We start from the raw sequence: 56,273 nt of genomic DNA, 5'->3' as shown, positions 1-56,273 counted from the left end.
GCCTGCCCTGGTGCGCAGGATCAAGCCTTTTGCCCCACCGCCTGCCAGGCCCGCCGCACAAGAGTCGGCGAGCGAATTGCTGGCGCAGATTGCGCAACTGGCCAATGCCGGTAGCAGCGCCCAGGCCCAGGCTGCCTGCGCACGTTATTTGCAGCAGTACCCGCCCAATGCCCAGGTGTTCTACTGGCTGGGCTTGCTCAGTGACACCGCCGGCGACAGCAGCGATGCGTTGAGCCATTACCGCAAGGCGTTGTACCTCGACCCCCAGCATCCGGAGGCACTGGTGCACCTGGCCGCGTTGCTGGCTTCTCAAGGTGATGTCGCAGGCGCCCGGCGCCTGCAGGAACGGGCCGCACGGCGCGCCGACCGGGAGTCTGAACAATGATGGGTGACAACGACGTGCAACTGGTCGCCAGTGACGCCGCCAGCATCGACGACTGCTGGAACCGTATCGGGGTCCATGGCGACAAGCGCTGCCCGCTGCTCGAGGCGCATATCCATTGCCGAAACTGCGAGGTGTATGCGGCCGCAGCCACGCGCCTGCTGGACCGTTACTCGCTGTCCCAGCAAGCCCACGAGCAAAGCGCGGCCCTCGAGCAAGCCAGCAGTGGCCGCTCGTTGTTGCTGTTTCGCCTGGGCGAGGAGTGGCTGGCGCTGGCCACCCGTTGCCTGGTCGAAGTCGCACCGTTGCAGCAGGTGCATTCCCTGCCGCACCAGCGCTCGCGGGTGCTGCATGGGGTGGCCAATGTACGTGGTGCGTTGGTGCCGTGCCTGTCGCTGAGCGATCTGCTCGGCCTTGAACCCCAGGCCGCGGCGGCGACCTCGGCGCGGGTCATGCCGCGCATGCTGATCATTGCCGCTGCGGGTGGTTCGGTGGTGGTCCAGGTCGATGAAGTGGATGGTATCCATGGCCTGGACCCCGACCGCCTGGCTGTGGAGCAGGGTGAAACACGTTTTACCGCAGCGGTGCTGCAATGGCGCGGGCGCAGTGTCCGCGTGCTGGATGAAGAACAAGTGCTGTCTGCCGTGAACCGGAGCCTGTCATGACCCCAGAGCAAATGCGCGATGCCTCGTTGCTCGAGCTGTTCAGCCTGGAGGCCGAAGCCCAGACCCAGGTGCTCAGCGTCGGGTTGCTGGCGCTGGAGCGCAACCCGACCCAGGCCGATCAGCTTGAAGCCTGCATGCGCGCGGCCCACTCGCTCAAGGGGGCGGCGCGGATTGTTGGCGTCGACGCCGGGGTGAGCGTCGCCCATGTGATGGAAGACTGCCTGGTCGGCGCCCAGGAAGGCCGCGTGCTGCTGCGCCCGGAACATATCGATGCCTTGCTGCAAGGCACTGACCTGTTGATGCGTATCGCCACCCCCGGTGACGTCAGCATCGATGCCGCGGTGCAAGCCTTTCTGGTGCAGATGGCCGCGTTGCTCGACCCGGGCGCGGCACCGCCGCCGGCTATGGCGCCGCCAGCCGTTGCCTTGCCGGAACCCGAACCCCTGCTGGTCGAGCCGGCCATGCTGGAACCCGAGCCGGAGGTCGAAGCAGCGCCTGTGCGCAGCGGCAAGCGCACGAGTGAGGGCGGCGAGCGGGTCTTGCGCGTCACTGCCGAGCGCCTGAACAGTCTGCTCGACCTGTCGAGCAAATCGCTGGTCGAAACCCAGCGTTTGAAACCCTATCTGGCCACCCTGCAGCGCCTCAAGCGCATGCACGGGCAAAGCATCCGCGCCCTGGACGGCCTCAAGCAGCAACTGGAAAGCAGCGGCCAGAGCCCGGAAGTCCAGGATGCCCTGGCCCAGGCTCAACGTTTGCTCGGGGAAACCCAGCAGATTCTGTTGCAGCAGGCCTCGGACCTCGACGAGTTCGGCTGGCAAGCCAGCCAACGCGCGCAACTGCTGTATGACACCGCGCTGGCCTGTCGTATGCGCCCGTTTGCCGATGTGCTGACCGGTCAAAGCCGCATGGTCCGTGACCTTGGCCGCTCGCTGGGCAAGCAGGTGCGCCTGGAAATCGAAGGCGAGAAGACCCAGGTCGACCGCGACGTACTGGAAAAACTCGAAGCGCCCTTGACCCATCTGCTGCGCAATGCCGTCGATCACGGCATCGAGTCGCCCGAACGGCGCCTGGTGGCCGGCAAGCCGCTGGAAGGGCTGATCCGCCTGCGTGCTTCGCACCAGGCCGGGCTGCTGGTGCTGGAGATCAGCGACGATGGTGGCGGCGTCGATCTGGCGCATTTGCGCCAGAGCATCGTTGAACGCCAGTTGTCGCCTGCCGAGACCGTGGCGCAGATGAGCGAGGCCGAGCTGCTGACCTTCCTGTTCCTGCCAGGTTTCAGCCTGCGTGACCGGGTGACTGAAGTCTCCGGGCGCGGTGTCGGCCTGGATGCCGTGCAGCACATGGTTCGCCAGCTGCGCGGCTCGATCGAGCTGACCCAGGCCTGCGGCCAGGGCAGTTGCTTTCACCTTGAAGTACCGCTGACCCTGTCGGTGGTGCGCAGCCTGGTGGTGGAGGTCGGCGCCGAGGCCTATGCCTTCCCGCTGGCGCACATCGAACGCACGCTGGAGCTACCGGCCGAGGCCATCGTGCAGATCGAAGGCCGTCAGCATTTCTGGCATGAGGGCCGGCATATCGGCCTGGTTTCGGCCAGCCAGCTGCTCAATCGCCCGCCGAGCCAGGGCGAAGGGCAGAGCATCAAAGTGGTGGTGATTCGCGAGCGCGAGATGCTCTATGGCGTGGCGGTCGAACGCCTGATCGGCGAGCGGGTGCTGGTGGTGATGCCGCTGGATGCGCGCCTGGGCAAGGTCCAGGACATTTCCGCCGGGGCCTTGCTCGACGATGGCGCGGTGGTACTGATCATCGACGTCGAAGACCTGCTGCGCTCGGTGGAAAAGCTCCTCAGCACCGGTCGCCTGGAACGTATCGAACGCGGCCAGCGCAGCGTGCGCGAGGCGGCGCGCAAGCGCGTGCTGGTGGTCGACGATTCGCTGACCGTGCGCGAATTGCAGCGCAAGTTGCTCAGCAACAAAGGCTATGAAGTGGCCGTTGCAGTAGACGGCATGGACGGTTGGAACGCCTTGCGCAGCGAGGACTTCGACCTGCTGATCACCGACATCGACATGCCGCGCATGGACGGTATCGAACTGGTCACCTTGCTGCGCCGTGACAGCCGCCTGCAATCGCTGCCGGTGATGGTGGTTTCGTACAAGGACCGCGAAGAAGATCGTCGCCGTGGACTGGACGCCGGGGCCGACTACTATTTGGCAAAGGCCAGTTTTCACGATGATGCCTTGCTCGACGCCGTCGTCGAGTTGATCGGGGGAGCGCAGGGATGAAAATCGCCATCGTCAACGACATGCCCATGGCCGTGGAGGCCTTGCGCCGGGCGTTGGCCTTCGAACCGGCCCATGAGGTGATCTGGGTCGCCAGCAATGGCGCCGAGGCGGTCAAGCTGTGTGCCGAGCAACTGCCGGACCTGATCCTCATGGACCTGATCATGCCGGTCATGGACGGTGTCGAGGCAACCCGGCGGATCATGGCTGAAACCCCTTGCGCCATCGTTATCGTTACCGTCGACCGCCAGCAGAATGTCCACCGGGTGTTCGAGGCCATGGGCCATGGCGCTCTCGACGTGGTCGACACCCCGGCCCTGGGGGCTGGCGACCCGCGCGAGGCCGCCGCGCCGCTGCTGCGCAAGATCCTCAACATCGGCTGGCTGATCGGCCAGCAGCGCAGCAGCCCGACCCGGGCCATGGCCGCGCCGGTCCGTGAGGCTGCCCAGCGCCAGGGCCTGGTTGCCATCGGCTCCTCGGCCGGTGGCCCGGCCGCCCTGGAAGTGCTGCTCAAAGCCTTGCCCAAGAGCTTTCCCGCAGCGATCGTGCTGGTTCAGCACGTTGATCAGGTGTTCGCCGCCGGCATGGCCGAGTGGCTCAGCAGTGCGTCGGGCCTGGCGGTGCGCCTGGCCAGCGAAGGCGAGCCGCCACAGCCGGGGCAGGTGTTGCTGGCCGGGACCAACCACCACATCCGCCTGCTCAAGAACGGCAACCTGGCCTATACCGCGGAGCCGGTGAACGAGATCTACCGGCCCTCCATCGATGTATTTTTCGAAAGCGTGGCCCGCTACTGGCGCGGCGACGCGGTCGGCGTATTGCTCACCGGCATGGGCCGCGATGGCGCCCAGGGCTTGAAGCTGATGCGCCAACAGGGCTTTTTGACCATTGCCCAGGATCAGCACAGCAGCGCGGTGTACGGCATGCCCAAGGCAGCCGCCGCGATAGACGCCGCCGTGGAGATTCGCCCGCTGGAGCGAATCGCCTCGCGATTGATGGAAGTTTTTCCAAAATGACGATATGTATTGAGCCATGCCGGCTGGCCGGCAGTGACCAGGTGACAGCGCATGAATGATTTACCGCTCGACGGTTTTCCGACCATGAATGAAAATTCGGCGATGGTCCTCTTGGTCGACGATCAGGCAATGATCGGCGAAGCGGTGCGGCGTGGCCTGGCTCACGAAGAGAACATCGACTTCCACTTCTGCGCCGACCCGCACCAAGCGGTGGCCCAGGCGGTGCGGATCAAGCCCACGGTGATCCTCCAGGACCTGATCATGCCCGGCCTGGACGGCCTGACCCTGGTGCGCGAATACCGCAACAACCCGGCCACCCAGGACATCCCGATCATCGTCCTGTCGACCAAGGAAGACCCGCTGGTCAAGAGCGCGGCCTTTGCCGCCGGGGCCAACGACTACCTGGTGAAGCTGCCGGACAACATCGAACTGGTGGCGCGCATCCGCTACCACTCGCGCTCCTACCTGACCCTGCTGCAACGCGACGAGGCCTACCGGGCCCTGCGCGTCAGCCAGCAGCAGTTGCTCGACACCAACCTGGTGCTGCAACGGCTGATGAACTCCGATGGCCTCACGGGGCTTTCCAACCGCCGCCATTTCGACGAGTACCTGGAGCTGGAGTGGCGCCGGGCCATGCGTGAACAGGCGCAGCTGTCGTTGCTGATGGTCGATGTCGATTACTTCAAGTTGTTCAACGACACCTTCGGCCACCTGGCCGGGGATGAAGCACTGCGCAAGGTGGCTGAAGCCATTCGCGCCTCCTGCGCGCGCCCCAGCGACCTGCCGGCCCGTTACGGCGGCGAGGAATTCGCCCTGGTGCTGCCCAACACCTCGCCGGGCGGGGCACGCCTGGTCGCGGAGAAACTGCGCCAGACCGTAGAGGCCATGAACATCGCCCATACCATGCCCAACCCCGATTCGGTCCTGACCGTGAGCATCGGCCTGGCGACCCTGACCCCAGGCATCGGCAGCCATTGCCGGCAGTTGATCTCGGCGGCGGACAAGGGCCTGTACCTGGCCAAGAACAATGGGCGCAACCAGGTTGGGGTGGATTGACAGCAGCCACAAGCGGCAAGCTTCAAGCGGCAAGAAAAACCGCGGCGCCCGGCATTTCTCCGGCCTCTTGTCGCTTGTAGCTTGCCGCTTGAAGCTGTAACTCAGCTATACTCTCCGGCTTTTCTACAGAATACGCACGAGAGCTGCCCGCCCATGGAAATCCAACCGATCCTGAACACCATCAAGGACCTGACCGAGCGCTCCGAGTCCATTCGGGGGTATCTTTGACTACGATCACAAGCATGACCGCCTGATCGAAGTTAACCGCGAGCTCGAAGACCCGAACGTCTGGAACAAGCCCGAGTACGCCCAGGAACTGGGCCGCGAACGCGCCATGCTGGCGCAGATCGTCGAGACCCTGGATGAACTGTCCGGTGGCCTGGTCGACTCCCGCGAGCTGCTCGACATGGCCGTCGAAGAGAACGACGAAGCCGCCGTCAACGACGTCGTCGAAGTGCTCCAGGGCCTGGAAGAATCCCTGGCCAAGCTCGAATTCCGACGCATGTTCAGCGGCGAGATGGACATGAACAACGCCTACCTGGACATCCAGGCCGGTTCCGGCGGTACCGAAGCCCAGGACTGGGCCAACATCCTGCTGCGCATGTACCTGCGCTGGGCCGCCAAGCGTGGCTTCGACGCCACCATCATGGAACTGTCCGAGGGTGAAGTCGCCGGCATCAAGGGCGCCACCGTGCACATCAAGGGCGAGTACGCCTTTGGCTGGCTGCGTACCGAGATCGGTGTGCACCGCCTGGTGCGCAAGAGCCCGTTCGACTCCGGCGCCCGTCGCCACACCTCGTTCTCGGCGGTGTTCGTGTCGCCAGAGATCGACGACAAGGTCGAGATCGAGATCAACCCGGCAGACCTGCGCATCGACACCTACCGCTCCTCGGGCGCTGGTGGTCAGCACGTAAACACCACCGACTCGGCCGTGCGTATCACCCACGTACCGACCAACACCGTGGTCAGCTGCCAGAACGAACGTTCCCAGCACGCCAACAAGGACACCGCCATGAAAATGCTGCGGGCCAAGTTGTACGAGCAGGAAATGCAGAAGCGCAACGCCGCTTCCCAGGCCCTGGAAGACAGCAAGTCGGACATCGGCTGGGGTCACCAGATCCGTTCGTACGTGCTCGATGCCTCGCGGATCAAGGACCTGCGCACCAACATCGAGCGCAGCGACTGCGACAAGGTGCTCGATGGCGATATCGACGAATACCTGGAAGCCAGCCTCAAGCAAGGGCTGTAACCGCGCGGCCCCGGCCCGCTCCCTGTCGGGGCGGGCTTGCCCCGCGATCCCTTGCCCAAGGCGAGGGACAATGAACCCGTGATGGAAAATGTGACGACATGAGCGACTTACAACTCGACCCGCAAGACCTGCAACAGGAAGAAAACAACCTGATCGCGCTGCGCAAGGAAAAACTTGCTGCCGAGCGTGCCAAGGGTAATGCCTTCCCCAACGACTTCCGCCGTGACAGCTACTGCAACGACCTGCAGAAACAGTATGTCGACAAGACCAAGGAAGAGCTGGAAGCTGCAGCGATTCCGGTCAAGGTTGCCGGGCGCATCATGCTCAACCGTGGCTCGTTCATGGTGATCCAGGACATGACCGGTCGTATCCAGGTCTATGTCAACCGCAAGACCCTGTCGGAAGAAACCCTGGCCGCAGTCAAAACCTGGGACCTGGGCGACATCATTGCCGCCGAAGGTACCCTGGCGCGTTCCGGCAAGGGCGACCTGTACGTCGAAATGACCAGCGTGCGCCTGCTGACCAAGTCGCTGCGCCCGCTGCCGGACAAGCACCATGGCCTGACCGACACCGAACAGCGCTACCGCCAGCGCTACGTCGACCTGATGGTCAACGAAGAGACCCGTCACACCTTCCGCGTCCGCTCGCAGGTCATTGCGCACATCCGCAATTTCCTGATGGCCCGCGACTTCCTCGAAGTCGAGACGCCGATGCTGCAAACCATCCCCGGTGGTGCCGCCGCCAAGCCGTTCGAAACCCACCACAACGCGCTGGACATGCAGATGTTCCTGCGTATCGCCCCGGAGCTGTACCTCAAGCGTCTGGTGGTGGGCGGTTTCGAGAAAGTCTTCGAAATCAACCGCAACTTCCGTAACGAAGGCGTATCGACCCGGCACAACCCCGAGTTCACCATGCTCGAGTTCTACCAGGCCCACGCCGACTACGAAGACAACATGGACCTGACCGAGGAACTGTTCCGCGAGCTGGCCCAGCTGGTCCTGGGGACTACCGACGTGCCGTACGGCGACAAGGTGTTCCACTTCGGCGAGCCGTTCGTGCGCCTGTCGGTGTTCGATTCGATCCTCAAGTACAACCCTGAGATCAGCGCGGCCGACCTGCAGGACATCGACAAGGCCCGTGCAATCGCCAAGAACGCCGGTGCCAAGGTCCTCGGCTTCGAAGGCCTGGGCAAGCTGCAGGTGATGATTTTCGAAGAGCTGGTCGAGCACAAGCTGGAGCAGCCGCACTTCATTACCCAGTACCCGTTCGAAGTCTCGCCGCTGGCCCGCCGCAACGACGAGAACCCGAACGTCACCGACCGCTTCGAGCTGTTCATCGGTGGCCGCGAAATCGCCAACGCCTACTCCGAGCTCAACGATGCCGAAGACCAGGCCGAGCGCTTCATGGCCCAGGTGGCCGAGAAGGACGCCGGTGACGACGAAGCCATGCACTACGATGCCGACTTCGTCCGTGCCCTGGAATACGGCATGCCGCCAACCGCCGGTGAAGGCATCGGCATCGACCGTCTGGTGATGCTGCTGACCAACTCGCCATCGATTCGCGACGTCATCCTGTTCCCGCACATGCGCCCTCAGGCCTGAGCGAACTGAACAAGCCGCCTTCCGGGGCGGCTTTTTCATGCCTGCAATAAATTCTTCGATCGGATCCAACGTTTGGGGTAGACCAGCAGTGACTCCTGCAATGACTCAACAAGGCGCCGCCGGCGTGGCTACAGCGGTGGCCGAAAGCGTGCAGTACCAGGGCCGCAAGGCCAGCCGCGAAGGTAGCGAACTTCGCCGCCAGCAAATCCTTGATGCGGCCATGCGCATCGTCGTGCGTGATGGCGTGCGTGGCGTACGTCACCGTGCGGTGGCCGCCGAGGCCGGGGTGCCGCTGTCGGCGACCACCTATTACTTCAAGGACATCGAAGACCTGCTCACCGACACCTTCGCCCAATATGTCGAACGCAGCGCGGCCTACCTGGCCAAACTCTGGGAAAACACCGAGGTGGTGCTGCGCCAGTTGTTGTCCCAGGGCGATGGCAGCCCGCAGTCGCGGGCGCGCCTGGCCGACGAAGTGGCGAAGATGACCACCGACTACGTGCAGCGCCAGTTGCACAACCGCCGTGACTTTCTCATGGCCGAGCAGGCCTTCCGCCAGGAGGCGCTGTTGTGCCCGCGGCTGGCCGAACTGGTCAAGTCGCACGAGCAGATCCTCCTGCGCGGCGCCGTGCAGATGCTGCAAGTGGTAGGCTCGCATCAGCCGCAACAGGATGCCCTGGTGTTGACGGCGATTATCGAGCAGATGGAATATCAGGGCCTGCTCGACGGCGAACACGCCCAGGCTGAAGCGCCGATGCTCGCTATTCTTACCCGGTACCTGCATCTGGTATTGGCGTCGGTGTAAGGCGCGAACCTAATTCAAGGAGAGGTTGATGAAAGCCAGAACCCTGCTGTTGGCATTGTCGTTCTTGCTGCTTGGCGGTTGTCTGGTCACCTTCAACGAGCCGATCCCGGCCAATAAGCCCGCGCCCAAGGCCCTGTTGGGCACATGGACGAGCAAGGACGCCTGGGGTGAATCATTGACCCTGCAGATCAGCCGCAGCGGTGGCAACGCCTACAAGGCGGTGGCCATCGGCAAGGACAAGAAGCGCGACGAGTACGCCTTCACTGTGTCCCAGCACGGCAATCGCTGGTACCTCTCGGCCGGCGTGCCCAAACGCCTGGGCGGCAATTTCCTGATCGGCGGCTTCGAAGTGCTCGATAACAAGGAACTGGTGGTCTACAACCTCGATGTCGAGCAGGTCAACCAGGCCGTACGCAAGAAAGAACTCAGTGGCCGCACCATCGAGGTGCCGGAAGACAACGGCGAAGGCATCCTGATCGACAGTCCGGCCGAGCGTGTCCTGGCCTATCTGGACGACCCGGCCAACTCCGACCTGTTCATCGAAGTGGCGCGCTTCACGCGGGCCGGCAAGTGATAGTTGCAACTCAAGGAGTGTAGGGTGGACGAGTACCAGCAGACGATACGCGCCCTGTCTGATCGCATTGTCCTGGCGCAAACGCCCATTCGCGTGCTCGATGCGGTGAAGTGGGACGACAGCATTCGCCAGGGTTTCCTCATGTCCAAAGGCAAGGAGCCGCCAGCGGTAGACCGCGCCTATTACCAGGGCCGGCCCTTGTCGTTCGATTCGGCGGCGGTCAAGCTCGAGTTCCAGAACATCGAGCGCGACATCACTCGCCAGCTCGGCCAGTTCAACCCGGTCGGGCAGATCATGCGGCGCATGTGCAAGGAATACCGCATGGTGGTGCGCATGCTCGAAGCGCGTGGCACCGAGGATTTCGGCCTGATCTCCCAAGAGCTGTATGGCGCCGCCTCCGACGCCTTCCATGCCGGTGACCCGACCCTGGCCGACTTGGGCCTGATGCTCTCGGATTACCTGAACAACATCGACGGCCGCGGCGACCTCAAGGACGAGCCGAAGAACCTCACCGCCAAGCAGGCCGTGGAGATGCTCCAGGGCCGCCTGAACAAAGTGTTCAATGAGGCTGAAGACACCATCCGCGTGTTCGAGTCCGACGGTATCGTCGCCGACGCCGCCGCCGGTGCCGACTACATCAAGATCCGCGCCGACGCCATGTTCAACAGCCGCGACGTACGGGCGCTGGAGGTGCATGAAGGCCTGGTGCACGTCGGCACTACCCTGAACGGCCTCAACCAGCCGATTTGCACCTTCCTGGCCAAGGGCCCGCCCTCATCGACCGTGACCCAGGAGGGCCTGGCGATCCTCATGGAGGTGATCGCCTTTGCCTCCTACCCCAGCCGCCTGCGCAAGCTGACCAACCGTACCCGGGCCATCCATATGGTCGAGGAGGGCGCGGATTTCATGCAGGTCTATGAGTTTTTCCGCGCCCAGGGCTTCGAGATGGCCGAAAGCTACGGCAACGCCAGCCGGGTATTCCGCGGGTCGGTGCCCAACGGCCTGCCGTTTACCAAGGACTTGTCCTACCTCAAGGGCTTTATCATGGTTTACAACTATATTCAGTTGGCCGTGCGCAAGGGCAAGCTCGAACAGATCCCCTTGTTGTTCTGCGGCAAGACCACCCTTGAAGACATGCGCACCTTGCGCCAACTGGTCGATGAAGGCCTGGTGGAACCGCCCAAGTACCTGCCGGAGCAGTTTCGCGACCTCAACGCGCTGTCGGCCTGGATGTGTTTCTCCAACTTCCTCAACCACCTGAGCCTGGACCGGATTGAAGCCGATTATTCGAACATTCTCTGATGCATGGCGCAGGCCCCTGGGCCTGCTGCTGGTGCTGCTGAGTCTGGGCGGCTGCAGTTCGCTGTTGTTCTTTCCCGAGCCTGGCCAGCCGTTCACCCCGGAAAAAGCCAGGCTGGAGTACCGCGACGTTACCCTGACCGCGGCCGACGGCACCCGCCTGCACGGCTGGTGGCTGCCGGCCAAGGCTGGTGTCGAGGTCAAGGGCACGGTGCTGCACCTGCATGGCAATGGCGGCAACCTGGCCTGGCACCTGGGTGGCAGCTGGTGGTTGCCGGAGCAGGGTTATCAGGTGCTGTTGCTCGACTACCGCGGTTACGGCCTGTCCGAGGGCAAACCGCAGTTGCCCGAGGTCTACCAGGACATCGCCGCAGCGCTGGACTGGCTGGACCAGGCGCCCGAGGTGCAGGGCAAACCACAGGTCCTGCTCGGTCAAAGCCTGGGCGGTTCAATGGCCATTCACTACCTGGCCGAGCATCCCCGGCAGGCCGAGCGCTTCAAGGCCATGGTCTTCGATGGCGTGCCGGCCAGCTATCGCCAGGTCGGGCGGTTTGCCCTGAGCAACTCCTGGATGACTTGGCCGCTACAGGTGCCGTTGTCGTGGCTGGTGCCCGATGGCGACAGTGCGATCCATTCGATTGCTCGGATCAAGGCGCCGCCCAAGTTGTTTTTCCACAGCATCGACGACCCCATCGTGCCGCTGGCCAACGGCATCCAGTTGTACCAGGCTGCGCCACCACCGAGGGTGTTGCAGCTGACCCGTGGCGGGCATGTGCAGACCTTTGCCGACAAGACCTGGCGCCAGGTCATGTTGCGCTTTCTGGACGACCCGAGCCATTTCAACGGGCTGCGGCGCCTGGCCGAAGTCCCCAATTACCCTGACGAGAAGTCGCAATGAGTGAAGAACGCAACGCCATCCCGCTGATCATTACCGGTGTCTGCAGCATCATCGGTACCGTCGCGGCCCTGTGGTACTACGGTTACCTGCATTTCGCCAAGCCTGAGGATGCCTTGCTGTTGTCCGATTTCACCATGCTCAAGACCATTCCGGGCGAGGACTACAAGATCTCCCTGCAGCCGGCCAACCAGGTGGCGCAATGCGTTGATGGTGTGCTGGTGTTGTTCGACACCGCGCAGAAGGGCCTGACCGGCGTTCTGGTGAACAACAAGAAGCAGGCCGTGCGCTGCCTGGGGCAGGAGACCCCGCAAGAAGTCCAGTAAGCCCCGGGGCTGCTTTGCAGCCCAATCGCCGGCAAGGCCGGCTCCCACAGGTTGGGCGGCGTATACAGATCCATTTGTGGGAGCTGGCCTTGCCAGCGATGAGGCCGGCAACACAAACAAAAATCCCGCCAGACTCGGCGGGATTTTTGTTACTGCGCAGCGAACATCAGTTCAGCTGGCTCACCGAGCGCGGTGCCACTGGCTGGTTGTCATTGGAAATGGTCACTTCCACCCGCCGGTTCTGGGCACGGCCCGAGTTGCTGGTGTTCTCGGCAACCGGATACTCCTTGCCGTACCCCTGGGCGACGATCCGCGCCGGATCCACCCCGGCACGTACCAGCGCCATGCGCACGGCGGCGGCGCGACGCTCGGACAGCGACTGGTTGTAGTTGGCGCTGCCTTTGCTGTCGGTGTAGCCCTCGACGATCACCTTGCGGTCAGGGTTCTCCTGAAGGAACTGCGCCAGTTTGGTGATGTTCGGGTAGGCGCTGCTCTTGAGGTTGGCCTTGTCGAAGTCGAACAGCACGTCACCGAAGGTCACCAGGGTGCCGCGGTCGGTCTGTTTGGCATTGAGGCTATCCTGCAGCTTCTTGATCTGCGCATCGCGGGCATCAAGACGGGCCTGGGCACGCTGGGCGGCAGCGTTCTTCAGGTTGCCTTCGGCGGTACGCAGGGCAATGGTCTGCTTGGCCACTTCAACTCGCTGGTTGGTCAGGTAGGCGAGCTGGTCGACCTTGTTCTGGTCTTCCTTGTCCATGTAGGCCTGGTCGGCCTTGTTCAGCCAGTCCTGGGCGTCCTTGGTTTCCAGGGCCGCGACCTTGGCGGCCTGCGGATTGCTCTGCAGGGCGGAGAAGTTGCTCCGGGCCGACTCCAGGTTGGCGTTCGGCTGCGTCGCGCAGGCGGCCAGGCCAACGCTCAGGGCCAGAAGGGCTGGGATCATCACGTGATTACGCATAATGGTTCATCCTTTGATCGATTACGAATGCACGGGTCGGCGGGCGGGCGTCACTCGACGCTGCGCATGCCTTCCTCACGCAGGTCCTGAACGCCCTGGCGGGCATCCTGTACGGCTTTCTCGGCCTTGGCGGCCTGGGCCTTGCGCTCGGCGACGCGGGCGTCCCACTCGGCCTGTTCGGCCAGGCGCTTGGCGTCGTCGTACTGCTTGTCGTGCATGGCGATTTCCGCCTGTTTGAGCTTGTCCTGCGCGGCCTTCATTTCAACGGCGGCAAACTCGGTAGCGCCGGCGCTGACAGCGGAATTGACCGCCGATTGCGTCACAGCGTACTGCTCGCTGGGTGGATTGCCGGCACAGCCGGCCAGGACCAGGCTGCTGCCCAGTGCCAGCGCGGCCAGTTTGAGCCCGCGCAGGTGAGTGGATGAGGTGTTTGCGGTACGGGTCTGCATGGTGGTCAACTCCATTGGATCACTCCTGATGAACAACGAATTCCATAACAGTCCATCGGCGTGCCCCATCAGCGTCGGGAGTGCTTTTACCCGGTTCTGAGAGGGTTTTGCCGTAATGGCTATTGGCTGTGACCGAAGCGTTTTTTCAATAGTTCAGAAAAATGTGCCGCGTGGTTACGGTTTTTTCTGACTGATCGGTCAGTGGTTTTTTCGTTGAACTTTCAGCTGTGTCCGCGGTACGCGAGCGCCTGCGCAGGCGCTCGGAACGCAGCTGCAGACGGGGTGAATCAAGCGCTGATGTCGCCTTTGGCGCTGCTCATTTCCTGTAGGTAACGGCGAGACAGCGCAAGAAAACGCGGGGTCGGCCCGATGTCTTCGTAGAGCGGATCGCCTTCTTCATCGGTGGCAATCACCTGCGAGCCCTGGACATAGGGGAAGCTCGCTTCCAGCTCCTCAAGCGCTGCCCCCAGCAGCTCGCCGAGCAGCTCTTCGGGCTGGCGCTTGGGGTACATTTCGGCCAGGGCCGCCAGGCGCGCCGCTGCTTCCATGTCCAGGTGCAGGACATGGCCAGTGGGGCTCAACGGGCCTTTGGCGTTCTGTTCCCAATGCTGGGCAAGATCACGGATTTTCATGATGTTCTCCTGTGGGCCTGAGTTGAGCGCTGAGCTGAGTCCGAAGTTGAGCCCTAAGTTGAGCGTAGTTCAGCCGTGGCTCTGCCTTGAAGCTCGACCACTACTGGGGCACTCTGGGCCCAGAGCGGTTTTCCCGAATGCCGGAGACAGGGCTGATGACTGATATCGATGTGCGCTTGCGTGAAGATGTTCATTTGTTGGGCGAGTTGTTGGGCGACACCGTGCGCGAGCAGCACGGCGAAGCGTTTTTGCAGACCATCGAGGACATTCGCCGCAGTGCCAAGGCCGACCGCAGCGGCAGTGCCGAGCAACTGAGCTCGACCCTCAACGACCTGGCCGAAGACGAACTGCTGCCGGTGGCCCGGGCCTTCAACCAGTTTCTCAACCTGGCCAACATCGCCGAGCAGTATCAGCTGATCCGCCGCCGCGACGCCGGCCAGCCCGAACCTTTCGAAGCCCGTGTGCTGCCCGAGTTGCTGGCGCGGCTCAAGGCTGCCGGCCACAGCGACGATGCCCTGGCCCGGCAACTGGGCAAACTGAGCATTGAACTGGTGCTGACCGCTCACCCGACTGAAGTGGCCCGGCGCACCCTGATCCAGAAGTACGACGCGATTGCCGCGCAGCTGGCCGCCCAGGATCACCGCGACCTGATCCCCGCCGAGCGCGAGCAGATCCGCGAACGCCTGCAACGCCTGATCGCCGAAGCCTGGCACACCGAAGAAATCCGCCGCACCCGGCCAACTCCGGTGGACGAAGCCAAATGGGGCTTTGCGGTGATCGAGCATTCGCTGTGGCAGGCGATCCCGCATCATTTGCGCAAGGTCGACACGGCCCTGCACCAGGCCACCGGCCTGCGCCTGCCACTGGAGGCGGCGCCGATTCGCTTTGCTTCGTGGATGGGCGGCGACCGCGATGGCAACCCCAATGTCACCGCGCCGGTTACCCGCGAAGTGTTGTTGCTGGCGCGCTGGATGGCCGCTGACCTGTTCTTGCGTGATATCGATGCCCTGGCTGCCGAGCTGTCGATGCAGCAGGCCAGCGAGGCGCTCAGGGCCAAAGTGGGTGACTCCGCCGAGCCCTATCGGGCCGTGCTCAAGCAGTTGCGTGAGCGCTTGCGGATCACCCGTGCCTGGGCCCACGCCTCGTTGACCGCCGCGCAGGCTCCTGCCCCCGAAGTGCTGCAGGACAACCGCGAACTGTTCGAGCCCTTGCAGTTGTGCTTCGAGTCGCTGCACGCCTGTGGCATGGGCGTGATTGCCGATGGCCCGCTGCTTGACTGCCTGCGCCGTGCGGTGACCTTCGGCCTGTTCCTGGTACGCCTGGATGTGCGCCAGGACGCCGCCCGGCACACCTCGGCGCTCAGCGAAATCACCGAATACCTGGGTCTTGGTCGCTATGCCGAGTGGGATGAAGACGCACGCGTCGCCTTCCTGCAGCAGGAACTCAACAGCCGTCGGCCACTGTTGCCAAGCTACTTCAAGCCCCAGGCCGACACCGCCGAAGTGCTTGCCACCTGCCGCGAGATTGCCGCAGCGCCAGCGGCCTCGCTGGGCTCCTATGTCATCTCCATGGCCGGTGCCGCCTCTGATGTGCTGGCGGTGCAACTGCTGCTCAAGGAAGCCGGCGTACTGCGGCCCATGCGCGTGGTGCCGCTGTTCGAAACCCTCGCCGACCTGGACAACGCCGGGCCGGTGATGGAGCGCCTGCTCGGCCTGCCGGGCTACCGCGCCGGCTTGCATGGCCCGCAGGAAGTGATGATCGGCTATTCCGACTCGGCCAAGGATGCCGGTACCACGGCGGCGGCCTGGGCCCAGTACCGCGCCCAGGAAAGCCTGGTGCGCATCTGCCGCGAGCAACAGGTCGAGTTGCTGTTGTTCCACGGTCGCGGCGGTACCGTCGGGCGTGGCGGCGGCCCGGCCCACGCGGCGATCCTGTCGCAGCCGCCGGGGTCGGTGGCGGGGCGTTTCCGTACCACCGAGCAGGGCGAGATGATCCGCTTCAAGTTCGGCCTGCCGGACATCGCCGAGCAGAACCTCAACCTCTACCTGGCCGCGGTGCTGGAGGCGACCTTGCTGCCACCGCCGCCGCCACAACCGGCCTGGCGCGCGCTGATGGACCAGTTGGCCGCCGACGGCGTCAAGGCTTACCGTGGCGTGGTGCGTGACAACCCCGAATTCGTCGAGTACTTCCGTCAATCCACCCCGGAGCAGGAGTTGGGCCGCCTGCCGCTGGGCAGCCGCCCGGCCAAACGTCGCGCCGGCGGGATTGAAAGCCTGCGGGCGATCCCGTGGATTTTCGGCTGGACCCAGACGCGCCTGATGCTGCCGGCCTGGCTTGGCTGGGAAGCGGCACTGAACAATGCCCTGGCCCGTGGCCAGGGGCCGTTGCTGGCCGAGATGCGCGAGCAGTGGCCGTTTTTCCGCACACGCATCGACATGCTGGAAATGGTCCTGGCCAAGGCCGATGCCGATATCGCCCGCTCCTACGACGAACGTCTAGTGCAACCAGAACTGCGACCTTTGGGTGCACATTTGCGCGACCTATTGTCGCAGGCGTGCCAGGTGGTACTGGGGCTGACCGGGCAGCCGGTGCTACTGGCACACAGCCCCGAGACCCTGGAATTCATCCGCTTGCGCAACACCTATCTGGACCCGCTGCATCTATTGCAAGCCGAACTGCTGGCGCGCTCGCGCGGGCGCGAAGCCGCTCTGGATAGCCCGTTGGAACAGGCCTTGCTGGTTACCGTGGCCGGTATCGCGGCGGGTTTGCGCAATACCGGGTGAGTGCAAAACCCGGCCCGCCGATCCGTTGCACAGGGCGGGCAGAATGCTTGTAAAGCAACAGGTTGCGCCCAGCGCAACCTGTGCTCAAGACGGCCACTGTGCACGGGTTTTTCCGACTTTCGACCGCTTGTGTGGCTTGCGGGCGCTGTGTATCTTGAGCAGCCTTTTGATCGAAATTACGATCATCACCCAAATTCCGGGATTGGCCCTGCGTGGCAAACCCACTGATTTGCTTACAAAAAAATGAGGAGCACGAGATGCGCGTAATTCTGCTGGGAGCTCCCGGGGCCGGTAAAGGTACTCAGGCAAAGTTCATCACCGAGAAGTTCGGTATTCCACAGATTTCCACTGGCGACATGCTGCGCGCCGCAGTCAAGGCCGGCACCCCGCTGGGCCTGGAACTGAAGAAGGTCATGGACGCCGGTCAGCTGGTCTCCGACGAACTGATCATCAGCCTGGTCAAAGAGCGCATTGCCCAGGCTGACTGCGCGAACGGCTTCCTGTTCGACGGCTTCCCGCGCACCATTCCTCAGGCTGAAGCCATGAAGGAAGCGGGCGTGACCATCGACAATGTTGTGGAAATCGCCGTAGACGACGAAGAGATCGTGGGTCGTATGGCCGGTCGCCGCGTGCACCTGGCTTCGGGTCGTACCTACCATATCCAGTACAACCCACCGAAGGTGGAAGGCAAGGATGACGCCACTGGCGAAGACCTGATCCAGCGTGATGACGACAAGGAAGAAACCGTACGTCATCGCCTGTCGGTCTACCACACCCAGACCAAGCCTCTGGTTGACTTCTACCAGAAGCTGGCGGCCGCGGAAGGCAAGCCGAAGTACAGCCATATCGAAGGCGTCGGCTCGGTGGATGCGATCACCGCCAAGGTCCTGGCCGCACTGAGCTGATCGACGCTCGGTAGTGCAGACAACGGCCCGCTTGCGGGCCGTTGTTGTTTATAATGCCGCTCTTTTTTCTTGCCCCTGGAACCCCCGATGACCACCTTGCTGGCCCTCGATACCGCCACTGAAGCCTGCTCCGTTGCCTTGCTGCATGACGGCAAGGTTTCCAGCCATTATGAGGTGATCCCGCGCCTGCACGCGCAGAAGCTGCTGCCGATGATCCAGCAACTGCTGGCCGATGCCGGCGTCACCCTGCAACAGCTCGATGCCATCGCCTTTGGCCGTGGCCCGGGTGCCTTCACCGGCGTGCGCATTGCCATTGGCGTGGTCCAGGGCCTGGCCTTTGCCCTGCAACGGCCGGTATTGCCGGTGTCCAACCTGGCCGTGCTGGCCCAGCGTGCCCTGCGCGAGCAGGGCGTACAGCAAGTGGCGGCGGCAATCGATGCGCGCATGGACGAGGTCTACTGGGGCTGCTATCAGAATGTCGACGGCGAAATGCGCCTGCAGGGCACCGAGGCAGTGCTGCCACCGGAGCAGGTTGCGCTGCCGCTTGGCGCCAGCGGCGACTGGTTCGGTGCCGGCACCGGCTGGGGCTATGCCGACCGCCTGGCGGTCAAGGTCAACGCTCAGGATGCCAGCCTGCTGCCCCATGCCCAGGACCTGCTGAGCCTGGCGACGTTCGCCTGGCTGCGTGGCGAGGCCATTGCCGCAGACCTTGCGCAGCCTGTGTACCTGCGCGACAAAGTGGCCACGCCGAAAGCGCGCTGAGTGCAACTCGTCGACTATTCCCAGGCCAAGTAAAACCTTTTGCCCGAACTGTGGTCCAGTTATCAATCGGGCATTAGCGAAGGATCAACGATGCTGCTAAATTGCCATCATTGCTCTTGAGTAATCGCCATGCGTATCGACGGTTTTTCCTCGCAGTCCTACCCCATCAAGCGTGCCCCGCGCAAAGCGCCGGTGCGCAGCGATGATGTGGACGACGAGGATCTGCCGGGCGAGTTCGAAGTGCAGCCGCAAGCCAGCGCCAGCCACGGCCAGGCGCGCCCTGGCGGCCTGCCGGCACGGCCCCAGGACATGATCTTCCCGCGGGCCCGCAACAAACGCACCGCCCATGCCCTGGCCAGCTACCTGACCACTGCCGGTTTCGTTGACTGGGAGATGGAAGTACTGGGGCTGGACCTGTACATTTGATGGATGAGTCTGTCCACGCTTCCCTATTTTGTCGGTTGTCCGTCCTGGAGTGAAAACGCCTGGCGCGAGTACCTGTACCCGGCTGACGCCAAAAGCGGCGAGTTTCTCGGCCTCTACAGCCAGGTCTTCAATGCCGTAGAAGGCAACACCACCTTTTATGCCCGCCCGGCACCGGCGACGATCGAGCGCTGGGCGCAGGTAATGCCCGCGCACTTTCGTTTTACCGCCAAGTTCCCCGGCGATATCAGTCATAGTGGTGACCTGCACGGTCAATTGGCGGCTGCGCAATCCTTCATCGACTTGCTCAAGCCCTTGGGCACACGCGTAGCCCCTTACTGGCTGCAGTTGCCGGCAACCTTCGGTCCGGCGCGCCTCGGTGAGCTGGTGAATTTCCTCGACGAGGCCGCTGTGCCCATCGCCGTGGAGGTACGCAATGCGGCGTTCTTCAGCAAGGGCGATGAAGAGCGCATGCTCAACCGCTTGCTGCTCGATCGCGGCGTCGAGCGCATCTGTCTTGATCCCCGGGCGCTGTTCAGCTGCACGTCGCGCAGCCCCGAGGTGCTTCACGCCCAGTCGAAAAAGCCGCGCGTGCCGCCACGCCCAACCGCCTTCACCCAGCACCCGCAGATACGGTTCATCGGCCACCCCGAGCTTGCTGCCAACGAGCCGTTCCTGCAGCCGTGGCTGGACAAAGTCGCGGCCTGGATCGAGGAGGGGCGCAGCCCCTACGTTTTCTTGCATACTGCCGACAACCGCCTGGCCGCCGCCCTGGCCCAGCGTTTCCATCAGGGCCTGATGGAACGTCTGCCGGGGCTTGCAGCCTTGCCTGAACTGGACAGGACACCAGAAGCCGAACAACTCGGCTTGCTCTGACCTGCCCTGCCGCCTGCCCGGGAGTCATGATCATGGATGTGCAAACCCTGCGTGCCGAAGCCTTCAAAGCCCTGCATGAACGCGATGGCGCCTTCGTCATTCCCAACCCCTGGGATGCCGGTTCCGCCAAGTTGCTGGCCAGCCTCGGCTTCGAGGCGCTGGCCACCACCAGTGCCGGGCTGGCGTTCTCCCTGGGGCGTCCGGATGCCGAAGGGGCCATGAGCCTGGATGAAACCCTCGATAACGCCCGTTGCATTGTCGACGCCACGGCGTTGCCGGTGGCCGCGGACCTGGAGAATGGCTTCAGCGACGATCCCAAGGGGTGCGCCGAGGCGATCCTGCAGGGCGCCGCCGTCGGCCTGGTCGGCGGTTCCATCGAGGATGCCAGCGGCAACGTCGAAGACCCGATCTACAGCTTTCATCACGCCGTGGAGCGGGTCGAAGCGGCGGTGGCCGCCGCCCGTAGCCTGGACTTCCCGTTCATGCTCTGTGCCCGCGCGGAAAACCTGCTGCACGGGCGCATGGACCTGGATGACACCATCGCCCGCCTGCAGGCCTTCGCCGAAGCCGGCGCCGATGTGCTCTATGCCCCGGGCCTGCGCACCGCGCAAGAGATCCGCCGTGTGGTGCAGGCGGTAGCGCCCAAGCCGGTCAACGTACTGATGGGCCTGAGCGGTGTGCAGCTGAGTTTTGCCGATGTCCAGGCCCTTGGTGTCAAGCGCATCAGTGTTGGCTCGTCGCTGGCGCGGGCGGCCTACGGGGCGTTTTTCTACGCCGCGCAACGGATTCACGATCAAGGCCGTTTCGACTACGCCGACCAGGCGTTGTCGTTCGACCAGCTCAACCAGTTATTCAGGCGTTGATCGACCATGCGCAAAGGACTGCTCGCTGTGCTGTGCCTGATGTCGATTGCCGTAAGCGTCGTTGCCTGGCGCATGGGCTGGCGTTTGCCAGATGCCTGGAACCCCTGGGCGGCGCTGGATGTGCGCCAGCCGCCGAACCTGCTGACACCGTATAAGCTGGGCCGTCTGCAGGATGATCCGCAGCTGTGCGAGCAGGCCCTGGCAACCTCGAACCTGCGCTATCGCAGGCAGTCCGACAGCCCGGCCAACGCGCCGTGCCCGCTGGAAAACGTGGTGCGGGTCGAAGGCTCCTCGGTGCGCCTGAGCAGCAGCTTTCTCGCCAGTTGCCCGATGGCGGTGGCTTATGCGCTGTTCGAGCGCCATGCCCTGCAACCGGCGGCGCAGCGTGCTTTTGCCCAACCGGTGGTGCAGGTCGATCACCTGGGCAGCTTCGCCTGTCGCAACATGTACAACCGCAAGAATGGCCGCCTCAGCCAGCACGCCACGGCCAACGCCCTGGACATCGCCGGCTTTCGCCTGGCCGACGGGCAGCGTATTCAGTTGCTCAAGGACTGGCCGGGGGAGGGCGTCAAAGCGAAGTTCTTAAGGGATGTGCACGCCAGTGCCTGCGACAGCTTCAATACGGTGCTGGGGCCCGACTACAACGGCGCGCACCGTAATCACTTTCATCTGGACATGGGCTTCTGGCAGATCTGCCGCTGAGGCTCAGGCGGCGATGCGCACGTTGTTCAGCACCACCGGGCGGGCCCAGCGATTGTCGAAGTCCAGCTGCGATTGCTGCACGGCCATGGTGGCTTCGTCGAAAGGTTCGGGTGCCTTGTCCAGCAGGTCCATCTCGAATTCGGCGATCGGCAGGTACAGCGGCTCGGCCTGTGGTGCCGGGCCTGGCTCAGGCAATGGCTGACCCTGGCTCATGACGATCGGGCGTACCCAGGTGTTGCTGATGTCCAACTGACGCTGCTGCTCGATCAGTTCGGCGGCGCTGAACGGCGGCGCGAGTTTTTCCAGCAGTTCAGGTTCGAGTTCGGCAATCGGCAGGAACAGCGGCTCGGGCGGGGCCAGTTCGGTGTCATGCACATCGCACAGGCGCTGGCTGTGAATCTGCGCCAGCACCTGGCTGCCGCCCAGCGGTTCGCCGGTGACCTTGTCGAATTGCTCGGCGGCCATGGCCTTGGCTGCGTCTTCCTGACCTTGCTGCTCAGCCAGGGCGCGGGCAAAAAAGTCCTGCCACAGGTGGCTGACGCCGCCCAGTGCCTGGGTATTGTGCCGGCCATAGTCGCCGACGGGCGAGATATAACCTGAGTTGAGCTGAAGAATGTCGGTCATGGCAGTCGCAGAGGGTTCTGGTCTGGCAAAATAGCGAATACTTCGTATATCGGCCGTGGCCGACGATCATTTAATTTTTTTGAGTACAGGATTTGATGGTGGAGCAACTGGCGGACGGCGGCATCCGGGTCGAGGCATTGACGGCCGATTTTCAGGCCCAGGCTGTCGAGTGGGCACAGCGCCTGGAGTTGCCGCTGAGCGACGATAGCGCAGGCTTTGCCGTGCAGGTCGGTGCCAGTGGCCTGCAGATCCAGCAGCTCGGCCCGCAGGCGCCGGGGCCGGTGCGGGTGGATTTCGTCGAAGGCGCGGCGGCCCACCGGCGGGTGTTCGGCGGCGGTAGCGGGCAGATGATCGCCAAGGCCGTGGGTATTGCTCAAGGCGTACGCCCACAGGTGCTCGATGCAACGGCGGGGCTGGGCAAGGACGCTTTCGTGCTGGCCAGCCTTGGCTGCCAGATGACCCTGATCGAACGCCAGCCACTGGTGGCGGCCTTGCTCGAAGATGGCCTGGCCCGCGCCCGCAATGATGCCGAGGTGGGCCCGATCGTCGCGCGCATGCACCTGCTCACCGGCAATGCCATCGAGCACATGCACAACTGGCAGGGCGAACCGCCGCAGGTGATCTACCTCGACCCGATGTTCCCGCACCGCGACAAGAGCGCCCTGGTGAAAAAGGAAATGCGCGTGTTCCGCCCGCTGGTCGGTGACGACCTCGACGCCCCGGCGCTGCTCGCCGCCGCCCTGGCCCTGGCCAGCCACCGGGTGGTGGTCAAGCGCCCGCGCAAGGCGCCGATCATCGACGGGCCCAAGCCCAGCCACTGCCTGGAAGGCAAATCCAGCCGCTACGACATCTACCCGAAAAAAGCCCTCAAGCCTTAGGGGCGGTAGGCGCGCATGAACAGCGCCACCACTTCCTGGACATGGGCCTCGGCGGCCTCGGCATCCAGCGCCGGGGCATAGCCGAGCAACAGGCGGAAGTTGGCCGCGCCCTTGAGCAGGCAGAAGAAGTGCTCGGCGGCGTTGGCCGGCAGCTCGATGCGCAGCAACCCGCGCGCATCCGCCTGGCGCAGCAGCGCCTCCATCTCATGCAGGACCCGCATCGGGCCGGCCTCGAAGAAGATCTGGCTGAGCTTCGGGTCCTGATTGCCCAGGGCCATGATCAGCCGGTGCAGCTTGACCGACAGGTCGCTGCTGATCAGCGCCTGAAAACCGCGACCGATCTTCAGCAGCACCTGCTCCAGCGGCACACCTTCAGGCAGCTCGAAGATCAATTCGGGCAATTGCGCCGTGCAGGTGGCGACCACCGCCGAAGAGAACAGCGTCTCCTTGTCGGTGAAGTGGCTGTAGACCGTGAGTTTTGACACACCTGCCGCTGTCGCGACCGCATCCATGCTGGTGTTGGCATAGCCAAGGGTTAGAAACAGCGTCTTGGCTGCCTCGAGAATGGCCTGGCGTTTTGCCAGGTCCTTGGGCCGGCCGGGGCCGGTAGCAGCAGTGACTTTGGGCATGAGTGAAAAGTTACATATTCCAGTAAGTGCACATGGTACATCGCGACCGGTATTTCGGCGGGCAAATATCGACGTGCTGCGCCCGGCATAAATGTCGGAATTCTCTCGCACGCCTGCTTCCCCGGTCCGGCTCCCTGATTTAATATACCCATCAGTATAAATATTCAAAGCGCCATTCGCGAAAGGTCATTCATCATGTTGCGCCATGCCTTGCCCCTCGCTTTGCCCGTCGGTCTTGTGTTGCTGCTTGCTGCCTGTGGGCAGGAAAGCGCACCGCAGACTTCCCTTCGTCCGGCCATGGTGGTGCAGCCGCAGCCGGCCAGCGCCGCTGCCGACAGTTACCCCGGCGAGGTGCGTGCGCGCTTCGAGCCGGAGCTGGCATTCCGTATCGGTGGCAAGGTCAGCAAGCGCCTGGTCGAGGAAGGGCAGCGGGTCAAGGCCGAGCAGGCGCTGGCCGAGCTTGACCCTCAGGATGTGCGCCTGCAACTGGAAGCCAGCCGTGCACAACTGGCCGCCGCCGAAGCCAACCTGAGCCTGGTCAAGGCCGAACGCGACCGCTACAAGACCCTGCTCGACCGGCAGATGGTCAGCCGTTCGCAATATGACAATGCTGAAAACCTTTACCGCGCGGGTCTGGCCCGGCTCAAACAGGTGCGCGCCGAGTTTGATGTGGCCGGCAACCAGGCGGAATACGCCGTGCTGCGGGCCTCTCAGGATGGGGTGATTGCCAAGCGCCAGGTCGAAGTGGGGCAGGTGGTGTCCGCTGGCCAGACGGTGTTCACCCTGGCCACCGATGGCGAGCGTGAAGTGCTGATCGGCCTGCCGGAACAGCACTTCGGCCGTTTCAAGGTAGGTCAGCCGGTGTCGGTGGAGCTCTGGTCGCAACCGGATCAACGCTTCAATGGCCGTATTCGTGAGCTGTCACCTTCGGCCGATCCACGCTCGCGAACCTTTGCGGCGCGCATCGCCTTTACCGCCGGCAAGGTGCCGGCCGAGCTTGGCCAGAGCGCCCGGGTGTTCATCCAGCACACCGAGCAGATTCCCCTGGCGGTACCGCTCTCGGCCCTGACCGCAGAGAACGGCCAGACCTACGTCTGGCGTGTCGATGCCAACAACACCCTCAAGCGCGTGCCGGTGCGGGTCGGTGCTTACGGTGAAAGCAGCGTGCCGGTGCTCGAAGGCCTGAATGCCTCGGACTGGGTGGTAGCGGCCGGCGTGCATGTGCTCCAGGAGGGGCAACAGGTGCGTCCGGTGGATCGGTCCAATCGTGTGGTGAATCTGGCGGTCAAGGAGTAAGTCCCGATGGGTTTCAACCTTTCCGCCTGGGCCCTGCGCAATCGGCAGATCGTGCTGTTCCTGATGATTTTGCTGGCCGTGGTCGGCGCACTGTCCTACACCAAACTGGGGCAGAGCGAAGACCCGCCCTTTACCTTCAAGGCCATGGTCATTCGCACCCTCTGGCCCGGCGCCAGCGCCGAGGAAGTCTCGCGCCAGGTCACCGAACGCATCGAAAAGAAGCTGATGGAAACCGGCGAGTACGAGAGGATCGTCTCGTTCTCGCGGCCCGGTGAATCGCAGGTCACCTTCATGGCCCGCGACTCGATGCATTCGGCCGACATCCCCGAGCTCTGGTACCAGATCCGCAAGAAGGTCGCCGATATCCGCCACACCTTGCCCCAGGGTATCCAGGGGCCGTTCTTCAACGACGAATTCGGCACCACCTTCGGCAATATCTATGCGCTGACCGGCGACGGCTTCGACTACGCCGTGCTCAAGGACTACGCCGACCGCGTGCAGATCCAGCTGCAGCGGGTCAAGGACGTCGGCAAGGTCGAGCTGCTGGGCCTGCAGGACGAGAAGATCTGGATCGAGCTGTCCAACCTCAAGCTGGCCACCCTCGGCCTGCCCCTGGCCACGGTGCAGCAGGCGCTGGAAGAGCAGAATGCGGTGAGCACTGCAGGCTTCTTCGAGACGCCGAGCGAGCGCCTGCAACTGCGGGTCAGCGGGCGTTTCACCACGGTTGAGCAGATCCAGCAGTTCCCGATCCGGGTCGGCGACCGGACCTTCCGTATTGGCGATGTCGCCGATGTGCGCCGAGGCTTCAATGATCCGCCCGCACCGCGCATGCGCTTCATGGGCGAAGACGCCATTGGCCTGGCGGTGTCGATGAAGGCCGGTGGCGATATCCTGGTGCTGGGCAAGGCCCTGGAAGCCGAGTTCGCCCGCATCGCCCACAACCTGCCGGCCGGCATGGAGCTGCGCAAGGTGTCCGATCAGCCAGCGGCGGTGAAGACCGGTGTGGGCGAGTTCGTCCAGGTGCTGGTCGAGGCGCTGGCCATCGTTTTGCTGGTGAGCTTCTTCTCCTTAGGCATGCGCACCGGCTTGGTGGTGGCGCTGGCGATCCCGCTGGTACTGGCGATGACCTTTGCCGCCATGTACTACTTCGGCATCGGCCTGCACAAGATTTCCCTTGGCGCGCTGGTGCTGGCCCTGGGCTTGCTGGTGGATGACGCGATCATTGCCGTGGAAATGATGGCGATCAAGATGGAGCAGGGCTTCGACCGGCTCAAGGCCGCCAGTTATGCCTGGACCAGCACCGCCTTCCCGATGCTGACCGGCACCTTGATCACCGCCGCAGGCTTCTTGCCGATTGCCACCGCGCAGTCCGGCACCGGTGAATACACCCGCTCGATCTTCCAGGTGGTAACCATCGCCTTGCTCGCCTCGTGGATTGCCGCGGTGGTGTTCGTGCCCTATCTGGGCGAGCGCCTGCTGCCGGACCTGGCCAAGCTGCACGCGGCCAAGCATGGCACTGCCGAAGGTGGACCAGATCCGTATGGCACACCGTTCTACCAGCGCGTGCGGCGCCTGGTCGGCTGGTGCGTGGAGCGGCGCAAGACGGTGATTCTGGCAACCATCGCCCTGTTTATCGGCAGCATTTTGTTGTTCCGCTTCGTGCCCCAGCAGTTCTTCCCGGCCTCCGGGCGCCTGGAGTTGATGGTCGACCTGAAGCTTGCCGAAGGCGCCTCGCTGAGTAACACCGCCGAGCAGGTCAAACGTCTGGAAGCACTGCTCAAGGAACGCGCCGGCATCGACAACTATGTAGCCTATGTGGGCACGGGTTCGCCACGCTTCTACCTGCCATTGGACCAGCAACTGCCGGCGCCAAGCTTCGCCCAGTTCGTGGTGCTGGCGAAAACCATCGAGGAGCGTGAACAACTGCGCAGTTGGCTGATCGCCACCCTCGATGAACAATTCCCCGACCTGCGCTCGCGGGTCACGCGCCTGGAAAACGGCCCGCCCGTGGGCTACCCGGTGCAGTTCCGGGTCACCGGCGAGCATATCGAGCAAGTCCGCGCCCTGGCCCGCAAAGTGGCGGCCAAGGTTCGTGAGAACCCCCATGTGGTCAACGTCCACCTCGACTGGGAAGAGCCGAGCAAGGTGGTTTACCTGAACATCGACCAGGACCGCGCCCGCGCCCTGGGAGTGAGCACGGCGAACCTGGCGAAGTTTCTGCAAAGCTCGCTGACCGGCTCTGCGGTCAGCCAGTTCCGTGAGGACAACGAGCTGATCGAGATCCTCCTGCGCGGTACCCAGCAGGAGCGCAGCGAGCTTGCCAACCTGCCAAGCCTGGCGGTGCCGACCGACAATGGCCGTAGTGTGGCGCTGTCTCAGGTGGCGACCCTGGAATACGGCTTTGAGGAGGGCGTCATCTGGCACCGCAACCGTCTGCCCAATGTCACCGTGCGCGCCGACATCTACGGCAAAGAACAACCGGTGACCCTGGTCCAGCAGATCCTGCCGACCCTGGACCCGGTGCGTGCCGAACTGCCCGATGGCTACCTGCTGGAGGTAGGCGGCACGGTGGAAGACTCTACCCGCGGGCAGAAGTCGGTGAACGCCGGGGTGCCGTTGTTCATCGTCGTGGTGCTGACCCTGCTGATGCTGCAATTGCGCAGCTTCTCGCGCACGGTGATGGTGTTCCTCACCGCGCCCCTGGGGCTGATTGGCGTGACCCTGTTCCTGTTGGTGTTCCGCCAGCCGTTCGGCTTTGTCGCCATGCTCGGGACCATTGCCCTGTCGGGCATGATCATGCGCAACTCGGTGATCCTGGTCGACCAGATCGAGCAGGACATCGCCGCTGGGCTTGACCGCTGGCAGGCAATTATCGAGGCGACGGTAAGGCGCTTCCGGCCGATCGTGCTGACCGCTCTGGCGGCGGTGCTGGCGATGATCCCGCTGTCACGCAGCGTGTTCTTCGGGCCGATGGCGGTGGCGATCATGGGCGGCCTGATCGTGGCGACGGCGTTGACGCTGTTGTTCCTGCCGGCCTTGTATGCGGCGTGGTTCAGGGTCAAGAAAGCCTGAGGGCGGTGACACAGATCTATTGTGGGAGCCGGCCTTGCCGGCGATGGGCTGCGTAAGCAGCCCTTTGGAGCGAGAGGCTCAAAGCGCGCCAAACACCTTCTTGGCGATGCTGGTAGCCGCAGCAGCCGGGTTCTGGCGGATGGTTTGTTCCTGCTTGCCAATCATCTCGAACAGGCCGTTGAGCGCCTGTTCGGTGACGTAACCTTCGACGTTGGCATTCTTGGCATCCAGCACGCCCAGGGTCGCCGCTTGCCCGGCAAAGTTGTTGTACTGCTGGGCCAGGCCGACCTGGTCGGTGGCCTTCTTGACGATCGGCAGGAACTTGGCGCGGATCTGTTCGCGGCTGGTCTTGCTCAGGTACTGGGTGGCCGAGTCATTGCCGCCGCTGAGGATGCCCTTGGCATCATCCACGGTCATTTTTTTCACCGCATCGACCAGCAGCGCCTGGGCTTGCGGCACGGCCGCTTCGGCGGCTTTGTTCATGCTGGATTCCAGTTGCTCGACCTGGGCGCCCATGCCGAACGTCTTCATCTTCTTGGCCACCTTGCCAAGGTTGCCCGGCAGCTCGATGCGCACATCCGGGTTATTGCTGAAACCACCGGGGGTGCCCAGTTGTTTGACCGCGACCTGGGCGCCCTGGGTCAGGGCGTCTTTAAGGCCGGTGGAGGCATCTTTCTGCGAGAGGTCGCCGAGCGACAGCGCCAGGGCGCTGGCCGACAGCAGCAGGCCGGCGCACAGGCCGGTGAAGGTTAGAGCTGGGCGAAACATGGCAGCATCCTTATGCGAAGGAAAAACAATCAATCAACGAACGGCATCGACCTTGATGCGCACCGGCTGCGGGTCGTTGCCGTCGAGCTGTACGCCGTGATGCTCGGTATTGATGAACAGCAGCTTGCCATCCAGTTCGATCCGCGCACTGACTGCATAGCGGTGACCGGGCTTGACCTGCGCCGGGTCGTAGCTCAGGTGGAAGGGCAGCGGCACATTGCCTTTGACCGGGCCGCTCTGGCTGGCCAGGGTGACGGCGGGGGCATCCATCAGCGACACGTCCTGCAGGGCGACGCTCAGGGTGGCGGCGGGCGGCAGGGCGATGCGCTGCAGGTAGAACACTTCGCCATCCAGGCTGGCCTTGGACGCTTCAGGGGTGCTGCTGCACGCGGCCAGCAGGCTGCCCAGAAGGATCAGGGACAGTTTCTTCATCAGTAGCTCCTTATCGGTGGCGCCGCTGGGACGGTCGCCAACCGGGTCAATGGGTATAGCTCCAAAGGCACAGGCCAGTATGGCCTATGCCGCAGTCTCGGTGGTTTCTTCGCTGCGATGCAGGGCCACCTGGCGGATCGACAGGCGCACCTCTGCCGACAGCACCCGCTTGGCTGCGCCTTCGGCCAATTCGCTGAGCTTCGCGTGATAGCCAAGCTTGCCGTTGGTATCCGGGTGCAATACGCCTTGCTCGATCTGGGTCTGGATAAAGTGGCGGAACAGGGTCTTGTCGAAGAACTCCGGGGCGTTCAGGCCATGCAAAATCGACAGGCGCTGGGCCATGATCACGCACAGGTCTTCCAGCTCTTCGGCGCTCAGGGTGTGCTGGCCGCTGTTGAGCAGCAGGGCGGTGGCCATGTAGAAGCGCTGCAGGGTCTGGGTGATGGCACGGGCCAGCAGGGTCAGCAGCACGAACTGCCGCGAACTCGGTGCCGGGCGCAGGTACACGCCGTTTTCGAAGCGCAGCAGGCCTTGCTCGACGAAAGCCTCCAGCCACTGGTCGATGACCGCGTCCAGCTCATCGAGCTCCCAGCGAATGAACAGCTCCGATTGCAGGTACGGGTACAGCGCCCGGGTGTACTGCAGAATCAGCTCGCGGCTCATGCGCGAGCTGCTCTGGAAGAAGCTCGCCAGCAAGGCCGGCAGAGCGACGATGTGCAGCACGTTGTTGCGGTAGTAGGTCATCAGGACAGCATTTTGCTCGTCCAGGTAGAGGATCTTGCCCAGCGCATCGCTCTGTTCGGCCAGCAGGTCCATGCCCTTGACGTGGCTGATCAGGGCCAGGCCATCACCTTCGGGCAAGGTGGTGTGCGGCGAATAGGGCACCGTGCGCAGCAGCGCCAGGTACAGGTCCAGCACCCGCGCCAGAGCACGTTCATCCAGGGCCAGGCGGCTGGTGGAGAGCAGCGCCAGGGCCACCAGGTTGACCGGGTTGATCGCCGCCGCCTCGTTCAGGTGCTGGGCGACTTTCTCGCCCAGGCGCGAGGTGGTCTCGTTGAGCCAGGCCGGGCGGAACTGCGGGCCGTGTTCCTGTTCGCGCCAGCCAGGTTGCTGCTGATCGAGGAAGGCGCCGAGGCGGATCGGCTCGCCGAAGTTGACCGCGACCTGGCCGAAGCGCTGCTTGAGTGCGCCGATGACCTTGAAGATGTCGAAGATCGATTCTTTCTTCTTGCTCGCACCGCGCAACTCGCCCAGGTAGGTGCGGCCTTCGAGCACGCGTTCATAGCCGATGTACACCGGGACAAAGACGATTGGCGTGCGCGAAGAGCGCAGGTAGCTGCGCAGGGTAATGGCGAGCATGCCGGTTTTCGGTTGCAGCATGCGTCCGGTGCGCGAGCGCCCACCTTCGACGAAGTACTCGACCGGAAAACCCTTGGTGAACAGCGTGTGCAGGTATTCGTTGAACACTGCGGTGTACAGCGGGTTGCCCTTGAAGGTGCGGCGCATGAAGAACGCCCCGCCGCGGCGCAGCAGGCCGCCGATCACCGGCATGTTGAGGTTGATCCCGGCGGCGATATGCGGCGGGGTCAGGCCGTTGCGAAACAGCAGGTAGGAGAGCAGCAAGTAGTCGATATGGCTGCGGTGGCAAGGCACGTAGATGACTTCATGGCCCGGGGCGATGCCTTGCACCTGCTCGATGTGGTTGACCTTGATGCCGTCGTAGATCTTGTTCCAGAACCAGCTCAGCACCACTTCCAGGAAGCGGATGGCGGTGTAGGTGTAGTCCGAGGCGATCTCATTGCCGTAGCGCAGGGCCTGGGCTTCGGCTTTGGCCAGCGGGATCTTCTCGCGCTCGGCCTCATCGGCGATGGCCTGGCGCACCAGCGGGTCGTGGATCAGGCCTTTGACCAGGTTACGGCGGTGGGAGATGTCCGGGCCGATGACGGCGGTCTTGAGGTTGCGAAAATGTACACGCAGCAGGCGCTGGGCCATGCGCATGGTGCGCTCGTGGCCCTTGTTGTGCTGCACCAGCTCGCGCAAATGGATCGGCGCCGAGAACTGCACGCGGGTCTTGCGCCCAAGGATCAGCACGGTGAGCAAGCGCCGCAGGCGCCCGGTAACCGCCCAGCTGTCAGCGAACAGCAGCTTCCAGGGGCTGGATTCGCTGGCCGGCGACTGGCCCCAGAACACGCTGACGGGGATGATCTGCGCGTCTTCCTCGGCATGCTGGCTGACGGCGTTGACCAGCCGTGCCAGGGTGGGCGGGGCGCCGCGCTTGTCGTGACGGCCAAGCCAGTCTGGCTCCGGGGTCAGGTAAAAGAACGCGGCAGGTTCTTGCAGGGTCCCGACGGCTACGGGCAGTACCGGGCGAGGCAGCCCGGCTTTGGTGCACTCGCGATCGAGTACCGCAAGGTCGGTCAGCGATGGCGATTGCAGGGCGTAAAACACTGGCCGGCTGCGATCCAGGTTCAAGGTGAAGGATGACTGGTTGATGGTCTCGGAGCGAACCCACAGGTACAACAGGCGACGCAGGGCGCCGAAGATCAGGCGGCGCAGGGGAGAACGGGTCATACGGTGTGTGCTCTGGATGAGATTTTCGAGTAATTGCTCAGTGGGCTAGTGTGCCGTATCTGCGCAAGTTCAGCAAAAAGCGCCCCGGTCATGAAAATTAATTTAAGTGTGTCATATACTCGGTCCGCCGCTTGCAAGAGATTTCGGCAAGCTGCGTCGGCAGGGGGTGGTGACCTCTCTGCATGCAAGGCGATTCCAAAATAAAAATCCGGAGTAGTTCAGATGTCGTCTCGTGAGACTGGAAGTGTAAAGTGGTTCAATGACGCCAAAGGTTACGGCTTCATTCAGCGTGAAGGTGGTGCGGACGTGTTCGTTCACTACCGTGCCATCCGGGGTGAGGGGCATCGCACCCTGCTCGAGGGGCAGCAGGTCGAATACAGTCTGACTCAGGGCCAGAAAGGCCTGCAGGCAGAAGACGTAGTCGGGCTGTAAGCGCCGGGCCACAAGCCTCGAGCCTGGGCCCAGAAGCGAAAAGGCCCGCCGCCGGACGACCGGGGCGGGCCTTTTCGAAAAAGTTGTTTCAGCTGGTGCGCCAGGTGATTTCTTCTTCGCCGTCGGCACTGATGCGGATCCAGCGATCGGCGTCCTCTTCACCTTCTTCCTCGACCCAGCTGCCCGGTGCGCAACGCACTTCGACGTTCAGCGCGGCAAAGGCGGCGCGAGCGCATTCAATGTCGTCTGCCCACGGCGTCTGGTCGCTTTCCAGGTAAAGACTGTTCCATTTGCCCACAGCTTTCGGTAACCAGGTAACTGGAATGTTACCGGCCTTGCACTTGTAGGTCTGGCCTTTCTGTTGCCAGTCGCTGCACGGGCCGAGTGCCTCGGTGAGCCAGGCGGCGATCTGTTTGTGGTCGACGTCGGCGTCTTTCAGGTAAATCTCGATATCGGGTTGGCGCATAGGGGCTCCGGGTGCGCTCAGTCTTGGCGCACAAAGTAATCGTAACGCATCGATACCGTGACCTCGAAAGGCTCGGCCTGGTCGATGACGCGCACGCGTTTATCGGCGCTGGCGCGCCAACCATGCGGGGTCATGGCCAGCAGGTCGGCGCGGGCCTTGCTATCGGCAAGGCTGAGGTGGAATTTCAGGGTTTCGCTATGGGCGTGCCGCATGCCCGCTGGCACCAGTGCCAGGTGTTTGTCGTCGGCGTAGTCGCGCACTTCATCGTAGAGCTTGTGGCGCAACTCGATCAGGTGCTCGTTGGTCGGGCCGACGCGCATCAGGCCGCCGCCGGGGCTCAGCAGGCGCAGGGCCTCTTGCCAGTCCAGCGGGCTGAAGACACTGGCCAGGAACTGACAGCTGGCATCGGCCAGCGGCACCCGGGCCATGCTCGCCACCAGCCAGGTCACCGCCGGGTTGCGCTTACAGGCTCGCTTGACCGCCTCGCGGGAGATATCCAGGGCGTAACCATCGGTCTCGGGCAGCGCTTGGGCGATCTGTGCGGTGTAGTAACCCTCGCCACAACCGATATCCAGCCAGCGCTCGGGTGCGCGTTCAGCGGCAAGCTCGGCCAGGCGCCGGGCTACCGGGGCGTAATAGCCAGCGTTGAGAAAGTCGCGGCGGGCCTCGACCATCGCCTGGTTGTCGCCCGGGTCACGGCTGTTCTTGTGCTGCACTGGCAGCAGGTTCAGGTAGCCCTGGCGAGCACGGTCGAAACGATGGCCGGCCGGGCAGGCCACGCCATTGTCGAGCGTGCTCAGCGCGGCGCTACAGATCGGGCAGGTGAGCATCAGGCAAGCAACCGGGTCAGGGTCTGGTAGTAGATTTCGGTCAGCACATCGAGGTCACTGGCCAGGATCCGCTCGTTGACCTGGTGAATCGTGGCGTTGACCGGGCCCAACTCGACCACCTGGGTGCCGAGGGTGGCGATGAAGCGCCCGTCGGAAGTGCCGCCGCTGGTCGATGCCTTGGTCTCACGGCCGGTAACCGCCTTGATGCTGGCCGATACCGCGTCGAGCAAATCGCCCGGCTCGGTGAGGAACGGCAGGCCCGACAGTGCCCAGTCCACGTGCCAGTCCAGCTGGTGTTTGTCGAGGATGGCGGCAACCCGCTGTTGCAGGCCCTCGACCGTCGACTCGGTAGAGAAACGGAAGTTGAACAGCGCAGTCAGCTCGCCTGGCACCACGTTGGTGGCACCGGTACCGGAGTTGAGGTTGGAGATCTGGAAGCTGGTCGGCGGGAAGAACGCATTGCCTTCGTCCCAGTGTTCGGCTGCCAGTTCCGCCAGGGCGGGAGCTGCCAGGTGGATCGGGTTCTTCGCCAGGTGCGGGTAGGCCACATGGCCCTGGACGCCGCGCACGGTGAGCTTGGCGCCGAGCGAGCCGCGGCGGCCGTTCTTGACCACGTCACCGACCAGGCTGGTGCTCGACGGCTCGCCGACGATGCACCAGTCCAGGCGCTCGTTGCGTGCCGCCAGGCGCTCGACCACGGCCTTGGTGCCGTGGTGGGCCGGGCCTTCTTCATCGCTGGTGATCAGGAAGGCGACCTTGCCGCGATGGTTGGGGTAGTCGGCGACGAAGCGCTCGGTGGCCACCACCATGGCCGCCAGGCTGCCTTTCATGTCGGCAGCGCCACGCCCGCAGAGCATGCCGTCGGCATCGATCAGGGCGTCGAACGGATCGTTCTGCCAGGCCTGCACCGGGCCGGTCGGGACTACGTCGGTGTGGCCGGCGAAGCACAGCACGGGACCTTCCTGGGTGCCATGGGTGGCCCAGAAGTTGTCGACGTCTTCGATCCGCATCGGTTCGAGCATGAAACCGGCATCGCCCAGGCGCTGCATCATCTGTTTCTGGCAGTCGAAGTCCAGCGGGGTTACCGACGGACGGCGAATCAGGTCGCAGGCCAGTTCAAGGGTAGGCGAGAGGTCGGCTGGGGCCGTCATGAGGAACTCCGGGGCAAGGCAGGGCACGAATTCGAGGGGGGTTATCTTATAGCAATTCAGAGCCCTGTAGGAGCGGGCTTGTCCCGCGATTGCGGACTTTCGGCCGGCATCGCATCCCGGGGCAAGCCCGCTCCTACAGGTTATCTCAGGATCAGGAGGCCTGGGCCGGCTGCGCTGCATCCACAGGCTTAGGCAGCGACGACAGCATGGCCATGATCAGCGCCGCCAGGTACGGCAGCGACTGCACCAGCAGCATCGTCACCCAGAAGCGCATGTCATTGCTCGGCAGGCCCTGGACCAGGTAGATCCCGGCCGCGGCGCCCCACAACAGCAACATGATGAACAGCTCCTCACGCGCCTCGGAAAGCGCCACCAGCAAGCCATGGCTGTCGGCGTTCTTCGGCGTACGGAAGAACGGAATGCTGCTGGTGAAGAAACCGTACAGCACCGCCTTGGCAATCGTGTGCGAAAGCGCAAGGCCCGCCAGGGCCGCGGCGAAAGCGTCCTTGAGGTTCACGCCCACCGCGCGGCGGTAGAGGAACACGATCTTGCCGACCTTGAACACGAACAGCGCCAGTGGCGGAATAGCGAAGATCAGCAGCGGCGGGTCGACCCGTTGCGGCACGATGATCATCGCCGCCGACCACAGCAGGGCGCCGACGGTGAAGAAGATGTTCATGCCATCGGCGATCCACGGCAGCCAGCCGGCCAGGAAGTGGTAGCGCTGGCCACGGGTCAGCTCCGAGTCCTTGCCGCGCAGCAGGCTTGCGGCATGGCGCTTGATGATCTGGATGGCGCCGTAGGCCCAGCGGAAGCGCTGCTTCTTGAAGTCGATGAAGGTGTCGGGCATCAGGCCCTTGCCATAGCTCTCGTGGGAATACGCCGCTGAGTAGCCCTTTTCGAACACGCGCAGGCCGAGCTCGGCGTCTTCGCAGATGCACCAGTCGGCCCAGCCCAGCTCTTCGAGCACCGAGCGCCGGGTCATGGTCATGGTGCCGTGCTGGATGATCGCATCACGGTCGTTGCGGGTGACCATGCCGATATGGAAGAAGCCCTTGTACTCGCTGTAGCACAGCTTCTTGAAGGTGCTCTCGTTCTGGTCGCGGTAGTCCTGGGGGGATTGCACCACGGCGATTTTCGGGTCGGCGAAGTGCGGCACCATGTGCTTGAGCCAGTTGCGGTCGACGCAGTAGTCCGAGTCGATCACCGCGATCACTTCGGCGTCCTTGGCGGTATGCGAGATCAGGTAGTTCAGCGCACCGCCCTTGAAGCCGGCCAGGGGCGCGACGTGGAAGAACTTGAAGCGCTCGCCGAGCATCTCGCAGTGGGCCTTGATCGGCTCCCAGACCGCCGGGTCCTTGGTGTTGTTGTCGATGATCAGGACTTCGTAGTCCGGATAATCCAGCGCCGCCAGGGCGTTGAGGGTCTGTTTGACCATCTCTGGCGGCTCGTTGTAGCACGGCACATGCACCGAGACTTTCGGCCGGTAGGCGGCGTCGGCCTGTACCGGCAAAAACTCCCGGCGGCGCTTGTGAATCCATACAGCTTCGGCCAGTTCATGGGCCTCGGTCAGCAGCACGATAAACACGCCAAGGGCGCCAAGGGCGAGCAAAAAGCCCACGGTCAGGCTGAACCAGGTGCTGTATTGCTGGCTATAGTCGTAACCGATCCATACCAGCACCGAGCCGCAGAGGAAGGCGATGAAGGTCAGGAAGGTGCGGCCGCGCTGGCGCAGGGCCGAGCCGTCGATCAGCAGCAGGGTCAGCGAGAGCATCGCCAGTACCACCGAACCGACCGCCAGTACGCGCCATTGCGGAATGGCCACTACTGGGCCTTCGAAGTTGAATTTCTGCTGGCGGGCGGCGTTGAACACGCCCCAGTAGGCGCCCACCGAGCCTTCGTCACTGGCTTTCCATGGCTGGTCGTAGGCTTCGATGACGAAGTAGTTGTAGCCCTGGCGGTTGAGCTTGTTGACCAAGGTGCGCAGGTAGATGGCCTGGTCGGCCTGGGTGGCCTCGGCGCCGCCACGCATGCGGCCGTTGCTCGGCCAGCCGACTTCAGACAACAGCAAGGGTTTGCGTGGGAATTGTTGTTTGAGGTCGCGGGCACGGTCCAGAACGAACTGGCCGGCATCCTTCATCGGGATGAACTCCCAATACGGCAGGATGTGCGCGGCGACCAGGTCGGCATGCTTGGCCAGCTCCGGATGTTCCTTCCAGATGTGCCACTGCTCACTGGTGGTCACCGGTACTTTTACCGCGGCGCGTACCCGGTCCATGTACTGGATCAGCGCCTGCGGGGTGATCTCCTTGCGGAACAGCGCTTCGTTGCCGACCATGACCCGCACGACACTGCGCGAGCTGTTGGCCAGTTCGATGGCTTTCTCGATTTCCCGCTCGTTGCGCTCAAGGTCCGGGCTGATCCACACCCCCAGGGTCACGCGTAGGCCGAACTCTTCGGCCAGGCGCGGGATTTCCGCTTGGGTGCCTTCCACGGTATAGATCCGGATACTGTCGGTCAGCTTGCTGAGCTGCTCAAGGTCCTGGCGCAGCTCGTCCTCGCTCGGGTATTGGCCCTTTTGCGGGCTCTCGCCCTGGCGGAACGGCGAATAGGAAAAGCCGGAAATCTGCTCCGGCCAGTTGGGGGCGGAAACCGGGCGGTTGATCAGCGCCCAGAACCCGGTGAATAGCGCGGCGATTGCCATGACTATCACCAGGTTGATACCAAATTTACGCGATGACATAGATAGTTCGGGTTCCGAAAGGTGGAACGGGCGGGCGCCAGAGGGCGCGAATCCTGCGTACTTCCTGCCCAGGCAGTGTGGGAACAGGTCGGTGGCAGAAGATTGGATTAGCTTCAGGCGCTGAAGTTCTTAGCCCGTACTTTTGTCGTCCAAGTCTTTGGATTGCATAGGACATTAAAGCAGGATTACAACTACCTTTACCAATGCATGGCTCGGGCGGCAGGTACTGCAGGGTGCCATCGCGCCGCAAGAGGCCTATAATGCGCGCCGGTTTTTTCGGGGTTGGGCCATGAGTACAGAAGATCCACGCTTTGCCGGTGTCGCCCGGTTATACGGTGACAACGGCCTGCAGCGCCTGCGCGAGGCCCATGTGGCCATCGTCGGTATCGGCGGGGTCGGCTCCTGGGCGGCCGAAGCCATGGCCCGTAGTGGCGTCGGCGAAATCTCCCTGTTTGACCTCGATGATGTCTGCGTCAGCAATACCAACCGCCAGTTGCATGCCCAGGAGGGCAATATCGGCCGCGCCAAGGCCGAGGTCATGGCTGAGCGCCTGCGGGCCATCAACCCGGCCTGCAAAGTGCATGCAGTGGTGGATTTCGTCACCAAGGAAACCCTGCCCGAGTACATCGGCGAGCACATCGATTGCGTGATCGACTGCATCGACAGCGTCATGGCCAAGGCCGCGCTGATTGGCTGGTGCAAGCGCCACAAGGTCACCATCATCAGCACCGGTGGTGCCGGCGGGCAAATCGACCCAACCCAGATCCGCGTTGCCGACCTGAACAAGACCTTCAATGACCCGCTGGCCTCGCGGGTGCGTTCGACGTTGCGCCGCGATTACGGTTTTTCCCGCACGGTGACCCGCAACTACAGCGTGCCCTGTGTGTTCTCCACTGAACAGCTGCGCTATCCCAAAGGTGACGGCAGCGTCTGCTTGCAGAAGAGTTTTGTTGGCGAGGGGGTGAAGCTGGACTGCTCCGGCGGCTTCGGCGCGGTGATGATGGTCACCGCGACCTTCGGCATGGTCGCCGCCAGCAAGGCGGTGGAAAAGCTTGTGGCTGGCGCCCGCCGCCCGTCCGAGCGCAGCAAGGCTCAGGCACCGGCGGCAAGCTGAGCCATGCGTTGCAGGACGGCGTTCAGGCCGTTGCTGCGTGAAGGCGAGAGCTGGCGGCCCAGGCCCAGCTGATTGAACCAGGCGGGCAGGTCCAGTTGCGTCAGCTCAGCGCTGGACAACCCTTCGACCCGCACCAGCAACAGTGCCAGCAAGCCGCGGATGATCCGTGCATCACTGGCCCCCTTGAAGCGCCACTGGCCGTCCTGCTGCTCGGCCACCAGCCAGACCTGGCTTTCGCAGCCGTGTACACGGTTGGTTTCGGACTGTTCCTCTGCGCTCAAGGGTGCCAGACGCTCGCCCCATTTCATCAGCAAGCGTGCGCGCTGTTCCCAGCCGGTCGCCTGTTCGAAAACATCCAGCGCTTGCTGCGCAGCCAGGGGCAGGCTCATCTCAGCAACTCCAGGGCTTGGTCCAGGGCTTCGAAGAAGCGCTGCAGGTCGTCGGAGTCGTTGTACAGGCCCAGGGACACGCGGATCGCGCCATCCAGGCCGAGGCTTTTCAGCAACGGCATGGCGCAGTGATGGCCGGCGCGCACGGCGATGCCTTGCTCGGTGAGCATATGGGCGAGATCGGCATTGTGCACCCCCTCGACCACGAAGCTGGCCAGGGCCAGTTGCGGTTGGCCGAGCAGGCGGATGCCTTCGCGGTCGTTGAGGCCGCGCAGCAGATGCCGGTGCAGGCCGGCTTCATGCTCGGCGACCGCATTGGCATCGAGACCTGCGAGGTAATCGAGGCTGGCACCGAGGCCGATCACACTGGCAATCGGCGGGGTACCGGCTTCAAAGCCCAGGGGTGCCGGGCGAAAGCTGGCGCTGTGGTAGTCGGCGATTTGCACCATCTCGCCGCCGAACTGCCAATGACGCAGGCGCGCCAATGCTTCGCCGCGGCCGTAGAGCACGCCGACGCCGTCAGGGCCGTAGAGCTTGTGGCTGGAGAATACATAAAAGTCGCAACCCAACTGGCGTACGTCGTGACGGCCGTGGACCACGCCTTGGGCGCCATCGACCACAGTCAGCGCGCCCTGGGCCTGGGCATGGGCCAGCAGGGGCTCCAGTGGCTGCCAGGCGCCGAGCACGTTGGACAGCTGGCTGACCGCCAGCACCCGGGTGCGTGGGCCGATCAGTTGCAGGGCGATGTTCAGATCGATCAGGCCGCGGCTGTCCAGTGGCAGGACCACCAGCTTCAGCCCGCGGCGCTGCGCCAGCTGTTGCCAGGGCAGCAGGTTGGCATGGTGTTCCAGGGCGCTGATGACGATTTCGTCGCCGGCTTCGAACAGTGGCTCAAGCCCGTAGGCGAGCAGGTTCAAGGCCGAGGTGGCGCCATGGGTGAAGACGATCTGCTGGCTGTCGGCGATATTCAGCCAGCCGGCGACCTTTTCCCGGCTGCGTTCGAAGGCTTGGGTAGCCAGGGCGCCGGGCAGGTGTTGGGCACGGTGCACGTTGGCAGCACCATGACCGTAATAGTGGCTCAAGGCATCGAGCAGGATTTGCGGTTTTTGCGTGGTAGCGGCGCTGTCCAGGTAGGTCTGGTGCTGGCGTTGCAGGGCGTCGATGGCTGGAAAGTCAGCGCGCCAGGGGGAGGGCTGGAACATGATGATCGGACCTGAAAATCGGGCCTGGCGTTAGGCCAGACCCGATGGTACCACTTAGTTGTGGGCGTGCAGCGCTTCGTTCAGCTCGATGGCCGACTTGTGGGTCTTGCACTCCACGGCGCCGTTGAGCGAGTTGCGGCGGAACAGCAGGTCGGTCTGGCCGGCCAGGTCGCGGGCCTTGACCACCTTGACCAGCTGGTTGTTCTCGTCCAGCAGGTTTACTTTGGTGCCGGCAGTGATATACAGGCCGGCTTCGACGGTGTTGCGGTCGCCCAGCGGGATGCCGATACCGGCGTTGGCGCCGATCAGGCAGCCTTCGCCAACCTTGATGACGATGTTGCCGCCACCGGACAGGGTGCCCATGGTCGAGCAGCCGCCGCCCAGGTCTGAACCCTTGCCGACGAAGACGCCCGCGGAGACGCGGCCTTCGATCATGCCCGGGCCTTCGGTGCCGGCGTTAAAGTTGACGAAGCCCTCGTGCATGATGGTGGTGCCTTCGCCGATGTAGGCACCCAGGCGCACACGGGCGCTGTCGGCGATGCGAACGCCGGCAGGGACCACGTAGTCGGTCATTTTCGGGAACTTGTCCACCGAGAACACTTCCAGCAGCTCGCCCTTCAGGCGCGCTTCCAGTTGCTGCTCGGCAAGTTCCGCCAGGTCGATGGCGCCCTGGCTGGTCCAGGCCACGTTCGGCAGCAGCGGGAAGATGCCGGCCAGGTTCAGGCCGTGCGGCTTGACCAGGCGGTGCGAGAGCAGGTGCAGCTTCAGGTAGGCTTCCGGGGTGGACGTCAGTGCGGCGTCTTCGGCCAGCAGGGTGGCGACCAGTGGCTTGTTGCTTTCGGCCAGGCGGGTCAGCAGTGCGGCCTGGGCGGTGTCGACGCTCTTGAGGGCTTCGGCAAGCTGCGCGGCCTGGCTGGTGCTGAAGGCGATCGCCTGGTTGCCGCCTTCATAGCCCAGGACCGGGGCGATGGCCGCAACCAGTTCGGCAGCCGGGTTGATCAACGGTTGTGCGTAGAAGACTTCCAGCCAGGCGCCTTGACGGTTCTGGGTGCCGACACCGAAGGCCAGGCTGAACAGGGTAGTGGACATGCAGTTACCTCTTGCGAATTGAATGAAAGCTCGGCGCCGGTTTACTGAAGGGCGGCCGCGTACAGATCAGGCTTGAAGCCGACCAGGGTCCGCTTACCGAGGTCGAGCACAGGGCGCTTGATCATCGACGGTTGGGCCAGCATCAGTTCGATGGCCTTGGCCTGGTCGAGATCGGCCTTCTGGGCGTCTTCGAGTTTGCGGAAGGTGGTGCCAGCACGGTTGAGTACTGTTTGCCAGCCATGTTCATCGCACCAGCGCTCAAGGCTTGCACGGTCGATGCCCTGGGTCTTGTAGTCGTGGAAATCGTAGCCCAGGCCTTGGTCTTCAAGCCAGGTACGGGCTTTCTTCATGGTGTCACAGGCCTTGATTCCATAAAGGTGCAATGGCGTGTCGCGTTTGGTCATGTCTTGCCCCTCCTGGGAAAAAATGGTGAAGGATTATGCCATGGTCGGCGGCTTTGGGTTGCCGTTGCCATGGCTCTTTGTAGCATTGTGTTACAGGTTCTGGGCGGTTCTGCGACTTTTGTGCAGCGGTGCGCCGGCAGCCTAAGCGGCTAATATGTCGTTTCAATGGCAATGCCGTGCCCAGGCCAGCATAAGTCGTTGAATGCGTTTGAATTGAACAGGACTCGCCGAATGCAATCAGCCTACACCGTTCTCATCCTGCTGATGCTGGTGAGTGTTTCCAAACTGGTCGGGCGGATGATCCCGCTGCCCTTGCCGCTGGTGCAGATTGCCGCCGGCGCCTTGCTGGCATGGCCTACCCTGGGCCTGCACGTGGCCCTGGACCCGGAATTGTTTCTGTTTTTGTTCCTGCCGCCGTTGCTGTTTTCCGATGGCTGGCGGATGCCCAAGCGTGACCTCTGGCGGTTGCGCGGCCCGATTCTGACCCTGGCGGTCGGCCTGGTGCTGTTTACTGTGGTCGGTGCCGGCTATTTCATTCACTGGATCCTGCCCGGCATTCCGTTGCCGGTGGCCTTTGCCCTGGCCGCGGTGCTGTCGCCGACCGACGCCGTAGCGGTCTCGGCCATCACCCAGGACCGCCTGCCGACGCCCTTGATGCACATGCTCCAGGGCGAGGCGCTGATGAACGATGCCTCGGGCCTGGTGACCTTCAAGTTCGCCCTGGCGGCGGCGATCACCGGGGTGTTCTCCCTCGCTGAGGCCAGCCTGACCTTTGTTCTGGTCGCTGTCGGCGGCCTGGCCATTGGTGTGGCCCTGAGCTGGCTGGTCGGGCGCTTGCGCGCCTGGATGATCGCCCGCGGCTGGGACGACCCGGCCACTCACGTGGTGTTCATGTTGCTGCTGCCGTTTGCCGCTTATGTGCTGGCCGAGCGCCTGGGCGTTTCCGGCATTCTCTCGGCGGTGGCGGCGGGGATGATGCAGAGCTGGCTCGACCTGTTGCCGCGCCAGACCAGCACGCGCCTGCTCAACCGCAGCGTCTGGTCGTTGCTGGAGTTCGCCTTCAACGGTCTGATCTTTCTGCTGTTGGGCTTGCAGTTGCCCGACATCATCAAGGCGGTGACCAGCCACGAAGCCTCGCTGTGGCCGACCTTGCTGTGGCGCTGCATGGATGTGGTGGCGATCTTCGCCGTGCTGCTGGCCTTGCGTTTTATCTGGGTGCAGAGCATCTGGCGCCTGATCGGGGTGATCCGCCGCTGGCGCGGCAAGGAAGACCTGGTGCTGGTGCCCAACGCCCGTTCCTGCTGGTTGTTGACGGTTGGTGGGGTGCGCGGGGCGGTGACCCTGGCCGGTGTCATGTCGGTGCCGCTGCTGATCAGCGCCGGCAAGGACTTCCCCGAGCGAGACTTGCTGATTTTCATCGCGGCCGGGGTCATTCTGCTGTCGCTGGTCGCTGCCTGTATCGCTTTGCCACTGCTATTGCGCGGTGTTACCAAGAGCCCCGACGACGCCCTGCGCCAAGAGGCCCAGGACGCCTGGCGGCGCACCGCTGAAGCGGCGATTCACGCCCTTGAGGCAGAAGACCTGAGCGAGGCCGGTACGCCGCTGGATGCCTCCCAGGCGGCGCTGGCGGCCGAGCTCAAGGCGCGGTTGATGGCCGAGTACCGGCATCAGCTCGATACCTTCAACGACAGCGCCGAAGCCCAGGCCCTGGCCGCACAGATGGACCAACTCGAACGGCGCTTGCGCCTGCGCGCGCTGCGGGCCCAGCGTCTGGAGCTGTACAACCTGCATCGCCAGCATCAGATCGGTGATGACGTGGTGCGTCAGGTGCTGGGGGAGTTGGACATGAGTGAGGCGAATCTGGGGCCGGTGAAGTAAAGCATCGCGGGGCAAGCCCGCTCCTACCATCATCTGTGGGAGCGGGCTTGCCCCGCGATGGGGCCGTTTACTTCTGCAAGAACGCGCGAATCCGCTCGGCTGCTTCTACACACTCGGCCAATGGCGCTACCAATGCCATGCGCACCCGCCCGGCACCCGGGTTGACGCCATCCACTTCGCGCGACAGGTACGAACCCGGCACCACGGTCACGTGCTGGGCTTCGAACAGGTCTCGGGTGAACTCGGCGTCATCGCCTGGCACCTTGGCCCACAGGTAGAAACCACCGTCCGGGCGCTGCACATCCAGTACCGGGGCGAGGATCTTCAGTACTGCATCGAACTTCTCGCGGTACAGGTCGCGGTTGGCCAGCACGTGTTCTTCGTCGTTCCAGGCGGCAATGCTCGCCAGCTGGGTTTGCACCGGCATGGCGCAGCCGTGGTAGGTGCGGTAGAGCAGGAACGGCTTGATGATCTCGGCGTCGCCGGCCACGAAGCCCGAGCGCAGGCCCGGCAGGTTGGAACGCTTGGACAGGCTGTGGAACACCACGCAACGCTTGAAGTCGCTGCGCCCAAGCTCGACGCAGGCGCTGAGCAGGCCGGGCGGTGGGCTTTGTTCGTCGAAGTACAGTTCGCTGTAGCACTCGTCGGCGGCGATCACGAAATCGTATTGGTCGGCCAGGGCGATCAGTTTTTTCAGGGTCTGCATTGGCACCAGGGCGCCGGTCGGGTTGCCTGGGGAGCAGAGGAAAAGGATCTGGCAGCGCTGCCAGGTCTCGGCCGACACGGCGTCGAAGTCCGGGTTGAAGCCGTTGCTGTCCAGGCAGGGCAGGTAGTGCGGGGTAGCGCCGGCCAGCAGCGCTGCGCCCTCGTAGATCTGGTAGAACGGGTTGGGGCTGATGACCAGGCCGTTCTCGGCGCGATTGACCACCGCCTGGGTGAAGGCAAACAGCGCTTCACGGGTGCCATTGACCGGCAGTACGTGTTTGTCGGCATCCAGCCAGCCGGCCGGGACGCTGAAACGGCGTTCGCACCAGCGAGTGATGGCTTGACGCAGCGCCGGCAGGCCGGCGGTGGTCGGGTACACGGCCATCTGCTGCAGGTTGTCGGCCAGGGCCTGGGCGACGAACGCCGGCGACTCATGCTTCGGTTCACCGATCGACAGGGCAATGGCGCGTTTGTCCGCCGCAGGCGTCACGCTGCCGAGCAGCGCACGGAGTTTCTCGAACGGGTAGGGCTGAAGCTGGTTCAAAGCGTTGTTCATCGGCGCAAGGTCTCGTCAAACGGTCAAATGGTCAGGCGGGTCAAAGGCACCCCGGTCGCCTGGTCGACGCGCAGTTGCTCGACGATCGCATCCTGCAGGCGGCTGCACAACTGCGGGTCGGACAGGGGCAGGTTGTCGGCGTCGGTGATGAAGAACACGTCTTCGACCCGTTCGCCGAGGGTGGCAATCTTGGCATTTTGCAGCGACAGGTCGAACTCCAGGAAGATCTTGCCGATCCGCGCCAGCAGGCCGGGGCGGTCGGGGGCGCTGAGTTCGAGGATGGTCACCGGGCGCTGGGCATCGTTATGGATGGTCACCTGCGGGGCAAAGGTGAAGTGCTTGAGCTGGCGCGGTACCCGGCGCTGGATGATGGTCGGGTAGTCGTCGGGGTTGCGCAAGGCGTCGGTCAGGCCGTCGCGAATTTGCTTGACCCGCACGGGATTGTCGCCGATCGAGTCGCCATCGTTATCGAGCACGATATAGGTGTCGAGGGTGAACTGGCTGCTCGAGGTGATGATCCGCGCATCATGGATGTTCAGGTTGAGCTGGTCCATGGCCGCCACCGTCACGGCGAAGAAGTCGTGCTGGTCGGGGGCGTAGATGAAGATCTGGGTGCCGCCTTCGAATTCGCGCTGGGTGGTTTCCTTGATCAGCACCAGCGGCCCGCCGTCGGCCGGCTGCTGGAGGATGGCATCGCTGTGCCAGGCCACGTCGGCGGCGGTATGGCGCAGGAAGTAATCGTCACCCAATTGCGACCACAGTTGCTCGACGTCGTCCGGGTCGGTGCCCTCGCGAATGAGGATGTCCAGTGCTGCGCTCTGGGTCTGGCGGATCTGCTCTTCGCGGTCCAACGGGTTTTCCAGGCCGCGGCGCAAGGCGCGCTTGGTCTCGGTGTAGAGCTGGCGCAGCAGGCTGGCGCGCCAGGAGTTCCACAGGCTCGGGTTGGTGGCGTTGATGTCGGCCACCGTTAGTACATAAAGGTAATCCAGGCGGGTTTCATCGCCCACCCGTTGAGCGAAGTCGTAGATCACCTGCGGGTCGGACAGGTCCTTGCGCTGGGCGGTGGTCGACATCACCAGGTGATGTTGCACCAGCCAGACGATCAGCCGGCTGTCCCAGCTCGGTAGCTGATGACGCGCACAGAAGGCCTGGGCGTCCACCGCGCCCAACTCGGAGTGATCACCCTGGCGACCCTTGCCGATGTCGTGGTAGAGCCCGGCGAGATAAATCAGCTCTGGCTTGGGCAGGCGGCCCATGAGCTTGCTGGCCAGCGGGAATTTCTCCGAAACCGGGGTGTACTGCAGTTTGCGCAGATGCTTGATCAGGTTCAGGGTGTGCGCATCGACGGTATAGATGTGGAACAGGTCGTGCTGCATCTGCCCGACGATCAGGCCGAACTCCGGCAAATAACGGCCGAGAATGCCGTAGCGGTTCATCCGCCGCAGATTGCGGTGGATACCGATCTCGCACTTGAACAGCTCGATGAACAGGCTGGTGTTGCGGATATCATTACGAAAATCATCGTCGATCAGGTGCCGGTGCTCGCGCAGCAGACGAATGGTGTCGGCACGCACGCCCTTGATTTCCGGGTGCTGGGCCATCAGCACGAAAATTTCCAGCATGGCGAACGGCGTGCGCTTGAAGACGTTGGTGCGCACTGCCTCGATATAGCCGTCATGCAGTTGGAAGCGCGCATTCAGCGGCTGGGCACTGGCGCTGTCGTCGTCGAGGATGACTTCTTCGAAGTGCTGGATGATCAGGTCGCTGAGCTCGGCGATGCTCATCACCACCCGGTAGTACTGCTGCATGAACTGCTCGATGGCGCGCTTGGGGTTTTCGTCGCCAAACCCGAGCAGGGCGGCGATGCTGCGCTGGTGGTCGAACAGCAAGCGGTCCTCGGCACGCCCGGCCAGCATGTGCAGGGCGTAGCGCACTTTCCAGAGAAATTCCTGGGACGAGGCCAGCAGGTTGTTCTCGCTTTCCAGCAAGAAGCCTTCGCCGGCCAGAGCGTGCAGGTTGAGGGTGCCGTACTGGCGCCGGGCGATCCACAGTACCGTCTGGATATCACGCAGGCCGCCTGGCGAGCCCTTGACGTTGGGCTCCAGGTTGTACTCGGTGTCGTTGTACTTGTGGTGCCGGGCTTTTTGCTCGGCACGCTTGGCCAGGAAGAATTCCTTGCTCGGCCACATGTGCGCGGTGCTGGTGACCTCGAGCATGCGCTGGCGCAGGTGCTCGGGGCCGGCAATAGTGCGGCTTTCCATCAGGTTGGTGACTACCGTCAGGTCGGCGCGGGCCTGTTCTGCGCATTCATCGACCGAGCGCACGCTCTGGCCGACTTCCAGGCCGATGTCCCAGAGCAGGGTCAGAAAGCGTTCGATCGAGTCGCGAAAAACCTCGTGGTCGGCACTGTCGAGCAGGATCAGCAGATCGATGTCGGAGTAGGGGTGCAGCTCGCCGCGCCCGTAGCCACCGGTGGCGATCAGGGCGATATCGGCGTCTTCGCTCCAGGTGAACTGGTTCCAGGCCTGTTGCAGGATGTTGTCGACGAACCAGGCGCGGTCCTCGATCAGCCGGCGGATCTCGCGGCCGCTGCGAAAGCGGTTGTCGAGCACCTCGCCGGCCTGGCGGATGGCTTTCTTGAAGGCAGCGATAGGGCTTGCCTTGAGGGCCAGTTCCGCCTGGAACTGACCGCGATCGAACAGCTCGGGATCCACCTGGGGCATCGAGAGGCTTTCCTGTGACAATCAGGCCGACGTGCGGGGAATGGTGTCGTCTTTACGCAGGGTGAAGATTTCGTAACCGGTCGCGGTCACCACCAGGGTGTGTTCCCACTGGGCCGAGAGCTTGCGGTCCTTGGTGATGGCGGTCCAGCCGTCGCCCAGCACCTTGGTGTCGGCTTTGCCCTGGTTGATCATCGGCTCGATGGTAAAGGTCATGCCTTCCTTGAGCTCCATGCCGGTGCCGGCGCGGCCGTAGTGCAGGATCTGCGGCTCTTCGTGGAACACCTTGCCGATGCCGTGGCCGCAGAACTCGCGCACCACCGAGAAACCGTTCTTTTCCGCGTGCTTCTGGATCACTTCGCCGATGTCGCCCAGGCGGCAGCCTGGCTTGACCAGCTCGATGGCCTTGTACATGCACTCCTGGGTGATCTGGGACAGGCGCTCGGCCCATACCGGTACGGTGCCGACGTGGAACATGCGGCTGGTGTCGCCGTGGTAGCCATCCTTGATCACGGTGACGTCGATGTTCAGGGTGTCACCGTCCTTGAGCGGCTTGTCGCCCGGGATGCCATGGCAGACCACGTGGTTGACCGAGGTGCAGATCGACTTGGGGAAGCCCTTGTAGTTGAGCGGCGCCGGAATCGCTTGCTGGACGTTGACGATGTAGTCGTGGCACAGGCGGTCGAGCTCCTCGGTGGTGACACCGGGCTTGACGTGCTCTTCGATCATCTCCAGGACTTCGGCGGCCAGGCGGCCGGCGATGCGCATCTTTTCGATGTCTTCGGCGGTTTTGATGGTAACGGTCATTACAGGCTCTCTACGGCGCAGCAAGGCGCAAATAATCTGGGGAAAGGCCGGATTCTAACAGAGCCAGGCCCGATTCAGGCGGCCATGGCGCTGATACAGCCTTTATATAAGGGCCATTCTGGCGCTAATGGGCGATGTGTGCAAAAGCCTGTGACGTTCAATGGTAATTCTGGTTTCGCTTGGCGGGCTTGTGTGGTATAAAATGCGCCGCTTTCCGGGGATAGCTCCGGAAGCACTAAACCCACACACGTGTCGACACGATGACCTGGGTGCCTTCGATCCACGGATCGCGGGTTGGTCATTGGGATACGTGGAGGCCCAACCCGACTTATCAAGGAACTATCATGTCCCAAGTCAACATGCGCGATATGCTGAAGGCCGGTGTGCACTTCGGTCACCAAACCCGTTACTGGAACCCGAAAATGGGTAAGTACATTTTCGGTGCGCGCAACAAGATTCACATCATCAACCTTGAAAAAACCCTGCCAATGTTCAACGAGGCACTGACCTTCGTAGAGCGTCTGGCCCAGGGCAAAAACAAGATTCTGTTCGTCGGCACCAAGCGTTCCGCTGGCAAGATCGTTGCTGAAGAAGCAGCACGTTGCGGTTCGCCGTACGTCGATCACCGCTGGTTGGGCGGCATGCTGACCAACTACAAGACCATCCGCGCTTCGATCAAGCGTCTGCGCGACCTGGAAACCCAGGCCGAAGACGGCACTTTCGCCAAGCTGACCAAGAAAGAAGCCCTGATGCGCTCCCGTGATCTGGAAAAACTGGATCGCAGCCTGGGTGGTATCAAGGACATGGGCGGCCTGCCTGATGCCCTGTTCGTGATCGACGTTGACCACGAGCGCATCGCTATCACCGAAGCCAACAAGCTGGGCATCCCGGTCATCGGCGTTGTCGATACCAACTCCAGCCCAGAAGGCGTTGACTACATCATCCCAGGTAACGATGACGCCATCCGCGCTATCCAGCTGTACATGGGTTCGATGGCTGACGCCGTGATCCGTGGCCGCAACAACGTTGCTGGCGGTACCGAAGTGTACGCCGAAGAAGCAGCACCAGCTGCTGAGTAATTGACGCCTGGCGTCTACTCGGCACGCGAAAAGGGGGCTTTGCCCCCTTTTTGCCACCTTGAAATCCTCTTGTCAGCATCGCCGTTGCAACCTTGTTACTGCATGAGTGCTGGTGAGTGGATTTACAGAATTGAACGCCCGTCAAGTATCGGGTGGAATGGTTGAAAACCTATCCAAGAGGAATTTGAAATGGCAGCAATTACTGCAGCGCTGGTCAAAGAACTGCGTGAGCGTACCGGCGAAGGCATGATGGATTGCAAAAAGGCCCTGGAAAAGGCCGGCGGCGACATCGAGAAAGCCATTGACGACATGCGCGCTTCGGGCGCCATCAAGGCCGCTAAAAAGGCTGGCAACGTTGCCGCTGAAGGCGCAATCGCCATCAAGGCCGACGACAAATCCGCCGTCCTGCTGGAAGTCAACTCGCAGACCGACTTCCTGGCTCTGCAAGACGACTTCAAAACCTTCGTCGCTGAAAGCGTTGACCAAGCTTTCGCCGAGAAACTGACCGACGCCGCTCCGCTGATCGCTTCCCGCGAATCGGCTCGTGAAGCGCTGGTTGCCAAGGTTGGTGAGAACGTCAACATCCGTCGCCTGGTGCGCGTTGAAGGTGACGTTGTCGGCACCTACCTGCACGGCAACAAGATCGGTGTTGCTGTTGTCCTGAAGGGCGGCGACGTCCAGCTGGCCAAAGAAATCGCCATGCACGTGGCGGCAAGCAACCCAGAGTTCCTGCTGCCGTCGGAAGTTTCGGCTGAAGCAATCGAGCGCGAGAAGAACGTCTTCCTGACCCTGAACGAAGAGAAGATCAAGGGCAAGCCTGAGAACATCGTCGAGAACATGGTCAAAGGCCGTATCTCGAAGTTCCTGGCCGAAGCCAGCCTGGTCGAGCAAGCGTTCGTCATGAACCCGGAAATCAAGGTCGGTGAGCTGGCCAAGAAAGCCGGTGCTGAAATCGTTTCCTTCACCTACTTCAAAGTAGGCGAAGGCATCGAGAAGCCAGTCGACAACTTCGCTGAAGAAGTTGCTGCTCAGCTGGCTGCTGCCAAGCAATAAGACAGATTCACCTCTGTCGCCCCGAAGAGGCTGCCCGCTCACGCGCGCAGCCTCTTTGTCAAAGCGGGAGCGGCTTACAAAGCCGCCTTTCGTTGGCGCAGTAGCTGCGCCACGCTAGAGTTACGCGCAGGCTGAAAACAGCCCGCCAGATTTTTTTACAAACGCCGCAGGAGAGATTCGCAATGGCTCAGCAGGGCAGTGGTTATCAAGCTCGCTATAAACGCATTCTACTCAAGCTTAGCGGCGAGGCCCTGATGGGCTCGGAAGAGTTCGGGATCGACCCCAAGGTCCTGGATCGCATGGCATTGGAAGTCGGCCAACTGGTCGGCATTGGTGTTCAGGTCGGTTTGGTAATCGGCGGTGGCAACCTGTTCCGTGGCGCGGCGCTCAGTGCAGCCGGCATGGACCGCGTCACTGGCGACCACATGGGCATGCTGGCGACCGTAATGAATGGCCTGGCCATGCGCGACGCGCTTGAGCGCGCCAACATTACCGCGATCGTCATGTCGGCCATCTCCATGGTTGGCGTTACCGATCACTATGATCGTCGCAAAGCCATGCGCCACCTGAACTCCAAAGAAGTCGTAATCTTCGCTGCCGGTACCGGCAACCCGTTCTTCACCACCGACTCCGCGGCTTGCCTGCGCGCCATCGAAATCGATGCCGACGTGGTATTGAAGGCAACCAAGGTCGATGGTGTATACACTGCAGACCCATTCAAAGACCCGCATGCCGAGAAGTTCGATCATCTGACCTACGATGAAGTACTGGATCGCAAGCTGGGCGTGATGGATCTGACGGCAATCTGCCTGTGCCGCGATCACAAGATGCCGCTGCGCGTCTTCAATATGAACAAGCCCGGCGCCCTGCTGAACATCGTGCATGGCGGCGCTGAAGGAACTCTGATCGAGGAAGTTCAAAAATGATCAACGAAATCAAGAAAGACGCCCAGGAACGCATGGTCAAGTCCCTGGAATCGCTGCAGCACGCGTTCAGCCGGATTCGTACCGGTGCGGCCAACCCGCAGATCCTGGCCGGTGTCCAGGTGCCTTACTATGGCGCTGACACCCCGATCAACCAGGTTGCCAACGTGACTGTTAAAGATGCCCGTACCCTTCAGGTCGTGGCGTTTGAGCGCAACATGCTGGCCGCGGTGGAAAAAGCCATTCTCAACTCGGGCCTGGGCTTCAACCCGACCAACCTGGGTGAACTGCTGCTGATCTCGATGCCGGCCCTGACTGAAGAAACCCGCAAGGGCTTCACCAAGCAGGCGCGTGATGCGGCTGAAGATGCCCGTATTGCCGTGCGTAACATTCGTCGTGATGCGCTGAGCCAGCTCAAAGATCTGGTCAAAGAGAAAGAAATCAGCGAAGACGAAGAGCGTGGTGCAGCTGACGATGTGCAGAAGCTGACCGACAAGGCCGTAGCTGACATCGAAGTCGCTGTGAAGGCAAAAGAAAAGGACCTGATGGCCGTTTAAGGGTCGGGACTTTTTTCAATGGAAAAGACCAAGCAAGGTGTGTCCCCATCGGTGCCGCGCCATGTCGCGATCATCATGGATGGGAATAATCGCTGGGCGAAGAAGCGCCTGTTGCCCGGTGTTGCCGGGCACAAGGCCGGCGTGGACGCAGTGCGCGCGGTCATCGAGGTGTGCGCCGAGGCCAAGGTCGAGGTGCTGACCCTGTTCGCCTTTTCCAGTGAAAACTGGCAGCGCCCGGCCGAAGAGGTCGGGGCGTTGATGGAGCTGTTCTTCTCGGCCCTGCGCCGGGAAGCCAAGCGCCTCAACGACAACAACATCAGCCTGCGTATCATCGGTGACCGCTCGCGCTTTCATCCCGAGCTGCAGGCTGCCATGCGTGAGGCCGAAGCGGCGACCGCCGGCGCCAATCGTTTCATCCTGCAGATCGCCGCCAACTACGGTGGTCAGTGGGATATCGCCCAGGCCGCCCAGCGCCTGGCGCGGGAAGTCCAGGCTGGCCACCTGCGTCCGGACGACATCACCCCCGAGCTGCTGCAGACCTGCCTGGCCACAGGCGACCTGCCGCTGCCCGACCTGTGCATCCGTACCGGTGGCGAGCACCGCATCAGCAATTTCTTGCTGTGGCAGCTGGCCTACGCCGAGTTGTACTTTTCCGACCTGTTCTGGCCGGACTTCAAACACGAGGCCATGCGTACCGCGCTGGCCGATTTCGCTTCGCGCCAGCGCCGCTTCGGGAAAACCAGCGAGCAGGTCGAAGCTGGAGCCCGTGCTTAATGCTTAAACAACGCATCATTACGGCGCTGATCCTGCTGCCGATCGCCCTGTGTGGCTTCTTCCTGTTGAACGGCGGCGACTTCGCCCTGTTCATCGGCGTAGTGGTGACCCTGGGGGCCTGGGAATGGGCGCGTCTGGCCGGCCTGGTCGGGCAAGCCCTGCGTGTGGCTTACGCTGCCGTGGTCGCCGGCCTGCTGATGCTGCTCTACCTGATGCCGGACCTGGCACCCTGGGTGCTGGGGGCTTCGGTGTTGTGGTGGGCGCTGGCAACCTGGCTGGTGCTGACGTATCCGCGCAGCAGCGAGCTGTGGGCCAGTGCTGCCTGCCGCCTGCTGATCGGTCTGCTGATCCTGTTGCCGGCGTGGCAAGGCCTGGTGCTGCTCAAACAGTGGCCGCTGGGCAACTGGCTGATCATGGCGGTCATGGTGCTGGTCTGGGGAGCGGACATCGGTGCGTACTTCTCCGGCCGCGCCTTCGGCAAGCGCAAGTTGGCCCCGCAGGTGAGCCCGGGCAAGAGCTGGGAAGGCGTCTACGGTGGTCTGGCCCTGAGCCTGGCGATTACCGCAGTAGTGGCTATCTCTCGTGACTGGAGCGCGGGTGAGCTGGTGCTCGGCCTGTTCGGCGCTGCAGCCGTGGTTTTCGTCTCGGTAGTTGGCGATCTGACCGAAAGCATGTTCAAGCGCCGCTCGGGGATCAAGGACAGCAGCAACCTGTTGCCGGGTCATGGCGGCGTGCTGGACCGTATCGACAGCCTCACCGCAGCCATTCCGGTGTTTGCCGTGCTGCTCTGGGCAGCCAATTGGGGCGTAATGTGAGCGGCGTACAGCGTATTACCGTGCTGGGCGCGACCGGCTCGATCGGCCTCAGTACCCTGGATGTGATCGCTCGTCATCCGGATCGTTACCAGGTGTTCGCCCTGAGCGGCTACTCGCGCCTGCAAGAGCTATTGGCCTTGTGCGTGCGCCATGCCCCGGCGTTTGCCGTGGTGCCTTCGGCCGAGGCTGCACAGCAGCTGCGTGAAGGCCTGGCAGTAGCGGGTTTGGCCACCCAGGTGCTGGTCGGTGAAGAGGGCTTGTGCCAGGTCGCGTCAGCTGCCGAGGTCGATGCCGTGATGGCTGCGATCGTCGGCGCTGCCGGCCTGCGTCCGACCCTGGCAGCAGTCGAAGCAGGCAAGAAGGTGCTGCTGGCAAACAAGGAGGCGCTGGTGATGTCCGGCGCCTTGTTCATGCAGGCGGTGCGGCGCAGTGGCGCGGTGCTGCTGCCGATCGACAGCGAGCACAATGCGATCTTCCAGTGCCTGCCGGGTGATTATTCCCGCGGCCTGGCCCAGGTTGGCGTGCGCCGTATCCTGTTGACCGCCTCTGGCGGGCCGTTTCGCGAAACGCCGATGGCCGAGCTCATGGATGTCAGCCCTGAACAGGCTTGCGCCCACCCGAACTGGTCCATGGGCCGCAAGATCTCGGTCGATTCGGCAAGCATGATGAACAAGGGCCTGGAGCTTATCGAGGCGTGCTGGCTGTTCGATGCACGGCCCAGCCAGGTCGAGGTGGTGGTGCACCCGCAAAGTGTGATCCACTCGCTGGTCGATTATGTCGACGGTTCGGTATTGGCCCAGTTGGGCAATCCGGACATGCGCACGCCGATCGCCAATGCCCTGGCCTGGCCGGAGCGTATCGATTCGGGGGTGGCGCCACTGGACCTGTTCGCGGTTGCCCGCCTGGACTTCAAGGCGCCGGACGAACAGCGCTTCCCTTGCCTGCGCCTGGCCCGCGAGGCGGCCGAGGCGGGTAATAGCGCGCCGGCGGTACTTAATGCGGCCAACGAAGTGGCGGTGGAAGCATTTCTCCAGCGGCGCATCCGCTTCCCCGAGATCGCGAGTATGATCGAACAAGTGCTCGATCAAGAGCCGGTGGTTGCAGTCGAGTCGCTCGATGCGGTGTTTGCCGCCGACCAGCGTGCGCGGCAGCTGGCCGGACAATGGTTGGCTCATCACGGCCGCTGAGGTCTGGCGCAGCAGTGCGTCAGGCCCGGTGCCGCTGAACGTCATTCGGAGAAAGACATGAGTGCGCTCTACATGATTATCGGCACCCTGGTGGCATTGGGTGTGCTGGTCACCTTTCACGAATTCGGTCACTTCTGGGTGGCCCGGCGTTGCGGCGTCAAGGTTTTGCGATTTTCCGTTGGTTTTGGCATGCCGTTGCTGCGCTGGCATGACCGGCATGGCACTGAGTTCGTGGTAGCGGCGATTCCGCTGGGCGGCTACGTGAAAATGCTCGACGAGCGCGAAGGTGCGGTGCCCCCCGAGCAGCTCGAACAATCCTTCAACCGCAAGTCTGTGCGTCAGCGCATCGCGATTGTCGCGGCGGGCCCGGTGGCCAACTTTCTCCTGGCGTTTTTCTTCTTCTGGATCCTGGCCATGGTCGGCACCCAGCAGGAGCGTCCGGTCATCGGTGCGGTCGAAGCGGGGAGTATCGCCGAAGTGGCCGGGCTCACGGCTGGCCAGGAAATTGTTTCCATTGATGGCAAGCCAACCAGTGGCTGGGCGGCAGTCAACCTGCAACTGATCCGCCGTCTGGGTGAAAGCGGCCAGTTGCACATCAGTGTGCGCGAGGAGGGCGCGTCGGTCGACAGCCCGCACGTGCTGACCCTCAATAACTGGCTCAAGGGCGCCGACGATCCGGACCCGATTCGCTCGCTGGGCTTGCGCCCGTGGCGCCCGGTATTGCCGCCGGTGCTGGCTGAACTCGACCCGAAGGGGCCGGCAAAGGCTGCCGGGCTGAAAACCGGTGACCGTTTGCTGGCGCTCGATGGCCAGGCGCTGAACAACTGGCAGCAAGTGGTCGATACCGTACGTGGCCGGGCTGGCAGCAAGATCGTCCTGCGCATCGAGCGCGACGGTGCGCCGCTGGAGTTGCCGGTAACCCTGGCCAGCCGTGGCGAGGGCAAAACGGCCACGGGATATCTGGGCGCCGGGGTCAAAGGGGTGAAGTGGCCGGATGCCATGCTTCGCGAGGTCAGCTACGGGCCGCTCGAGGCTGTAGGGGAGGGACTTTCACGCACCTGGAACATGAGCGTCCTGACCCTCGAATCGTTGAAGAAAATGCTGTTCGGCGAGCTCTCGGTAAAAAACTTGAGCGGACCGATAACCATTGCTAAAGTGGCGGGCGCTTCGGCCCAGTCCGGTGTTGGGGATTTCCTGAATTTCCTCGCCTACCTGAGCATTAGCCTGGGGGTTCTTAATTTGCTGCCCATTCCTGTACTGGATGGGGGGCATTTGCTGTTCTACCTGATCGAGTGGGCGCGTGGTCGTCCGTTATCGGATCGGGTGCAAGGTTGGGGGATCCAGATCGGTATCAGTTTGGTAGTCGGGGTGATGTTGCTTGCCCTGATCAACGATTTGGGTCGACTGTAAAGCTTCGCTCAATTGCGAACCTGCCGCGTCCCGCGGCGGGTCGTTTATTGCCAGTTGGAATAAGAAAGGACTTCATGAAACGTCTGCTGCTAACTGCGGTTCTCGCCGTACTGATGATCGCTGAAGTTCACGCCGAGTCCTTCACCATCTCCGATATTCGTGTCAATGGTCTGCAGCGGGTCTCCGCGGGCAGCGTTTTTGGTGCCTTGCCATTGAACGTCGGCGATGAGG

At 63.1% G+C, this 56,273-nt stretch carries 53 protein-coding genes (2 of these 53 only partly in view); 34 read left to right on the top strand and 19 right to left on the bottom strand.

Features of this window, described 5'->3' with window-relative positions:
- The 12 genes from UW3_RS0119695 to UW3_RS0119640 form a co-directional block, all read left to right on the top strand.
- On the top strand, nt 1–385 hold the final stretch of the coding sequence (locus UW3_RS0119695; RefSeq protein ID WP_010224914.1) for a CheR family methyltransferase. The gene continues 884 nt to the left of window position 1, outside the view; 385 of the gene's 1,269 nt are visible here — the last part of the coding sequence; the start codon falls outside the window, past its left edge; it ends in the stop codon at nt 383–385.
- On the top strand, nt 382–1,047 hold the full coding sequence (locus tag UW3_RS0119690) for a chemotaxis protein CheW (protein ID WP_010224913.1): 666 nt from the start codon (nt 382–384) through the stop codon (nt 1,045–1,047). Before UW3_RS0119695 ends, UW3_RS0119690 begins: the two co-directional genes overlap by 4 nt.
- Complete coding sequence (locus UW3_RS0119685) at nt 1,044–3,323, top strand: hybrid sensor histidine kinase/response regulator (protein WP_010224912.1); 2,280 nt, start codon at nt 1,044–1,046, stop codon at nt 3,321–3,323. The genes UW3_RS0119690 and UW3_RS0119685 overlap by 4 nt, the downstream gene beginning before the upstream one ends.
- Nucleotides 3,320–4,333 (top strand): chemotaxis response regulator protein-glutamate methylesterase, encoded by a 1,014-nt coding sequence (cheB, locus tag UW3_RS0119680; RefSeq protein ID WP_010224911.1) that lies wholly within the window; start codon nt 3,320–3,322, stop codon nt 4,331–4,333. The genes UW3_RS0119685 and cheB overlap by 4 nt, the downstream gene beginning before the upstream one ends.
- A gap of 51 nt (nt 4,334–4,384) precedes the next feature.
- A complete protein-coding gene (locus tag UW3_RS0119675) occupies nt 4,385–5,389 on the top strand; it encodes a response regulator (protein ID WP_010224910.1) in 1,005 nt (334 codons plus the stop codon).
- A gap of 153 nt (nt 5,390–5,542) precedes the next feature.
- Nucleotides 5,543–6,638, top strand: a protein-coding gene (gene prfB, locus UW3_RS28770) for a peptide chain release factor 2 (RefSeq protein WP_100782011.1) whose coding sequence is annotated in 2 segments (ribosomal slippage) — nt 5,543–5,614 and nt 5,616–6,638 — 1,095 coding nt in all. Because the reading frame shifts where the segments join, the coding sequence is not laid out codon by codon here.
- A gap of 98 nt (nt 6,639–6,736) precedes the next feature.
- Nucleotides 6,737–8,239 carry a lysine--tRNA ligase gene (gene lysS / locus UW3_RS0119665; protein WP_010224906.1) on the top strand — a complete coding sequence of 501 codons (1,503 nt, stop codon included), beginning with the start codon at nt 6,737–6,739 and terminating at the stop codon, nt 8,237–8,239.
- A 100-nt stretch (nt 8,240–8,339) separates the two neighbouring features.
- Entirely contained in the window at nt 8,340–9,044 is a 705-nt protein-coding gene (locus UW3_RS0119660) for a TetR/AcrR family transcriptional regulator (protein WP_010224904.1), read from the top strand.
- 28 nt (nt 9,045–9,072) lie between these two features.
- On the top strand, nt 9,073–9,618 hold the full coding sequence (locus UW3_RS0119655) for a hypothetical protein (RefSeq protein ID WP_010224902.1): 546 nt from the start codon (nt 9,073–9,075) through the stop codon (nt 9,616–9,618).
- Between the two features lie 24 nt (nt 9,619–9,642).
- Nucleotides 9,643–10,920: a flavohemoglobin expression-modulating QEGLA motif protein gene (locus tag UW3_RS0119650; protein ID WP_010224900.1), complete on the top strand. Its 1,278-nt coding sequence runs from the start codon at nt 9,643–9,645 to the stop codon at nt 10,918–10,920.
- Entirely contained in the window at nt 10,892–11,815 is a 924-nt protein-coding gene (locus UW3_RS0119645; RefSeq protein ID WP_026001410.1) for an alpha/beta hydrolase, read from the top strand. Before UW3_RS0119650 ends, UW3_RS0119645 begins: the two co-directional genes overlap by 29 nt.
- Nucleotides 11,812–12,138, top strand: coding sequence for a PA3694 family proteiin (locus tag UW3_RS0119640; protein WP_010224896.1), 327 nt, complete (start codon nt 11,812–11,814; stop codon nt 12,136–12,138). The genes UW3_RS0119645 and UW3_RS0119640 overlap by 4 nt, the downstream gene beginning before the upstream one ends.
- A gap of 166 nt (nt 12,139–12,304) precedes the next feature.
- Here the strand turns inward: UW3_RS0119640 and lptF are convergent, their stop codons facing one another.
- The 3 genes from lptF to UW3_RS0119625 all read right to left on the bottom strand — a co-directional run bounded on the left by lptF (nt 12,305) and on the right by UW3_RS0119625 (nt 14,174).
- Nucleotides 12,305–13,093, bottom strand: a complete 789-nt coding sequence (lptF, locus tag UW3_RS0119635) for a lipotoxin F family OmpA-related lipoprotein LptF (protein ID WP_010224894.1) — start codon at nt 13,091–13,093, stop codon at nt 12,305–12,307.
- 50 nt (nt 13,094–13,143) lie between these two features.
- Nucleotides 13,144–13,557 (bottom strand): DUF4398 domain-containing protein, encoded by a 414-nt coding sequence (locus UW3_RS0119630; RefSeq protein WP_010224892.1) that lies wholly within the window; start codon nt 13,555–13,557, stop codon nt 13,144–13,146.
- A 272-nt stretch (nt 13,558–13,829) separates the two neighbouring features.
- Nucleotides 13,830–14,174, bottom strand: coding sequence for a hypothetical protein (locus tag UW3_RS0119625; protein WP_010224891.1), 345 nt, complete (start codon nt 14,172–14,174; stop codon nt 13,830–13,832).
- A 155-nt stretch (nt 14,175–14,329) separates the two neighbouring features.
- Here UW3_RS0119625 and ppc point away from each other — a divergent pair, with 155 nt between their 5' ends.
- From ppc to UW3_RS0119590, 7 genes are all read left to right on the top strand, one after another.
- Entirely contained in the window at nt 14,330–16,957 is a 2,628-nt protein-coding gene (ppc, locus tag UW3_RS0119620; RefSeq protein ID WP_010224890.1) for a phosphoenolpyruvate carboxylase, read from the top strand.
- A 257-nt stretch (nt 16,958–17,214) separates the two neighbouring features.
- A complete protein-coding gene (gene adk / locus UW3_RS0119615; RefSeq protein ID WP_010224889.1) occupies nt 17,215–17,862 on the top strand; it encodes an adenylate kinase in 648 nt (215 codons plus the stop codon).
- Between the two features lie 87 nt (nt 17,863–17,949).
- On the top strand, nt 17,950–18,624 hold the full coding sequence (gene tsaB, locus UW3_RS0119610) for a tRNA (adenosine(37)-N6)-threonylcarbamoyltransferase complex dimerization subunit type 1 TsaB (RefSeq protein ID WP_010224888.1): 675 nt from the start codon (nt 17,950–17,952) through the stop codon (nt 18,622–18,624).
- A 129-nt stretch (nt 18,625–18,753) separates the two neighbouring features.
- Complete coding sequence (locus UW3_RS0119605; protein ID WP_010224887.1) at nt 18,754–19,050, top strand: hypothetical protein; 297 nt, start codon at nt 18,754–18,756, stop codon at nt 19,048–19,050.
- A 3-nt stretch (nt 19,051–19,053) separates the two neighbouring features.
- Complete coding sequence (locus UW3_RS0119600; protein ID WP_010224886.1) at nt 19,054–19,923, top strand: DUF72 domain-containing protein; 870 nt, start codon at nt 19,054–19,056, stop codon at nt 19,921–19,923.
- A 32-nt stretch (nt 19,924–19,955) separates the two neighbouring features.
- Nucleotides 19,956–20,786 carry an isocitrate lyase/PEP mutase family protein gene (locus UW3_RS0119595; RefSeq protein ID WP_010224885.1) on the top strand — a complete coding sequence of 277 codons (831 nt, stop codon included), beginning with the start codon at nt 19,956–19,958 and terminating at the stop codon, nt 20,784–20,786.
- Nucleotides 20,787–20,792: 6 nt separating this feature from the next.
- Nucleotides 20,793–21,488: an extensin-like domain-containing protein gene (locus UW3_RS0119590; protein WP_010224883.1), complete on the top strand. Its 696-nt coding sequence runs from the start codon at nt 20,793–20,795 to the stop codon at nt 21,486–21,488.
- Nucleotides 21,489–21,491: 3 nt separating this feature from the next.
- On the opposite strand, the gene UW3_RS0119585 is transcribed toward UW3_RS0119590, so the two are convergent.
- The gene (locus tag UW3_RS0119585) at nt 21,492–22,112 is read right to left on the bottom strand and encodes a hypothetical protein (protein WP_010224881.1); all 621 of its coding nucleotides are present in this window, start codon (nt 22,110–22,112) and stop codon (nt 21,492–21,494) included.
- A gap of 95 nt (nt 22,113–22,207) precedes the next feature.
- Here UW3_RS0119585 and UW3_RS0119580 point away from each other — a divergent pair, with 95 nt between their 5' ends.
- Nucleotides 22,208–22,990 (top strand): class I SAM-dependent methyltransferase, encoded by a 783-nt coding sequence (locus UW3_RS0119580; protein ID WP_010224880.1) that lies wholly within the window; start codon nt 22,208–22,210, stop codon nt 22,988–22,990.
- Here the strand turns inward: UW3_RS0119580 and UW3_RS0119575 are convergent.
- A complete protein-coding gene (locus UW3_RS0119575) occupies nt 22,987–23,619 on the bottom strand; it encodes a TetR/AcrR family transcriptional regulator (RefSeq protein ID WP_010224879.1) in 633 nt (210 codons plus the stop codon). The two genes, UW3_RS0119580 and UW3_RS0119575, sit on opposite strands and share 4 nt — an antisense overlap.
- Nucleotides 23,620–23,814: 195 nt before the next feature.
- On the opposite strand from UW3_RS0119575, the gene UW3_RS0119570 reads away from it, so the two are divergent.
- Both UW3_RS0119570 and UW3_RS0119565 read left to right on the top strand, forming a co-directional pair.
- On the top strand, nt 23,815–24,915 hold the full coding sequence (locus tag UW3_RS0119570; protein WP_010224878.1) for an efflux RND transporter periplasmic adaptor subunit: 1,101 nt from the start codon (nt 23,815–23,817) through the stop codon (nt 24,913–24,915).
- A 6-nt stretch (nt 24,916–24,921) separates the two neighbouring features.
- On the top strand, nt 24,922–27,987 hold the full coding sequence (locus UW3_RS0119565) for an efflux RND transporter permease subunit (RefSeq protein WP_010224877.1): 3,066 nt from the start codon (nt 24,922–24,924) through the stop codon (nt 27,985–27,987).
- A gap of 78 nt (nt 27,988–28,065) precedes the next feature.
- Here the strand turns inward: UW3_RS0119565 and UW3_RS0119560 are convergent, their stop codons facing one another.
- The 3 genes from UW3_RS0119560 to plsB all read right to left on the bottom strand — a co-directional run bounded on the left by UW3_RS0119560 (nt 28,066) and on the right by plsB (nt 31,758).
- A complete protein-coding gene (locus UW3_RS0119560; RefSeq protein WP_010224876.1) occupies nt 28,066–28,755 on the bottom strand; it encodes a DUF4197 domain-containing protein in 690 nt (229 codons plus the stop codon).
- Between the two features lie 33 nt (nt 28,756–28,788).
- Nucleotides 28,789–29,187 carry a YbaY family lipoprotein gene (locus tag UW3_RS0119555; RefSeq protein WP_010224875.1) on the bottom strand — a complete coding sequence of 133 codons (399 nt, stop codon included), beginning with the start codon at nt 29,185–29,187 and terminating at the stop codon, nt 28,789–28,791.
- Nucleotides 29,188–29,271: 84 nt separating this feature from the next.
- Entirely contained in the window at nt 29,272–31,758 is a 2,487-nt protein-coding gene (plsB, locus tag UW3_RS0119550; RefSeq protein WP_010224874.1) for a glycerol-3-phosphate 1-O-acyltransferase PlsB, read from the bottom strand.
- Nucleotides 31,759–31,980: 222 nt separating this feature from the next.
- Here plsB and UW3_RS0119545 point away from each other — a divergent pair, with 222 nt between their 5' ends.
- Nucleotides 31,981–32,190, top strand: coding sequence for a cold-shock protein (locus UW3_RS0119545; protein WP_009395290.1), 210 nt, complete (start codon nt 31,981–31,983; stop codon nt 32,188–32,190).
- 88 nt (nt 32,191–32,278) lie between these two features.
- Here the strand turns inward: UW3_RS0119545 and UW3_RS0119540 are convergent, their stop codons facing one another.
- From UW3_RS0119540 to UW3_RS0119525, 4 genes are all read right to left on the bottom strand, one after another.
- Entirely contained in the window at nt 32,279–32,656 is a 378-nt protein-coding gene (locus tag UW3_RS0119540; RefSeq protein ID WP_010224869.1) for a hypothetical protein, read from the bottom strand.
- Between the two features lie 17 nt (nt 32,657–32,673).
- Entirely contained in the window at nt 32,674–33,486 is an 813-nt protein-coding gene (locus UW3_RS0119535) for a putative RNA methyltransferase (protein ID WP_010224868.1), read from the bottom strand.
- A complete protein-coding gene (gene dapE, locus UW3_RS0119530) occupies nt 33,486–34,637 on the bottom strand; it encodes a succinyl-diaminopimelate desuccinylase (RefSeq protein WP_010224867.1) in 1,152 nt (383 codons plus the stop codon). The genes UW3_RS0119535 and dapE overlap by 1 nt, the downstream gene beginning before the upstream one ends.
- 151 nt (nt 34,638–34,788) lie before the next feature.
- Nucleotides 34,789–37,380, bottom strand: a complete 2,592-nt coding sequence (locus tag UW3_RS0119525; RefSeq protein WP_010224866.1) for a glycosyltransferase — start codon at nt 37,378–37,380, stop codon at nt 34,789–34,791.
- 289 nt (nt 37,381–37,669) lie between these two features.
- Between UW3_RS0119525 and tcdA the strand changes: the two genes are divergently transcribed.
- Entirely contained in the window at nt 37,670–38,494 is an 825-nt protein-coding gene (gene tcdA / locus UW3_RS0119520; protein ID WP_010224865.1) for a tRNA cyclic N6-threonylcarbamoyladenosine(37) synthase TcdA, read from the top strand.
- Here the strand turns inward: tcdA and UW3_RS0119515 are convergent.
- Genes UW3_RS0119515 through UW3_RS0119500 form a run of 4 tightly spaced genes read right to left on the bottom strand, consistent with a single transcriptional unit; the run spans nt 38,473 to nt 41,578 of the window.
- Nucleotides 38,473–38,883 carry a SufE family protein gene (locus tag UW3_RS0119515; protein WP_010224864.1) on the bottom strand — a complete coding sequence of 137 codons (411 nt, stop codon included), beginning with the start codon at nt 38,881–38,883 and terminating at the stop codon, nt 38,473–38,475. The two genes, tcdA and UW3_RS0119515, sit on opposite strands and share 22 nt — an antisense overlap.
- Nucleotides 38,880–40,085, bottom strand: a complete 1,206-nt coding sequence (locus tag UW3_RS0119510; RefSeq protein ID WP_010224862.1) for an aminotransferase class V-fold PLP-dependent enzyme — start codon at nt 40,083–40,085, stop codon at nt 38,880–38,882. Before UW3_RS0119510 ends, UW3_RS0119515 begins: the two co-directional genes overlap by 4 nt.
- Before the next feature lie 54 nt (nt 40,086–40,139).
- Nucleotides 40,140–41,174 (bottom strand): 2,3,4,5-tetrahydropyridine-2,6-dicarboxylate N-succinyltransferase, encoded by a 1,035-nt coding sequence (gene dapD / locus UW3_RS0119505; protein ID WP_010224860.1) that lies wholly within the window; start codon nt 41,172–41,174, stop codon nt 40,140–40,142.
- A gap of 41 nt (nt 41,175–41,215) precedes the next feature.
- Nucleotides 41,216–41,578 carry an ArsC family reductase gene (locus tag UW3_RS0119500; RefSeq protein WP_010224858.1) on the bottom strand — a complete coding sequence of 121 codons (363 nt, stop codon included), beginning with the start codon at nt 41,576–41,578 and terminating at the stop codon, nt 41,216–41,218.
- Between the two features lie 231 nt (nt 41,579–41,809).
- On the opposite strand from UW3_RS0119500, the gene UW3_RS0119495 reads away from it, so the two are divergent.
- Nucleotides 41,810–43,456, top strand: coding sequence for a Na+/H+ antiporter (locus tag UW3_RS0119495; protein WP_010224856.1), 1,647 nt, complete (start codon nt 41,810–41,812; stop codon nt 43,454–43,456).
- 67 nt (nt 43,457–43,523) lie between these two features.
- On the opposite strand, the gene dapC is transcribed toward UW3_RS0119495, so the two are convergent.
- Genes dapC through map form a run of 3 tightly spaced genes read right to left on the bottom strand, consistent with a single transcriptional unit; the run spans nt 43,524 to nt 48,244 of the window.
- Nucleotides 43,524–44,717, bottom strand: coding sequence for a succinyldiaminopimelate transaminase (gene dapC, locus UW3_RS0119490; RefSeq protein WP_010224854.1), 1,194 nt, complete (start codon nt 44,715–44,717; stop codon nt 43,524–43,526).
- A gap of 23 nt (nt 44,718–44,740) precedes the next feature.
- Entirely contained in the window at nt 44,741–47,440 is a 2,700-nt protein-coding gene (locus UW3_RS0119485) for a [protein-PII] uridylyltransferase (RefSeq protein WP_010224852.1), read from the bottom strand.
- 21 nt (nt 47,441–47,461) lie between these two features.
- A complete protein-coding gene (gene map / locus UW3_RS0119480) occupies nt 47,462–48,244 on the bottom strand; it encodes a type I methionyl aminopeptidase (RefSeq protein WP_010224851.1) in 783 nt (260 codons plus the stop codon).
- 344 nt (nt 48,245–48,588) lie between these two features.
- On the opposite strand from map, the gene rpsB reads away from it, so the two are divergent.
- The 9 genes from rpsB to bamA form a co-directional block, all read left to right on the top strand.
- Nucleotides 48,589–49,323 carry a 30S ribosomal protein S2 gene (gene rpsB, locus UW3_RS0119475; protein WP_010224850.1) on the top strand — a complete coding sequence of 245 codons (735 nt, stop codon included), beginning with the start codon at nt 48,589–48,591 and terminating at the stop codon, nt 49,321–49,323.
- 189 nt (nt 49,324–49,512) lie between these two features.
- Nucleotides 49,513–50,376 carry a translation elongation factor Ts gene (gene tsf / locus UW3_RS0119470; protein WP_010224849.1) on the top strand — a complete coding sequence of 288 codons (864 nt, stop codon included), beginning with the start codon at nt 49,513–49,515 and terminating at the stop codon, nt 50,374–50,376.
- A gap of 182 nt (nt 50,377–50,558) precedes the next feature.
- Complete coding sequence (pyrH, locus tag UW3_RS0119465) at nt 50,559–51,302, top strand: UMP kinase (protein WP_010224848.1); 744 nt, start codon at nt 50,559–50,561, stop codon at nt 51,300–51,302.
- On the top strand, nt 51,299–51,856 hold the full coding sequence (gene frr / locus UW3_RS0119460; protein ID WP_010224847.1) for a ribosome recycling factor: 558 nt from the start codon (nt 51,299–51,301) through the stop codon (nt 51,854–51,856). Before pyrH ends, frr begins: the two co-directional genes overlap by 4 nt.
- A gap of 18 nt (nt 51,857–51,874) precedes the next feature.
- A complete protein-coding gene (uppS, locus tag UW3_RS0119455; RefSeq protein WP_010224846.1) occupies nt 51,875–52,630 on the top strand; it encodes a polyprenyl diphosphate synthase in 756 nt (251 codons plus the stop codon).
- Nucleotides 52,630–53,445 (top strand): phosphatidate cytidylyltransferase, encoded by an 816-nt coding sequence (locus UW3_RS0119450; RefSeq protein ID WP_010224845.1) that lies wholly within the window; start codon nt 52,630–52,632, stop codon nt 53,443–53,445. The genes uppS and UW3_RS0119450 overlap by 1 nt, the downstream gene beginning before the upstream one ends.
- Complete coding sequence (gene ispC / locus UW3_RS0119445; RefSeq protein ID WP_010224843.1) at nt 53,442–54,632, top strand: 1-deoxy-D-xylulose-5-phosphate reductoisomerase; 1,191 nt, start codon at nt 53,442–53,444, stop codon at nt 54,630–54,632. Before UW3_RS0119450 ends, ispC begins: the two co-directional genes overlap by 4 nt.
- A gap of 57 nt (nt 54,633–54,689) precedes the next feature.
- Nucleotides 54,690–56,042, top strand: a complete 1,353-nt coding sequence (gene rseP, locus UW3_RS0119440) for an RIP metalloprotease RseP (RefSeq protein WP_010224841.1) — start codon at nt 54,690–54,692, stop codon at nt 56,040–56,042.
- Nucleotides 56,043–56,116: 74 nt separating this feature from the next.
- Nucleotides 56,117–56,273, top strand: the start of a protein-coding gene (gene bamA / locus UW3_RS0119435; protein ID WP_010224839.1) for an outer membrane protein assembly factor BamA. It continues 2,192 nt past the right edge of the window; only the first 157 of its 2,349 coding nucleotides appear in the window; its start codon is at nt 56,117–56,119; its stop codon lies beyond the right edge, outside the window.

Source organism: Pseudomonas donghuensis (assembly GCF_000259195.1).
GTDB lineage: Bacteria > Pseudomonadota > Gammaproteobacteria > Pseudomonadales > Pseudomonadaceae > Aquipseudomonas > Aquipseudomonas donghuensis.
Note: the sequence above shows the minus strand (reverse complement) of the source record. Positions and strands in the feature narration are given on the sequence as shown.

Coding starts and splice junctions, on each gene's coding strand:
- UW3_RS0119690 (WP_010224913.1), top strand. CDS start 382: ATGATGGGTGACAACGACGTGCAACTGGTCGCCAGTGACGCCGCCAGC.
- UW3_RS0119685 (WP_010224912.1), top strand. CDS start 1,044: ATGACCCCAGAGCAAATGCGCGATGCCTCGTTGCTCGAGCTGTTCAGC.
- cheB (WP_010224911.1), top strand. CDS start 3,320: ATGAAAATCGCCATCGTCAACGACATGCCCATGGCCGTGGAGGCCTTG.
- UW3_RS0119675 (WP_010224910.1), top strand. CDS start 4,385: ATGAATGATTTACCGCTCGACGGTTTTCCGACCATGAATGAAAATTCG.
- lysS (WP_010224906.1), top strand. CDS start 6,737: ATGAGCGACTTACAACTCGACCCGCAAGACCTGCAACAGGAAGAAAAC.
- UW3_RS0119660 (WP_010224904.1), top strand. CDS start 8,340: ATGACTCAACAAGGCGCCGCCGGCGTGGCTACAGCGGTGGCCGAAAGC.
- UW3_RS0119655 (WP_010224902.1), top strand. CDS start 9,073: ATGAAAGCCAGAACCCTGCTGTTGGCATTGTCGTTCTTGCTGCTTGGC.
- UW3_RS0119640 (WP_010224896.1), top strand. CDS start 11,812: ATGAGTGAAGAACGCAACGCCATCCCGCTGATCATTACCGGTGTCTGC.
- lptF (WP_010224894.1), bottom strand. CDS start 13,093: ATGCGTAATCACGTGATGATCCCAGCCCTTCTGGCCCTGAGCGTTGGC.
- UW3_RS0119630 (WP_010224892.1), bottom strand. CDS start 13,557: ATGGAGTTGACCACCATGCAGACCCGTACCGCAAACACCTCATCCACT.
- UW3_RS0119625 (WP_010224891.1), bottom strand. CDS start 14,174: ATGAAAATCCGTGATCTTGCCCAGCATTGGGAACAGAACGCCAAAGGC.
- ppc (WP_010224890.1), top strand. CDS start 14,330: ATGACTGATATCGATGTGCGCTTGCGTGAAGATGTTCATTTGTTGGGC.
- adk (WP_010224889.1), top strand. CDS start 17,215: ATGCGCGTAATTCTGCTGGGAGCTCCCGGGGCCGGTAAAGGTACTCAG.
- tsaB (WP_010224888.1), top strand. CDS start 17,950: ATGACCACCTTGCTGGCCCTCGATACCGCCACTGAAGCCTGCTCCGTT.
- UW3_RS0119605 (WP_010224887.1), top strand. CDS start 18,754: ATGCGTATCGACGGTTTTTCCTCGCAGTCCTACCCCATCAAGCGTGCC.
- UW3_RS0119600 (WP_010224886.1), top strand. CDS start 19,054: ATGAGTCTGTCCACGCTTCCCTATTTTGTCGGTTGTCCGTCCTGGAGT.
- UW3_RS0119595 (WP_010224885.1), top strand. CDS start 19,956: ATGGATGTGCAAACCCTGCGTGCCGAAGCCTTCAAAGCCCTGCATGAA.
- UW3_RS0119590 (WP_010224883.1), top strand. CDS start 20,793: ATGCGCAAAGGACTGCTCGCTGTGCTGTGCCTGATGTCGATTGCCGTA.
- UW3_RS0119585 (WP_010224881.1), bottom strand. CDS start 22,112: ATGACCGACATTCTTCAGCTCAACTCAGGTTATATCTCGCCCGTCGGC.
- UW3_RS0119580 (WP_010224880.1), top strand. CDS start 22,208: ATGGTGGAGCAACTGGCGGACGGCGGCATCCGGGTCGAGGCATTGACG.
- UW3_RS0119575 (WP_010224879.1), bottom strand. CDS start 23,619: ATGCCCAAAGTCACTGCTGCTACCGGCCCCGGCCGGCCCAAGGACCTG.
- UW3_RS0119570 (WP_010224878.1), top strand. CDS start 23,815: ATGTTGCGCCATGCCTTGCCCCTCGCTTTGCCCGTCGGTCTTGTGTTG.
- UW3_RS0119565 (WP_010224877.1), top strand. CDS start 24,922: ATGGGTTTCAACCTTTCCGCCTGGGCCCTGCGCAATCGGCAGATCGTG.
- UW3_RS0119560 (WP_010224876.1), bottom strand. CDS start 28,755: ATGTTTCGCCCAGCTCTAACCTTCACCGGCCTGTGCGCCGGCCTGCTG.
- UW3_RS0119555 (WP_010224875.1), bottom strand. CDS start 29,187: ATGAAGAAACTGTCCCTGATCCTTCTGGGCAGCCTGCTGGCCGCGTGC.
- plsB (WP_010224874.1), bottom strand. CDS start 31,758: ATGACCCGTTCTCCCCTGCGCCGCCTGATCTTCGGCGCCCTGCGTCGC.
- UW3_RS0119545 (WP_009395290.1), top strand. CDS start 31,981: ATGTCGTCTCGTGAGACTGGAAGTGTAAAGTGGTTCAATGACGCCAAA.
- UW3_RS0119540 (WP_010224869.1), bottom strand. CDS start 32,656: ATGCGCCAACCCGATATCGAGATTTACCTGAAAGACGCCGACGTCGAC.
- UW3_RS0119535 (WP_010224868.1), bottom strand. CDS start 33,486: ATGCTCACCTGCCCGATCTGTAGCGCCGCGCTGAGCACGCTCGACAAT.
- dapE (WP_010224867.1), bottom strand. CDS start 34,637: ATGACGGCCCCAGCCGACCTCTCGCCTACCCTTGAACTGGCCTGCGAC.
- UW3_RS0119525 (WP_010224866.1), bottom strand. CDS start 37,380: ATGTCATCGCGTAAATTTGGTATCAACCTGGTGATAGTCATGGCAATC.
- tcdA (WP_010224865.1), top strand. CDS start 37,670: ATGAGTACAGAAGATCCACGCTTTGCCGGTGTCGCCCGGTTATACGGT.
- UW3_RS0119515 (WP_010224864.1), bottom strand. CDS start 38,883: ATGAGCCTGCCCCTGGCTGCGCAGCAAGCGCTGGATGTTTTCGAACAG.
- UW3_RS0119510 (WP_010224862.1), bottom strand. CDS start 40,085: ATGTTCCAGCCCTCCCCCTGGCGCGCTGACTTTCCAGCCATCGACGCC.
- dapD (WP_010224860.1), bottom strand. CDS start 41,174: ATGTCCACTACCCTGTTCAGCCTGGCCTTCGGTGTCGGCACCCAGAAC.
- UW3_RS0119500 (WP_010224858.1), bottom strand. CDS start 41,578: ATGACCAAACGCGACACGCCATTGCACCTTTATGGAATCAAGGCCTGT.
- UW3_RS0119495 (WP_010224856.1), top strand. CDS start 41,810: ATGCAATCAGCCTACACCGTTCTCATCCTGCTGATGCTGGTGAGTGTT.
- dapC (WP_010224854.1), bottom strand. CDS start 44,717: ATGAACAACGCTTTGAACCAGCTTCAGCCCTACCCGTTCGAGAAACTC.
- UW3_RS0119485 (WP_010224852.1), bottom strand. CDS start 47,440: ATGCCCCAGGTGGATCCCGAGCTGTTCGATCGCGGTCAGTTCCAGGCG.
- map (WP_010224851.1), bottom strand. CDS start 48,244: ATGACCGTTACCATCAAAACCGCCGAAGACATCGAAAAGATGCGCATC.
- rpsB (WP_010224850.1), top strand. CDS start 48,589: ATGTCCCAAGTCAACATGCGCGATATGCTGAAGGCCGGTGTGCACTTC.
- tsf (WP_010224849.1), top strand. CDS start 49,513: ATGGCAGCAATTACTGCAGCGCTGGTCAAAGAACTGCGTGAGCGTACC.
- pyrH (WP_010224848.1), top strand. CDS start 50,559: ATGGCTCAGCAGGGCAGTGGTTATCAAGCTCGCTATAAACGCATTCTA.
- frr (WP_010224847.1), top strand. CDS start 51,299: ATGATCAACGAAATCAAGAAAGACGCCCAGGAACGCATGGTCAAGTCC.
- uppS (WP_010224846.1), top strand. CDS start 51,875: ATGGAAAAGACCAAGCAAGGTGTGTCCCCATCGGTGCCGCGCCATGTC.
- UW3_RS0119450 (WP_010224845.1), top strand. CDS start 52,630: ATGCTTAAACAACGCATCATTACGGCGCTGATCCTGCTGCCGATCGCC.
- rseP (WP_010224841.1), top strand. CDS start 54,690: ATGAGTGCGCTCTACATGATTATCGGCACCCTGGTGGCATTGGGTGTG.